This is a genomic window from Paraburkholderia sp. GAS334, from assembly GCF_050436625.1.
GTDB lineage: Bacteria > Pseudomonadota > Gammaproteobacteria > Burkholderiales > Burkholderiaceae > Paraburkholderia.
In genome coordinates, this window is the sequence record NZ_JBNDMO010000004.1 from 1 (window position 1) to 57,671 (window position 57,671).

General features: G+C 61.6%; 50 protein-coding genes and 1 pseudogene (1 of these 51 running past the window's edge). 18 read left to right on the plus strand and 33 right to left on the minus strand.

Features of this window, described 5'->3' with window-relative positions; genetic code table 11:
* Positions 1 to 537 precede the first annotated feature (537 nt).
* Positions 538 to 1,554: a 2-keto-3-deoxygluconate transporter gene (gene kdgT / locus P3T21_RS08960; protein ID WP_429255576.1), complete on the minus strand. Its 1,017-nt coding sequence runs from the start codon at positions 1,552 to 1,554 to the stop codon at positions 538 to 540.
* A gap of 399 nt (positions 1,555 to 1,953) precedes the next feature.
* On the opposite strand from kdgT, the gene kdgR reads away from it, so the two are divergent.
* Both kdgR and P3T21_RS08970 read left to right on the plus strand, forming a co-directional pair.
* Positions 1,954 to 2,841, plus strand: coding sequence for a DNA-binding transcriptional regulator KdgR (gene kdgR / locus P3T21_RS08965; RefSeq protein WP_429255577.1), 888 nt, complete (start codon positions 1,954 to 1,956; stop codon positions 2,839 to 2,841).
* 79 nt (positions 2,842 to 2,920) lie between these two features.
* Positions 2,921 to 3,586, plus strand: coding sequence for a hypothetical protein (locus P3T21_RS08970; protein ID WP_429255578.1), 666 nt, complete (start codon positions 2,921 to 2,923; stop codon positions 3,584 to 3,586).
* Positions 3,587 to 3,712: 126 nt separating this feature from the next.
* Here P3T21_RS08970 and poxB read toward each other — a convergent pair whose 3' ends face one another.
* Positions 3,713 to 5,434 (minus strand): ubiquinone-dependent pyruvate dehydrogenase, encoded by a 1,722-nt coding sequence (gene poxB / locus P3T21_RS08975; RefSeq protein WP_429255579.1) that lies wholly within the window; start codon positions 5,432 to 5,434, stop codon positions 3,713 to 3,715.
* A 241-nt stretch (positions 5,435 to 5,675) separates the two neighbouring features.
* Here poxB and P3T21_RS08980 point away from each other — a divergent pair, with 241 nt between their 5' ends.
* Both P3T21_RS08980 and P3T21_RS08985 read left to right on the plus strand, forming a co-directional pair.
* Entirely contained in the window at positions 5,676 to 7,133 is a 1,458-nt protein-coding gene (locus P3T21_RS08980; protein ID WP_429255580.1) for a mechanosensitive ion channel domain-containing protein, read from the plus strand.
* A gap of 153 nt (positions 7,134 to 7,286) precedes the next feature.
* Positions 7,287 to 8,201, plus strand: coding sequence for a LysR family transcriptional regulator (locus tag P3T21_RS08985; RefSeq protein WP_429255581.1), 915 nt, complete (start codon positions 7,287 to 7,289; stop codon positions 8,199 to 8,201).
* A gap of 43 nt (positions 8,202 to 8,244) precedes the next feature.
* On the opposite strand, the gene P3T21_RS08990 is transcribed toward P3T21_RS08985, so the two are convergent.
* On the minus strand, positions 8,245 to 11,142 hold the full coding sequence (locus tag P3T21_RS08990; RefSeq protein ID WP_429255582.1) for an ATP-binding protein: 2,898 nt from the start codon (positions 11,140 to 11,142) through the stop codon (positions 8,245 to 8,247).
* A 366-nt stretch (positions 11,143 to 11,508) separates the two neighbouring features.
* Here P3T21_RS08990 and P3T21_RS08995 point away from each other — a divergent pair, with 366 nt between their 5' ends.
* Both P3T21_RS08995 and P3T21_RS09000 read left to right on the plus strand, forming a co-directional pair.
* Positions 11,509 to 11,643 carry an entericidin A/B family lipoprotein gene (locus tag P3T21_RS08995; protein ID WP_115101171.1) on the plus strand — a complete coding sequence of 45 codons (135 nt, stop codon included), beginning with the start codon at positions 11,509 to 11,511 and terminating at the stop codon, positions 11,641 to 11,643.
* Between the two features lie 546 nt (positions 11,644 to 12,189).
* Positions 12,190 to 12,486: a hypothetical protein gene (locus tag P3T21_RS09000; RefSeq protein ID WP_429255583.1), complete on the plus strand. Its 297-nt coding sequence runs from the start codon at positions 12,190 to 12,192 to the stop codon at positions 12,484 to 12,486.
* A gap of 55 nt (positions 12,487 to 12,541) precedes the next feature.
* Here the strand turns inward: P3T21_RS09000 and P3T21_RS09005 are convergent, their stop codons facing one another.
* Positions 12,542 to 14,302 (minus strand): hybrid sensor histidine kinase/response regulator, encoded by a 1,761-nt coding sequence (locus P3T21_RS09005; protein ID WP_429255584.1) that lies wholly within the window; start codon positions 14,300 to 14,302, stop codon positions 12,542 to 12,544.
* A gap of 191 nt (positions 14,303 to 14,493) precedes the next feature.
* Between P3T21_RS09005 and P3T21_RS09010 the strand changes: the two genes are divergently transcribed.
* From P3T21_RS09010 to P3T21_RS09020, 3 genes are all read left to right on the plus strand, one after another.
* Positions 14,494 to 14,883, plus strand: coding sequence for a response regulator transcription factor (locus P3T21_RS09010; RefSeq protein ID WP_429255585.1), 390 nt, complete (start codon positions 14,494 to 14,496; stop codon positions 14,881 to 14,883).
* Positions 14,884 to 15,093: 210 nt separating this feature from the next.
* On the plus strand, positions 15,094 to 16,011 hold the full coding sequence (locus tag P3T21_RS09015) for a LysR family transcriptional regulator (protein WP_429255586.1): 918 nt from the start codon (positions 15,094 to 15,096) through the stop codon (positions 16,009 to 16,011).
* Positions 16,012 to 16,200: 189 nt separating this feature from the next.
* Complete coding sequence (locus P3T21_RS09020; protein WP_429255587.1) at positions 16,201 to 16,926, plus strand: DeoR/GlpR family DNA-binding transcription regulator; 726 nt, start codon at positions 16,201 to 16,203, stop codon at positions 16,924 to 16,926.
* A gap of 55 nt (positions 16,927 to 16,981) precedes the next feature.
* On the opposite strand, the gene P3T21_RS09025 is transcribed toward P3T21_RS09020, so the two are convergent.
* From P3T21_RS09025 to deoC, 8 genes are all read right to left on the minus strand, one after another.
* Complete coding sequence (locus tag P3T21_RS09025; RefSeq protein WP_429255588.1) at positions 16,982 to 18,028, minus strand: ABC transporter permease; 1,047 nt, start codon at positions 18,026 to 18,028, stop codon at positions 16,982 to 16,984.
* A gap of 24 nt (positions 18,029 to 18,052) precedes the next feature.
* On the minus strand, positions 18,053 to 19,603 hold the full coding sequence (locus P3T21_RS09030) for a sugar ABC transporter ATP-binding protein (RefSeq protein WP_429255589.1): 1,551 nt from the start codon (positions 19,601 to 19,603) through the stop codon (positions 18,053 to 18,055).
* Positions 19,604 to 19,673: 70 nt separating this feature from the next.
* Positions 19,674 to 20,678: an autoinducer 2 ABC transporter substrate-binding protein gene (locus P3T21_RS09035; RefSeq protein WP_429255590.1), complete on the minus strand. Its 1,005-nt coding sequence runs from the start codon at positions 20,676 to 20,678 to the stop codon at positions 19,674 to 19,676.
* Positions 20,679 to 20,781: 103 nt separating this feature from the next.
* Positions 20,782 to 21,864, minus strand: coding sequence for an ABC transporter permease (locus P3T21_RS09040; protein ID WP_429255591.1), 1,083 nt, complete (start codon positions 21,862 to 21,864; stop codon positions 20,782 to 20,784).
* Between the two features lie 34 nt (positions 21,865 to 21,898).
* The gene (rbsK, locus tag P3T21_RS09045; protein WP_429255592.1) at positions 21,899 to 22,861 is read right to left on the minus strand and encodes a ribokinase; all 963 of its coding nucleotides are present in this window, start codon (positions 22,859 to 22,861) and stop codon (positions 21,899 to 21,901) included.
* Positions 22,858 to 23,343, minus strand: a complete 486-nt coding sequence (locus P3T21_RS09050) for an RbsD/FucU family protein (RefSeq protein ID WP_429255593.1) — start codon at positions 23,341 to 23,343, stop codon at positions 22,858 to 22,860. Before P3T21_RS09050 ends, rbsK begins: the two co-directional genes overlap by 4 nt.
* A gap of 59 nt (positions 23,344 to 23,402) precedes the next feature.
* Complete coding sequence (locus P3T21_RS09055) at positions 23,403 to 25,790, minus strand: aldehyde dehydrogenase family protein (protein ID WP_429255594.1); 2,388 nt, start codon at positions 25,788 to 25,790, stop codon at positions 23,403 to 23,405.
* A gap of 16 nt (positions 25,791 to 25,806) precedes the next feature.
* Positions 25,807 to 26,817 (minus strand): deoxyribose-phosphate aldolase, encoded by a 1,011-nt coding sequence (deoC, locus tag P3T21_RS09060; RefSeq protein WP_429255595.1) that lies wholly within the window; start codon positions 26,815 to 26,817, stop codon positions 25,807 to 25,809.
* A 252-nt stretch (positions 26,818 to 27,069) separates the two neighbouring features.
* Here deoC and P3T21_RS09065 point away from each other — a divergent pair, with 252 nt between their 5' ends.
* Positions 27,070 to 29,703, plus strand: coding sequence for an ATP-binding cassette domain-containing protein (locus P3T21_RS09065; protein WP_429255596.1), 2,634 nt, complete (start codon positions 27,070 to 27,072; stop codon positions 29,701 to 29,703).
* A 118-nt stretch (positions 29,704 to 29,821) separates the two neighbouring features.
* Positions 29,822 to 30,967 carry a substrate-binding domain-containing protein gene (locus P3T21_RS09070; RefSeq protein ID WP_429255597.1) on the plus strand — a complete coding sequence of 382 codons (1,146 nt, stop codon included), beginning with the start codon at positions 29,822 to 29,824 and terminating at the stop codon, positions 30,965 to 30,967.
* A gap of 80 nt (positions 30,968 to 31,047) precedes the next feature.
* Here P3T21_RS09070 and P3T21_RS09075 read toward each other — a convergent pair whose 3' ends face one another.
* From P3T21_RS09075 to P3T21_RS09110, 8 genes are all read right to left on the minus strand, one after another.
* Positions 31,048 to 31,458 carry a histidine kinase gene (locus tag P3T21_RS09075; RefSeq protein ID WP_429255598.1) on the minus strand — a complete coding sequence of 137 codons (411 nt, stop codon included), beginning with the start codon at positions 31,456 to 31,458 and terminating at the stop codon, positions 31,048 to 31,050.
* Between the two features lie 91 nt (positions 31,459 to 31,549).
* Positions 31,550 to 32,308, minus strand: coding sequence for a COG4705 family protein (locus P3T21_RS09080; protein ID WP_429255926.1), 759 nt, complete (start codon positions 32,306 to 32,308; stop codon positions 31,550 to 31,552).
* Positions 32,309 to 32,738: 430 nt separating this feature from the next.
* Entirely contained in the window at positions 32,739 to 32,873 is a 135-nt protein-coding gene (locus P3T21_RS09085; RefSeq protein WP_429255599.1) for a hypothetical protein, read from the minus strand.
* Positions 32,874 to 33,076: 203 nt separating this feature from the next.
* Positions 33,077 to 34,399, minus strand: coding sequence for a TIGR00366 family protein (locus P3T21_RS09090; RefSeq protein WP_429255600.1), 1,323 nt, complete (start codon positions 34,397 to 34,399; stop codon positions 33,077 to 33,079).
* 42 nt (positions 34,400 to 34,441) lie between these two features.
* On the minus strand, positions 34,442 to 34,630 hold the full coding sequence (locus tag P3T21_RS09095; RefSeq protein ID WP_429255601.1) for a hypothetical protein: 189 nt from the start codon (positions 34,628 to 34,630) through the stop codon (positions 34,442 to 34,444).
* A 37-nt stretch (positions 34,631 to 34,667) separates the two neighbouring features.
* The gene (gene hpnK, locus P3T21_RS09100; RefSeq protein WP_429255602.1) at positions 34,668 to 35,603 is read right to left on the minus strand and encodes a hopanoid biosynthesis-associated protein HpnK; all 936 of its coding nucleotides are present in this window, start codon (positions 35,601 to 35,603) and stop codon (positions 34,668 to 34,670) included.
* A complete protein-coding gene (gene hpnI / locus P3T21_RS09105) occupies positions 35,593 to 36,825 on the minus strand; it encodes a bacteriohopanetetrol glucosamine biosynthesis glycosyltransferase HpnI (RefSeq protein WP_429255603.1) in 1,233 nt (410 codons plus the stop codon). Before hpnI ends, hpnK begins: the two co-directional genes overlap by 11 nt.
* A gap of 12 nt (positions 36,826 to 36,837) precedes the next feature.
* The gene (locus P3T21_RS09110; RefSeq protein WP_429255604.1) at positions 36,838 to 36,987 is read right to left on the minus strand and encodes a hypothetical protein; all 150 of its coding nucleotides are present in this window, start codon (positions 36,985 to 36,987) and stop codon (positions 36,838 to 36,840) included.
* Between the two features lie 582 nt (positions 36,988 to 37,569).
* Between P3T21_RS09110 and P3T21_RS09115 the strand changes: the two genes are divergently transcribed.
* Positions 37,570 to 37,815 carry a hypothetical protein gene (locus P3T21_RS09115; RefSeq protein WP_429255605.1) on the plus strand — a complete coding sequence of 82 codons (246 nt, stop codon included), beginning with the start codon at positions 37,570 to 37,572 and terminating at the stop codon, positions 37,813 to 37,815.
* 48 nt (positions 37,816 to 37,863) lie between these two features.
* Here P3T21_RS09115 and P3T21_RS09120 read toward each other — a convergent pair whose 3' ends face one another.
* Complete coding sequence (locus P3T21_RS09120; RefSeq protein WP_429255606.1) at positions 37,864 to 38,760, minus strand: LysR family transcriptional regulator; 897 nt, start codon at positions 38,758 to 38,760, stop codon at positions 37,864 to 37,866.
* 100 nt (positions 38,761 to 38,860) lie between these two features.
* On the opposite strand from P3T21_RS09120, the gene P3T21_RS09125 reads away from it, so the two are divergent.
* Together P3T21_RS09125 and P3T21_RS09130 are read left to right on the plus strand one after the other, a co-directional pair.
* A complete protein-coding gene (locus tag P3T21_RS09125; protein WP_429255607.1) occupies positions 38,861 to 39,928 on the plus strand; it encodes an alkene reductase in 1,068 nt (355 codons plus the stop codon).
* Between the two features lie 239 nt (positions 39,929 to 40,167).
* Complete coding sequence (locus P3T21_RS09130) at positions 40,168 to 40,416, plus strand: hypothetical protein (protein ID WP_429255608.1); 249 nt, start codon at positions 40,168 to 40,170, stop codon at positions 40,414 to 40,416.
* Positions 40,417 to 40,502: 86 nt separating this feature from the next.
* Here the strand turns inward: P3T21_RS09130 and P3T21_RS09135 are convergent, their stop codons facing one another.
* From P3T21_RS09135 to P3T21_RS09145, 3 genes and pseudogenes are all read right to left on the minus strand, one after another.
* Entirely contained in the window at positions 40,503 to 40,859 is a 357-nt protein-coding gene (locus P3T21_RS09135; protein ID WP_429255609.1) for a hypothetical protein, read from the minus strand.
* A 59-nt stretch (positions 40,860 to 40,918) separates the two neighbouring features.
* Entirely contained in the window at positions 40,919 to 41,554 is a 636-nt protein-coding gene (locus P3T21_RS09140; RefSeq protein WP_429255610.1) for a GNAT family N-acetyltransferase, read from the minus strand.
* A gap of 2 nt (positions 41,555 to 41,556) precedes the next feature.
* Positions 41,557 to 41,949: pseudogene (locus P3T21_RS09145) on the minus strand (Tn3 family transposase); the annotation flags it as partial.
* Between the two features lie 132 nt (positions 41,950 to 42,081).
* On the opposite strand from P3T21_RS09145, the gene P3T21_RS09150 reads away from it, so the two are divergent.
* On the plus strand, positions 42,082 to 42,909 hold the full coding sequence (locus tag P3T21_RS09150) for an AraC family transcriptional regulator (RefSeq protein ID WP_429255611.1): 828 nt from the start codon (positions 42,082 to 42,084) through the stop codon (positions 42,907 to 42,909).
* A gap of 22 nt (positions 42,910 to 42,931) precedes the next feature.
* Here P3T21_RS09150 and P3T21_RS09155 read toward each other — a convergent pair whose 3' ends face one another.
* The 6 genes from P3T21_RS09155 to P3T21_RS09180 form a co-directional block, all read right to left on the minus strand.
* Positions 42,932 to 43,519 carry a LysE family translocator gene (locus P3T21_RS09155; RefSeq protein WP_429255612.1) on the minus strand — a complete coding sequence of 196 codons (588 nt, stop codon included), beginning with the start codon at positions 43,517 to 43,519 and terminating at the stop codon, positions 42,932 to 42,934.
* A 212-nt stretch (positions 43,520 to 43,731) separates the two neighbouring features.
* Positions 43,732 to 44,079: a copper-binding protein gene (locus P3T21_RS09160; protein ID WP_429255613.1), complete on the minus strand. Its 348-nt coding sequence runs from the start codon at positions 44,077 to 44,079 to the stop codon at positions 43,732 to 43,734.
* The gene (locus tag P3T21_RS09165) at positions 44,076 to 47,285 is read right to left on the minus strand and encodes an efflux RND transporter permease subunit (RefSeq protein ID WP_429255614.1); all 3,210 of its coding nucleotides are present in this window, start codon (positions 47,283 to 47,285) and stop codon (positions 44,076 to 44,078) included. Before P3T21_RS09165 ends, P3T21_RS09160 begins: the two co-directional genes overlap by 4 nt.
* Complete coding sequence (locus P3T21_RS09170; RefSeq protein ID WP_429255615.1) at positions 47,282 to 48,829, minus strand: efflux RND transporter periplasmic adaptor subunit; 1,548 nt, start codon at positions 48,827 to 48,829, stop codon at positions 47,282 to 47,284. The genes P3T21_RS09165 and P3T21_RS09170 overlap by 4 nt, the downstream gene beginning before the upstream one ends.
* Positions 48,830 to 48,840: 11 nt before the next feature.
* Positions 48,841 to 50,148 (minus strand): TolC family protein, encoded by a 1,308-nt coding sequence (locus P3T21_RS09175; protein WP_429255616.1) that lies wholly within the window; start codon positions 50,146 to 50,148, stop codon positions 48,841 to 48,843.
* 91 nt (positions 50,149 to 50,239) lie between these two features.
* Positions 50,240 to 50,602 (minus strand): hypothetical protein, encoded by a 363-nt coding sequence (locus P3T21_RS09180; protein WP_429255617.1) that lies wholly within the window; start codon positions 50,600 to 50,602, stop codon positions 50,240 to 50,242.
* Between the two features lie 230 nt (positions 50,603 to 50,832).
* Between P3T21_RS09180 and mnmH the strand changes: the two genes are divergently transcribed.
* Entirely contained in the window at positions 50,833 to 51,879 is a 1,047-nt protein-coding gene (gene mnmH, locus P3T21_RS09185; protein ID WP_429255618.1) for a tRNA 2-selenouridine(34) synthase MnmH, read from the plus strand.
* Between the two features lie 10 nt (positions 51,880 to 51,889).
* On the opposite strand, the gene dctA is transcribed toward mnmH, so the two are convergent.
* Both dctA and P3T21_RS09195 read right to left on the minus strand, forming a co-directional pair.
* Entirely contained in the window at positions 51,890 to 53,251 is a 1,362-nt protein-coding gene (gene dctA / locus P3T21_RS09190; RefSeq protein ID WP_429255619.1) for a C4-dicarboxylate transporter DctA, read from the minus strand.
* Positions 53,252 to 53,411: 160 nt separating this feature from the next.
* Positions 53,412 to 54,578, minus strand: coding sequence for a mandelate racemase/muconate lactonizing enzyme family protein (locus tag P3T21_RS09195; RefSeq protein ID WP_429255620.1), 1,167 nt, complete (start codon positions 54,576 to 54,578; stop codon positions 53,412 to 53,414).
* A gap of 115 nt (positions 54,579 to 54,693) precedes the next feature.
* On the opposite strand from P3T21_RS09195, the gene P3T21_RS09200 reads away from it, so the two are divergent.
* Positions 54,694 to 55,620, plus strand: a complete 927-nt coding sequence (locus P3T21_RS09200) for a LysR substrate-binding domain-containing protein (protein ID WP_429255621.1) — start codon at positions 54,694 to 54,696, stop codon at positions 55,618 to 55,620.
* Here the strand turns inward: P3T21_RS09200 and P3T21_RS09205 are convergent.
* Positions 55,577 to 56,533 carry a LysR family transcriptional regulator gene (locus P3T21_RS09205; protein ID WP_429255622.1) on the minus strand — a complete coding sequence of 319 codons (957 nt, stop codon included), beginning with the start codon at positions 56,531 to 56,533 and terminating at the stop codon, positions 55,577 to 55,579. The genes P3T21_RS09200 and P3T21_RS09205 overlap by 44 nt on opposite strands.
* A gap of 213 nt (positions 56,534 to 56,746) precedes the next feature.
* On the opposite strand from P3T21_RS09205, the gene P3T21_RS09210 reads away from it, so the two are divergent.
* Positions 56,747 to 57,671, plus strand: partial view of an aldo/keto reductase gene (locus tag P3T21_RS09210; protein ID WP_429255623.1) — the 5' portion only. 59 nt of this gene lie beyond the right edge of the window; 925 of the gene's 984 nt are visible here — the first part of the coding sequence; the start codon lies at positions 56,747 to 56,749; its stop codon lies off the right edge, out of view.

Genomic DNA, 57,671 nt, shown 5'->3' on the forward strand with positions numbered 1-57,671 from the left:
CGGTAACGGACTACCAGACGTTGGACCTGCCGTACGGTCAGGCCCAGACGCTCGGCCGCGCGTCCGGGCTTGAGCCGCATGTCCACCACGGACTGGATTACCTTCAGACGGTCGAGTTCTCGCATGTTCAAAGTCACCAGTGCAGCTGGATGCATGGCCGGCTCCGTCGTCCCGCGGGGAACCGGCAAGCATACCGAGACCAGAACACGACATTTCTGAATGGCTAGAACACGACATTTCTATAAAGCTACTACACCAGAAAACTCGATAATTTATCTTATGTCAACTTGAATCCCTGGTAGTTTGTCTATCCAATCGTTCCCGGCTGACCCAAGCACAACATGATTGCGCATCCATCTCAGCGCGCGGTGGCGGATACCGGCGCGCCCAGCACCGGTATCCTTTTTCATGGCCGATCGATCGAATCTCCAGGCATTGACGTGTCAGACCGCGCGTTGGACGCGCGCGTCGGACGGCCGCTCCACTTTGAATTGCGAAACCACTGTTCAGGTCGCGAACGACCCGCTCCATGCGTCACTAAACGCGCACGTCCTGCTCGTTGAGCGGCTGCGCCGTAGCCCCTGCGAGCTCCGCACGCAACGCGTCGCGCGCGTGATGTCTACGCACCCATAGCGCGGTGAGAATCGGCACGAGAACCGCCGTCACGAGACAGGCTGTCGCGACCATGGCCGTGGCGGCCGGCACCAGCGGCTTGAAGCGCGGAATCATCTCGCCGATGATGGCCGGGTTCGCCACGGCTGCCCCCGCCGTCGACGACGCCGCCAGCCCCGCCGCGCCGTTGCCGCCCGCGATCCAGCGGTCCGCGAGGATCAGCGGAATGCCCGTCACGACGATCACCGCGAGACCAAGCACGATGCCAGGGAAGCCGCTCGTGACGATCACGTTCAGGTCGATGCCGTTGCCGAGCGCGAAACCGAAGAACGGAATCAGCGGATGCACGCAGCGGCCAAAGAAGTCGCGCAGCTCGCTGTCGAGGTTACCCAGCACGAAGCCGATCAGGAACGGCAGCACTGCGCCGGCAAAGAGCCGCGGTTCGAAGAACGCGACCCCGGTCGCGCCGAGGATGATCATGCTGACGAGCGGCCCGGATTCGATCGACATCAGCACGAACGCGCCCGCCTCCTCCCTCGTGCCATATTGCTGCATCACCGCCGCATAGAGACCGCCGTTGGTCATGTCCATCGACGTCGTGATCGCGAGCACCGAGAGGCCGGCGAACAGCCCTGCCTTGATGCCGTCGACAGGAATGAAGTGCGAGGCGACGAGCGTCGCGATCCACGCCACTGCCATTTTGGTCGCGAGCAGCGTGCCGGACTTGCGCAAGACCGTGCCTGTCGCCCGCAGGTCGATCGTTGCACCCATGCAGAAGAACCACACGGCCAGAATCGGTACGGTGCCGGTTATCAGTCCATTCGTGAACGACCCGAAGTATTTCCCCGCGCCCGGCGCGAACGTGTGGACACACGCGCCGAGCAGCAACGGCACCAGCATCAGGCCGCCTGGAATACGGTCGATGGCCCTCTTGAGCTTCATGTCTCCTCCATGGACTTCGCGTCCAGTTGTCGGGTGGAATCACCCGGGATGATGTCCCGATCTGGCGTCGGGCTGCTCCCTTTCGGCGCAATATAGCATCGCGACAGGAACGCTGTTCCGATTACGAGAAATTCCAGCCTCGTCGTTTACCCGGAAGCTATTTGATAGCCTTGTCAGACTCGACGCCGCAATGCAAAGATTTCGGACCATTGTTCCAATTCTGAGATTCCAGGCTGCAGCCGAGGCCAGACCGGCGCCGCGGCAAAGCGCGCAATCTGACTGGAGAAAGTGTGCATGGCCACACCCTTGCGTGGACGGCGGGTGGCTGGCGCGCTAGCCCGCAGGTCGCGCGGGAAGCGGTATGCTCTCTGCGCATGGCATCGACAGGAAATGACATTAATGACAGCAACGGGCAAACAGCGCAGAGACGACGCCGCCGCACACGTGCAAGACGCGGATAGCGCTGATGGCAACGGTGGCACGTGCAACGACAGGGGCGAATCGGCTTCGTCGATCGGGAGGGTATTCGCGATTCTTGGTGCGGTCGGCGACAGCGGACAGATCGGCATCAGCGAGCTGTCGCAACGGCTCGGCATGTCCAAGACCACCGTGCACCGCGCGCTTCAGACGCTGAAGGCACTCGGCTATGTCACGCAGGAAGTCGAAACGGAACGCTACCGGTTGACGATTCGCCTGTTCGAACTAGGCGCGAAGGCGCTGGAGAGCGTCGATCTCGTGCGCGAGGCCGACGTCGAGATGCGCCGCATCGCCCAGGCCACCCGCGAGGCGGTCCACCTCGGCGCGTTCGACGAAGACGCCATTATCTACATCCACAAGATCGACGCCGACTACGGGCTGCGGATGCAGTCGCGAATCGGCCGCCGCAATCCGCTGCACAGCACGGCGATTGGCAAGGTGCTGCTCGCGTGGATGAGCGCGGCCGACGCGCGCGAAGTGCTCTCGCACGTCGAATTTCGCAAGTCGACTCCAAAGACGCTTGCGTCCGCCGACGCCGTTCTGAGCATCCTGCCGCACGTGCGCGAGCAAGGCTACGGCGAGGACAACGAGGAACAGGAGGAAGGGCTTCAGTGTCTCGCGGTGCCGGTATTCGACCGCTTTGGCCACGTGATCGCCGGCCTGTCGATTTCGTTCCCGACGATGCGCTGCGGCGCCGACACGAAATCGCACTACGTCGCCCTCCTCAGGCAGTCGGGTCTCGCGATCTCGGCGCGGCTCGGCTATCGCGAAACGACAGCACCGGAGCATGCGGCCGCCGCGCAGCGTTGAAAGAACACCGTCTGACGTGTTTGGCGAGTAGTCGATTATCATTGGTGAATCGAATCGCTTGAACAATCGATGGTTAGGTATGACGAATACAGGCAAGATATTGATAGTGGGGCTGTTACTGGTTGAGTTGGGATTTGTCTCTTACTTACTGTCCCCTAAAGGTGACCCGTCTCCGGTAGAGGTCAGCGCCGGGAGGGACAGCGCCGCGATAACGGCAGGGGTCGATTCCCGATTCGGCGCTCAGGTAACGATGGGAAGTGTGGCCAGCGCAGCGCCGTCTGCCAGGAGCAACGACGGCACCGCAAAAGCGCCGCAGCCGTCTCCGGCCAGGAACGTGGTGCCAGAATCCGTTCCGGCAGTCAGGAGCGTTGCACAAGAACCGAAGCCCGAAGTACAGCCGCATCAACAGCCGACCCGTACGCTCGACTCAGCCGACGCTCAGGCGTCCCTCGGTTCGAAGGCAGCCCCGGTGCCGGGAAAAGAGCGTGGCCATGACGATCTGAATCGTCGCCGCTCGAACCAGGTCTCGACCGCGATGACGGACGAACTGGTCAGGGAGTCCTCCAAACCCGATCCGGCGCTGCCGCCGCCGGACCCATCCGTTCGTGACGGCCTGCATCGCCGCGGCTCGAACCAGGTCGCGGCGGCGATGACGGAAGAACTGGTCAGGGAGTCCTCCAAACCCGATCCGGCGCTGCCGCCTCCGCCGAAACCGCCGCAGTCCAACCGGCCGAGCACGCAGTAGGCAGGTGAACCGCGAAGCGTCAACTGTCGCGCATCTGCGAGGCAGTTGACGCTTGCAGCCCGGCGAATCCATGGCCTCGCTGACATCGCATACGAAACCACGCCGTTCATATCAATCAACGCGCCACTAACGCAGGTTCGTCTTCACGAGTTCAACGATCTCGTCACCCCGCCCGCTCAACACCGCGCGCAGCATATACAGGCTGAAGCCCTTGGCCTGCGCCAGTTCGATGCTGGGCGGCATCGCCAGCTCGTGTTTCGACGTGACTACGTCCACGAGCGCGGGACCGGGATGCGCAAACGCTTCCTGAAGTGCGGCTTCGAGTGCCTCCGATTCCGTTACACGCAGACTGAAAATACCCGCGCCTTGCGCAATCGCCGCGAAGTCCGTCTTGCTCAGGTCCACGTTCGTATCGAGGTAGCCGCCAGCCTTCAACTCCATCGATACGAATCCGAGCAGGCTGTTGTTGAACACCACCACCTTGATCGGCAGGTTGAGCTGGCGCGCCGACAGCAGGTCGCCCAGCAGCATCGACAATCCACCATCGCCTGACAGTGAAACGACCATCCGGTCCGGATGGGCGGCCTGGGCGCCCAGCGCCTGCGGCATCGCGTTCGCCATCGATCCGTGATTGAACGAGCCATGCAGTTGCCGCTTGCCGTTCATTGTCAGATAACGCGCTGCCCACAGCGTGGGTGTGCCGACGTCGGCGGTAAAGACTGCGTTGTCGCTTGCCACTTCGTCGATCAGACGGGTCAGGTACTGCGGATGGATGGGTCTGCCAGGCCCTGAGGGCGTCGCGAGTTCATCGAGCCCCTTGCGGGCCGACAGATAGTGCTTGCGCGCCTTGTCGATAAACGCGCGATCTGTCTTGCGCTGCAGCTTCGGCAACAGCGCCGCGACGGTTTCCTTGACCGTGCCCACAAGCCCCAGCGCAAGCGGCGTACGACGGCCCAGTTGCGAACCCTTGCGGTCGATCTGCACGATCTTCGCCTCGGGCGGATAGAAAGGCCGGTACGGAAAATCGCAACCGAGCAGGAGTAGCGTGTCGCAGGACATCATCGCGTGATAGCCGGAACTGAAGCCGATGAGCCCGGTCATGCCGACGTCGAACGGGTTGTCGTATTCGATGAACTGTTTGCCGCGCAACGCATGGACAATCGGCGCGCCCAGCGTGTCGGCCAGTTCGACGACTTCCGCATGCGCGCCCGCGACACCACTGCCGCACATGATCGTCACCGCTTCGCAACCGTTCAGTATCGACGCCAGCCGGTCGATGTCGGATTCCGCCGGCAGGATCGTGGACGGGCTGTTCACGTTCCATTGAGGCACGGTGGCGCGACACTCGCTGAGCGCGATGTCGCCCGGCAGAACGATCACCGCGACGCCGCGCTCCTCGACGGCTGCGCGCATCGCACGCTCCAGCACGCGCGGAAACTGCGACGCGTTCGACACCAGTTCCACAAAGTGGCTGCACTCCTTGAAGAGATCCTGCGGATGCGTTTCCTGAAAGTAGCCAAGGCCAATCTCAGTCGACGGAATATGCGCAGCGATTGCGAGCACCGGCTGCTGGTTCCGGTGGCAATCGAAGAGCCCGTTGATCAGATGAAGATTGCCTGGCCCACAACTGCCGGCGCAGACCGCGAGACGTCCGGTCGCTGCCGCATCGGCACCCGCGGCAAACGCCGCGACTTCTTCGTGGCGCGTATGCATCCACCGGATCGAGCCGACCTGATCGAGACTGTATGCGAGACCATTCAGGCTGTCGCCTGTCACGCCCCAGATCCGTTCGACACCCGCTGCGGCGAGCGTCCTTGCCAGATAGTCGGCAACCGTTTGTGTGGCCATGTGCTCCTCCTTGAAGCGTGCGTAAAGTCAAACCGGCGTGCGGCCGGTTCTCTCTCGCAAGCGTACGTACGGCGCGCCTGAAAGTCCTGAATGCACAGAAACATTCAGAGTCGCCATGTACATCGGAGTTCAGAACGATTCATAACTTTTATCTGCGATTGGGCCAGATAGCTTATAAATCAGTGGCAGTCGCCTGAGTTTTCGATGAGACTTTCATCCATGCTGGCAATGGACACATCACGTGAAAGATCCGCTCATATATGGCTTGCTGCTCGTCGCGCTGGACATCGTGCTCTGGCGTGCCGCGTTTCCGCGGCGGGACCTGCTTCGTCTCGTCGCCCGCCTGCTGATCTTCGGCCTGCTGAGCCTCGTGCTGTTCGGCTCCGGTCTGAGCCCGTTGACGCCGCCCGCGCCGGAAGATTCGTTCCCCCGGCATATCGCCGCGCAGTTTCTCGAGGTGGTCTGGTGGCTTAACGGCGCGCGGCTTCTCACGCTCATACTGGACGCACTCTTTGCGGCACGCAGCTGGCATCGCGACCGGCTCTTTCAGGACGTGTTCGGCGCCATCGTCTTCCTGGCTGCTGCGGTGGCCTCACTCGGTTTCGTACTCAATATCCCGATTGGCGGGCTGGCGGCCACGTCGGGCGCCCTGGCGATCGTTGTCGGCCTCGCGATACAGAGCACGTTGAGCGATGTGTTCGCGGGCATCGTACTCAACACGACGGAGCCGTATCACATCGGGAACTGGGTCAACATCGACGGCGTTGAAGGACGGGTCACGGAGATGAACTGGCGCGCCACGCATCTGCTCACATCGCAGGGCAACATCGTGATCGTGCCGAATAACGTCGCGGCCAAGGCGAAGATCGTCAATAACAGCCGTCCTTCCGCATTGCACGGCGTATCGATCACGCTGGAAATCTCTCCTGAAGAGCGCCCTGCCGTCGTGCTTGCCGCGCTGAACAGCGCGCTCGCCAACGCCAGCATCGTGCTGGGTGCGCCAGAGCCGTATGCAGTCGTCAAGGCCGCGTCGGCCAACGCGATGCACTACGAGGTGATGGCCTACGTCGACGACATGGCGAGGAAGACCCAGGCGACGAACGAACTGTACGACCTGTGTTACCGGCACCTGTATGCCGCCGGCGTCGAATTGCGTCCGCTCGGCGTGCCGGCGCAGCCACGTCGCGATGTCGATCGTCGACAGCAGTTGCTGTCGCAGGTGCGGCTCTTTCACGCGCTGGGGGGCGACGAAGTCAAGGCGCTTTCGACAAGAATGTCCCGTCACGAATATGAACCGGGTCAGGTGATCGTATCGTCCGATGCACAGACCGACTATCTGCTGGTCGTTGAGTCCGGTGTGGTCAAGGTCGAAGATGCGCCCGGTTCGGGTACTTCACCCGCGACGCGCCTCGGCCCCGGCGACGCCATCGGCGAGGCAGGCGTCCTCGCGGGTCTGCCGATCCGCGCGACACTCACCGCGCTGACCACTGCGGCGCTCTACCGGCTCGATAAGGTGGACCTCACGCCGGTACTCAAGAGCCGGCCCGAAATCGGCCAGCAGATGTGTCACGTGCTATCCGGGCAGCAGGATGCGCTGCGCAAGCTGGAAAACGAGCCCTCCGCGCCGGCTGAAACCGGCTGGGCGCTGACGAACTGGCTGCGCGACGGGATGCGCAGGCTGCACGACCTCACAACATAGCGGACGCCCGCCGGCGCTACGACGCACGGGCGCCTGCAATCCATGTCGCCGCGTGCAGGCTAAAGAGTTATTAAATGACCCTAAAAGCCCGTTTCCGCACGGGCGACCCGATGCGACAATCGGGACAGATACCTGTCTCCCGGAAATCCTCTGATGAAGCTCTCTTTCGAAGTCCTGGAAGCCCTCGATGCAATTGACCGCACAGGCACGTTTGCAGAAGCGGCCGAGACCCTGCATCGCGTCCCGTCCTCGCTGAGTTATCTGGTGCAGAAGCTCGAGAGCGACCTCGAAACGCCGCTCTTCGACCGTAGCGGGCGGCGGGCAAAATTCACGCACGCGGGCCGCGTGGTCGTCGAAGAAGGCAGACGGCTGCTGCAGGGCGCGGAAGAGCTTGAACGCAAGGTGCAACGCGTCAAGCAGGGATGGGAAGCCGAATTGCGGATCTGCATCGACGAGATTCTGCCATTCGATGCGATCTGGCCGCACGTGCGTGCGTTTTACGAGGCGAGCATCGATACGCGGCTGCACCTGTCGCGCGAAGTACTGGGTGGCACCTGGGATGCGTTGATCACGCGTCGCGCCGATCTCGTGGTTGGCGCAGCCGGCGATCCGCCGAACGTGCCGAATCTGGCGTTCCGTTCGATCGGCTCGATGCGTCACGTCTTTGTCACGTCACCCGATCATCCGCTTGCGCAGCTGCCCGAACCGCTCACGATGGAGACGGTCGCGCGCTATCGCGGCGCGGTGATCCGCGACACGTCGCGCGAACTGCTGCCGCGCACGGTTGGCGCGGCAGCCACCCAGGACTGCATTTCGCTGCCGACGCTCGCCAGCAAGCTGGCCGCCCATATCGAAGGGCTTGCCGTCGGCACATTGCCGGAGTGCCTCGCGACGGAACCCATCGCGCGCGGCGAACTCGTCGCAAGGCAACTCATCGGCATGCGCGACGTGACGCATTTCTATCTCGCCTGGCGCGAAGACGAAACGGGTCAGGCGATGCGCTGGTGGCTCGATCGCCTCGATCTGCCCGACCTGGTGGATCGCTTTATCGGATACCGGTACGCGTGATACGCAGCGCTTTCGTCTACGTGCTGAAACACGGCGGGTCAAGCTACGTGTCGCTGGTTTCCGAAATCGCCTTCTCCAGTTCGACGAGCGCCGCGCGCGCTTCGTCGATATCCGGGCCGTCGACATGGGCGCAGGCGTCCGACAGGATCGACGATAGCAGTCCGTGCGCATCATCGGCACGGTTCTGCTCCGCCCAGAATCGCGCGAGGCTGCGCGCGGCGCGGAGTGCGAGTACTGTCGCGCCCTGACGCCGCGCCGATTCGAGCGCAGCCGTGAACCAGGCGGCCGCGTCCGCATCGCCTTGTGTGACGCGGGTCAATTCGCCCTTTACGCGGCACAGTTCGGCGTAGTACCACTGCTCACCTGTTTCGTCGCATTGCCGCAGGGCTTCGTTGACCGCGGCCAGTGCATCGCCGTATCGCCCCTCGCGCATCAACGCGCCAGCAAGCTGGCATTGCAGCAGGGTTAAAGGCGCGAGGAGGCCGAGTGCACGAAGACCGTCGAGTGCGTGGCGGAATTTCGCCAGCCGGTGCGGCGCTTCGGCTGACAGCGAATGAAGGTGTTCCTCGTAACACGTGCTGCATGCAAGCCAGATCGGCAGCGATGCCCGCGACGACGTACATTTCAGCGTCGCGATGCCGCGTTCCGCTGCGCTGAGATCACCTGTGAGCAACGCAAGGGGAATGAACGACTCGCCGAGCACATAGCAGGTGACGAGTTCGAAGTCGTGCCGGAGCGCAGCGTCCAGCGCCTCGTTCGCGTGCCGCATGGCGAGCGACGTTTCGCCCTGCGCCCACATCACGCGCGCGAGCATCGCCTGCGCAACGATTCCGTGCTCGATCCTCGCACCGACCGTGTCCCATCGGTGCGTCGAAGGCACCCACGCGCTCAGCATCGCCTCGAGCTTCTGGCGCGCCGCGCCCTGCTCGCCGAGGTAGTGCAGTGCGACGCCTTCCAGACGCCGACCGATCAATGTGTGGGTGACGTCCTTCAGCGGGCGGGCGCGCTCGTCGAAACGCCTCGCGAATGCAAGCGCCTGACGGGCCTTGCCGCCGGTCTGGCTTGCATGCCACAGGCCGCACAAAGCGCGTATCTCGAAGGCGATGTTGCCCATGTTCACCGCCATCGTGAGCACTTCGGACCACGCATGCAGTACCTGCCTTGAGGGACCATGCGTGTACACCATCGATGCCGCAAGGGTCGTCGCAAGCGTGAGCCGGGCTTCGCCGGACACATCGATATCGTCTGTCTCGCGTGCGGCATCCAGCGCCAGCTGTGCACGGCTATAACATTCGCCGACCTGCGACAGATCGAACAGATACGGCACCGCGATCGCAGACAATTCGATACCGATCGCGCGGTTGCCCGATGCGGAGAACGCCCAGTCGAGCGCAGCCCTCACGTTACCCAGTTCCAGACGAAACGCTTCGAGCTGTCCAGCCGCGCGACCGACCTTCCCTTCAGCCTGCGATGGCTTGAACCGCTCGCAGAACCAGGTTGCATGCGCGAGTGCCGCCGCGCGCTGCTCTCCGTTGTCCTCGAGTTGCTGCAGCGCGTAGGCGCGCGTCGTTTCCAGCAACCGGTATCCCGGCGTCCTGCTGCTGTCCGCGCTGCCATCCGTACGAATGACGAGCGACTTCGACACGAGGCCGCCAAGCGCATCCATCACAGCCGTCTGCTCGAAACCGATGCTTGCGCCGACGCTGCAGATCGAATCGAAGGTGAAGGTGTCGACGAACACGCCCAGCCGGCGCAGGATCACGCGCTCGGTCTCGTTGAGCAGCCGGTAACTCCAGTCGAGCGTCGCCTTCAACGTCTGCTGACGCGGCAACGCGGTTCTGCAACCACCCGACAGAATGCCAAGGCGGTCGTCGAGCCGTGCCGCGAGTACTTCGATACCGAGCGCAGCCGCGCGTGCGGCAGCGAGTTCGATCGCAAGCGGAATGCCGTCGAGGCGGCGACACACCTCTCCCGTCAGAAACACGCTTCGCTCGTCGGACGAAAAATGCGGGTCGATAGCGCGGGCACGTGACAGAAACAGCTGGACCGCGCCCGCCTGCAATACTTCATCGCTGCGGTTTTCGGGGCTCGGCACGTCGAGTGGCGGTACCTGATAGACCACTTCGTCGCGGGCCCGCAGCGCTTCGCGGCTCGTCGCCAGCACGCGGATGCCGTCGCTGGCCGCGGCCAGGACATCCGCCATTGCCGCGGCGGTCTCCACGACATGCTCGCAGTTGTCGAGCACAATGAGCATCTGCTTGCCGTGCATTTCGTGAGCTACATGCGCCAGCGAAAGGTCGCAGCACGATACGCGTGTATTGAGCGCTGTCGCGAGCGCATCGAGCGCAAACTGTGGATGAGAAACGGGCGCGAGCGAGACGAACGCCACGCCGTCAGCGAACATCGGCAGCAACGCCCTCGCCGCCTCGATCGCGAGGCGCGTCTTGCCAATCCCGCCTGAGCCTGTGAGCGTCACGATCCGCGCGCGGTCGATGTACTCCAGTAACCCGGTGACGGTGGATTGTCTGCCGATCAGCGCAGACGCGTGCTGCGGAAGATTGTGCCTGCCTGATCGCTGACGAACGGGTGCGCCTTCGCCCTGCCGCGCTTCGTCCGCTTCCGATACCTTCGCCACACCTGTCAGACGATATCCGCGACCCGGGACCGTCACGATCAGATCGCGATGGCGATCCAGAATCTTGCGCACGGCCGCAATCTGCACCTGCAGGTTGTTTTCCTCGACGATCGTATCGGGCCATACGCGCTGCATGAGCGCGTCCTTCGATACGAGTTCACCGTCACCGGCGATCAGCGTCTCGAGAATATCGAACGCACGACTGCCGATGCGGACCAGTTCCCCATTGAGACGTATCTCCCGATGTTCGAGAGAAACATGCAGTTGTCCAACACGGACGATCCCCGCGCGGTTCGAGGAGGGCACTGGATCCAGCTGCGGGTTTGCGTGCGTCACTATCTTCACTGTCGTCTGTGTGTGGTTATTGCGGCTGTCGGAAGCAATGGCTTCCGCTTGCCATGGCGCGTCTCCATGAGGAATGTTTTACCTGCCTGTCGATCGGATCTTACGGGACTTCGTCGTGCGCAAATAGCTCAAAATTTTGATTGATCAACTCGAAATTTTTGAACGTTCGACGACTGCCGTGGGCGTATCCCCTGATCGAGACGCCAGGCACTTCAAGCAACAGTCGCCTGTATTTGATGATTGCGGGAACAAACCGGGAAAAGGCACCGACCGCAGAATCGTCTAAAATTAATCTGGTGCGATCCTGCTTTGAACAAGGGGAAGATAATGATTCGATTGATTGCATGGATGCTGATTGCTGGTACCGCAGTTCTGGCCGGCTGCAACACGATGGCGGGCGCAGGCCAGGACATTTCGAAGGGTGGCCAGGCGATCAAGAATGAGGCACAGGAATCCAAGTAAGGGAGCCAACCGAGGGAGTGCGAGTCATAGACATCGTTTCACTTTTTTGGCCGGCGCTTGTGAAGATCGGCGAGCGTCTTGTCGATTCTCCAGTCACGGTGCCTGATCCGTGACGTTGCTCTCGAGATCAGCAATAGGGAGCACCTTCGGTCTAGCTCGGGCACGTGACATGCTTCTCCGAAGGTGTCGCAACACATCCAGGGCGTCAAAACCGAAAGACGGCGGCGCAGTGAAAATGAACGTATCCAGATTGGCGCGTGAGTCGGGACTGGCGGTGCTTTTAGACGGAAGAATCGGCAGGCAGGAGTACACCAGCGTGTCCGGGTCGATGGATGCGCTCCAGCGTTTTGCGAAGGCCGTCCGGATCGCTGCATTGCAGGAGTGCAGGACGGGTGCGCGACCGCCGCGGGACGCTCCTCGCCGACCCTGCCACTGGCGTGCGGCAGCGCACCATGAAGCCCTCAGATCCCTGGGTTCCGTGCGCGGGGCAATGGTCTCGCCAACAGGACAAATCGACGTACGACCGTTGATCAGGTAATCATGGCAATGACATATCAAGACGACCATCGGGCCGACGCCATCGCGTCGAGCATTACGGTGCGCGCGGCGGCGGGCCAGCTGAAGATTATCCCGGTCTGGCAAGCGTTGGGGCAGCACGCGTCCCAGGCGAGACGGACCCGGGTTCACTGCCATCGAAAACATCAGTTCGACGAGATGACGGTCACCTTCGAGTCCATTTCTCGAGCGGACGTGCTGGACATTGCACGACGGGTGAGTGCCCTGCCGTGGGTTGTCGCGGCCACGCTCGACGTGGGTGAGTCATCGTCGTCGAGCATGCATTGAAATCACGGGATACCTCACCGGAGGGTGGCCTGGCCCAGCCACTTGGAATAAGGTTCTACAAGCGACGCAGCGCATCCGCAAGCTCGTCGAGCGACAGTGGCTTGGTGAGGTGGCAGTCGAATATCCGATCGTCGGACGGGAGTCTGCTCGCGCCATCGATGTAGCCTGTCAACGCCACCAGCCTTGTCAGGCAGCATTGCGCCCGGAGACGAAGCAGCTGGGCCAGCTCAAAGCCGTCCATACCGGGCATGCAGACGTCAATCAGCGCAACGTCCGGGGTGAAGGACTCCACGATCGAGAGCGCGTCGGGTCCACTGCATGCCCGCCGTACTTCGTGGCCCTCCAGTTCCAGCAGCGTACCTAGCGCGTCCGCGGCGTCTTCGTTGTCGTCGACCAGCAGCATGCGCATCGGTGCCAGCACGCGCGTCGCGCTCATTGCGGGCTCGTCCACGCTTTCGCGGACGATGGGTAACCGCAGGGTGACTGCCGTTCCCAGGCCTTCACCGGGGCTGGCAATGGTGACGGTGCCGTTGTGGGCCTTCACCAGATGCTTAACGACAGCGAGTCCAATGCCAAGGCCGCCTTCCGCCCGTTTTCTCGCAGACGCCGACTGGACAAACATGTCAAAGACGTGGGGCAGCAACGCAGGGGAAATGCCTATGCCATTGTCCGTTACGGTAATGACCGCCTCGCGCGGCGACGACCCAGGTGTCGACGTGATGCCTGGGTTCGGCGCCTCCACCAGTAACGTGATGTCGCCCTCGGCAGGCGTGTATTTCACCGCGTTCGACAGCAGGTTCGACACAATCTGCGTCAGACGGGCGGGGTCCGCGAAGACCGGCACCGGGTACCGAGGAACCGTGACCGTCAGCCGGTGCTGATTGTTCCTGATTTCGGCCTGCGTCGCCGCCACCGCGTCCGCCACGATATCCTGGAGCAACCCGTACGAAGGATGCACGGAAAGTTTGCCATGCCTGATGCGGGACGCGTCCAGCAGATCGCCGACGAGTCGCTTCATTAACCGTATCTGCCGGTCAGCGATATCCAGCGCAGACAGTACGACGGCATTGCCGGCGGACAGCTTACGCACAGCCGCCATGGCACTGTCTATCGGCGCCAGGGGATTGCGCAGTTCGTGACTGAGCAAGGCGATGACATCGTCCTTGCGCGCTTCCGCCAGGGCTAGCGCGTTGCGCGCTGTCTCCGCCTCCGCCGCCCGGGCTTCCGCGTCGGCCTTCGCGCGGGTAATCGTGAGCGCAGCGCAGGTGAAGTGCGCGAGACTGGTCAGGATCCGGCGATCCTCGCTGTCGAAGAGATGCTCCGGGTCATGCGACATCACCCACAGGGTGCCCCACGGCTCGGGCTCGTCCGGGATCGGGACGACCAGTTCCTCGACGATGGGCGGATTGACTCCTTCCAGACAGGCGAAATGGCGCTGGGGAAACGAAAACAGTTGCCCTGCGGCCAGTTCGAGCGCAATCCCACTCGGACTGTCGGCGATCGGGGTGGCGGTGCCAGCGACGTTGCCACATTGACCCGAAACCGTGACCCAGCGGAAGACCCGGGTCCCGTCGGCGTCGCGTTCCAACAGGCCGATGCCCGCACTGCCCGCCTCGCATAGGTCCAGCGCCATGTCCGACAGTGTCTGCAGCATGGCCCCATCCGAAGACGTCAGCGCCTGCGCCAGACGATGCATTGCCTTGCTCTCAGCCGCAAAATCAGGCGGGCGATGCGGACGTACGTCAAGTCTTGGTGTGATCAGGGCGCCCGCGCTGCGCGCGCGTTCCGCTGCGATTGACGCAGACGGTTCGGCCATATGGCCTCCTGGTTGTAATTTGTGGCTATGGGTGGCAAAAATTGCAGTGCTGAATGAATTGTAGTCGCCTGAAAGCTGATCACCAGGATTGCCTGAATGCCGACGGCGCTGTCTGCGATGCCTCCTGATCCAACTGGGTACGTTTATTGCGAAAGCGGGTAGTTACCCTTTGTGTGACGGCGGCATCCGGATTGGCGACCGTACTTCTTGTTGACGATGACCCGAGTATCCTGCGCCCGCTTCGATTTCTGATCGAGCAGGAGGGATACCGCGTCCTCACGGCAAGGGACGGGGCAGCGGGTCTGATCGTCGTCGCTAGCGAATGTCCGGATCTCATCGTGACAGACTGGATGATGCCGACGGTAGACGGCATTGAACTGTGCCGACGATTGAAGGGCGACGCGGCAACAGCCACGATTCCGGTGGTCATGCTGTCAGCTGCGTTGCCGCCTCATCCGAAGGAGCGATTGTGGGACGTACTGCTGCTGAAACCCGCACCCATCGGTCGACTGATAGAGGCGATTCGCGGTCTACTGGACGGATCCCGCGCCGATCTGACGGCAGGGAATGGCGCGCACTGAACGCCCGGCAACTCATGCGCGTGGTCCGCTCCGGCCGGATTCTGCTTTGTCTACCGGGCGTCCCGCTGGGTAATGAAGTTCGTCGTCGACATGGTGCCCAACGAGACGGGATGAACTGGGGTGACGCTGAGTGCGGTTCTCGTCAGCTTCCCAGACTGCCCGGATTTCCAGTGCACAGCAAAGCTTCGCTTCAAGACAGGGTTCGGCACCATGGATACGCTTCAGGCAATGAGAGTGTTCGTTCGTATCGTCGAGGCGGGAAGCCTCACGCGTGCGGCGGACTCCTCCGGCATGAGCATGCCCACCGTGTCGAAGCTGCTGCAGACGCTCGAGCATCACCTCGGCTGCAAGCTGATGAACCGGACTACCCGCAAGGTCTCGCTGACGGAAGACGGACATGCCTACTATCAGCGATGCGTCAATGTGCTCAGTGAAATCGACGACATGGAAGCGTCGCTTTCACGGGCCAAGGTGGCACCAAAGGGACGTCTGAGGATCAACCTTCCCACTGCGCTGGCCAAACACCTCGTCATCCCTGCATTGCCCGAATTCGTCGTGCAGTATCCAGACATCCATATCGAACTCGGACTCACCGACCGTCAGGTCGACGTGATCGGAGAAGGCGTCGACTGTGTCGTGCGCGTGGGTGCGCTGGCGGATTCCGGGCTCGTCGCAAAGCGCATCGGCAGCATGACGACATGCGTGTGCGCTTCCGCCGATTATCTGGCCCGGTATGGCACGCCCATGATGATCGCGGACCTGGATCAGCACGTCGCGGTGAACTATATATCGGGCGACACCGGTCGCCCGCGGATATGGGAGTTTCTGGTTGACGGAGAAACGAAAAGTGTACCGATGAGAGGCGCAGTGTCTGTCAACGACGCCGATGCTTACGTAGCGTGCGTACTCGCCGGTCTGGGACTCGGCAAGACCGCGATGTACCTCGTCGAACCCTACCTTCGGGACGGCCGGCTTCAGGAAGTGCTTCGGCCTTTCAATGCGAAGCCACGGCCGGTCTCCTTGCTCTATGTGCCGAACCGGCATCTGCCGCAAAAGCTCAAGCTCTTCATCGACTGGATCAACGCGCTCTTCGCGAAGTATCCTGGCTTGCAGGGCAAGGCCTTGTAAGTGCGTCACCGCCGGCCGTACCGCGTGTTTCGCCAGACTTTCCCGCTGCCTCCTCTTCCGCCGCCACCCGGGTAGGCCCAGCACTTTCAGCATCACATCAGGCTCGCCGTGCGCGTGACGTCTTGTTATAATTCTTTCAGGAAATCGAACGAAACATAACGCGCACCCACGCTACGCGCCAGGACCTCCATGCTGAAAACCGACCGGCTCCGCGCCCTCGCCGATGCGCTGGCAAAGCAGAACGTGATGCGCCTGCGTGACGCCGCGACATTGCTGGGCGTATCTGAAATGACCGTCCGGCGCGATATCGCGGGCAGCCCCGAGCGGTTCACCTATCTCGGCGGTTATATCGTCAGCGCCACAGATGTGCCCAACAACGCCGGCTATTCACTCGAAGAGGAAAAGGACCACTTCGCGCAGGCCAAGGCGGAAGCCTCAGCGGTCGCGGCGGGTCTTATCGGCGACAACGAAACACTTTTCATCGATTGCGGCACGACGCTCACCACGCTCGCGCGGCTGATTCCAGTCGAGCGCCATGTGACCGTCGTGTGCTATTCGCTGAATGTCGCGGAGATTCTGCGGCGCAAGCCGAATGTGCGAATGATCCTGCTGGGCGGTGTCTACGTGCCGTCGTCCGATTCATTCGCCGGCGAGGAAAGCCTCGAAATGCTGCGTCGGATGGGGATCAACAAGGCGTTCATTTCCGCAGGCGGCGTAGATACTGCGCGTGGCGTGACCTGCTGGAATTTTCACGAAGTCGCGTTGAAGCAGGCCGCGATGGCGAGTGCCGTCGAGCGGCATCTCGTGGTGGACATGAGCAAGTTCGGCGTCGTGAAGGCGGTGCGTTTCTCGCAGATCGACGACTTCGATTCGATCATCACCGAGAAAGGACAGGAGCTGCGCAAGCGCAAGTGAATGCGACTGCAGCACGACGAAGTCCGCCGTGCCGCAGGATCACGCAGCGAAGCCGTCAGCTCTTGCGCTGCAATGCGAAGAGTGTCCCGGCGATCAGAATGAATGCGCCGATGATCACCTTCTGCCAGGTGCTCGGCACGCCGACCAGAATCAGCACGCTATTGATCAGCGTCACCAGCACGACACCGAGCAGCGTCCCCACTACCGTTCCCGTGCCGCCCGTGATGCGTGCACCGCCCAGGATCACCGCTGCGATCACATCCAGTTCCGATCCGACCAGATCGAACGGATTGGCAAGACGGTTGTTCGACACATGCAAAATGCCCGCGATGCCGGCAAGCATGCCCGTATAGCCGAACACGAACAGATGGATCGCGCGCAGGTTGTAGCCAAGCCGCTCGGCAATCGTCAGACTGCCGCCCATCGCATAGACACCGCGCCCCATCATCGTCCGGTTGAGCAACCACCACGTGACGAACGCTGCCGCCACCAGCGCCAGCACCGAGACGGGCAACACCGCACGCAGCCCGTCACCCGTGTGATAGAAAAACAGCGGGATACGCCCGAACCGGTCCATGCTGTGCGGAATGTTCATGAAGAACGACGTGCCGATGAACGTCAGCAGAAGGCCACGATACAGATACTGCGTGCCAATCGTCACGATCAGCGAAGGCGCTTTCAACCGGTGAACCAGCAGTCCATTAATGATGCCGAGTACAACTCCGCCGAGCGCTCCCGTGATCAGGATCAACGCGAACGGCGCGTCGGGCCACCACGCAAACACGGCTTTAGTGATGCCGTACATGGTTAGCGCAGCGATCGCGGTAAACGACACATCGATGCCGCCGGACGCGAGCACGACGAGCGTACCCAGCGCGAAGAGCGACATCGTCGTCGCCGAATGCAACAGGTCGAAGAGCGTCGCAAGCTGGAAAAAGCGTGGATTGATCGCACCGACGATCAGGCACGTGGCGGCAATCAGCGCAACAGTGAACCACTCGGGATTACGCGTGAACTTCGCGCGCACGCTGAGCGGCTTGACCCTGGGCGCGACTTCGACAACGGTTGGAGTGGTCATGGTCTGGTTAATACGCGAATTCATGCGGGGTGCGTCCTCTCATTCCAGCTATGCCGCTTCCGAAAGCAGCGCGTGATACAGGTCGGCTTCGTCCAGTGCATCGGCTTTGTATTCGTTCGCGACGCGCCCTTTCTTCATCATCAGGATACGGTCGCAGTTCTGCAGGAGTTCCGGCAGGTCGTCGCTGATCAGGATGATGCCGATGCCGCGTTGCGACAGGCGCTGCATGATGCGGTAGATGATGTCTTTTGATCCAACGTCGACGCCAACTGTCGGTCCGTGCAGGATCAGCACACGCGGATCGATCGCAAGCCAGCGGCCGATCAGTACGCGCTGCTGATTACCGCCCGACAGCGACTGCACCGGCTTGTCGATGCCAGGCGTCGCGATCTGCAAATCCTTCACTGTCTGCTCCGCGAGTGCCTGCGCGCGCGCACGATCGATCTGGCCGAAGCGGTCGCGCAGACTGGATATCATCGCGGTGATGACGTTGTCGCGGATCGGTTTATCGAGGAATAGTCCTTCATTCAGGCGGTCTTCTGGCACATAGCCGATGCGATGATGTTTCGCATCCGACGGGGTACGCAGTGTAACCGGCTTGCCGTCGAGCACGACCTGCCCTGACTGCGCGGGTGCGACGCCTGCCAGTGCGCGCGCAAGTTCGTTACGTCCTGAATCAAGCAGGCCCGTGATACCCAGAATCTCTCCGCCGTGCAGCGCGAATGAAACATCGCTGAACTGGCCAGCGCGCGTAAAGCCGCGCACATCGAGCACGACGTCCCGCCCGACGCCACCTTCACGATAACGCTCGTTCGACAGATGACGTCCCGTCATCAACTCGCTGATCTGCGCTTTCGAGTACTGCGCAATCGGGCCCTGCGCCATCTTCTGCCCGTCGCGCAGCACGATCACTTCACCGCCGATTGCGTAGCACTCGTCGAGCTTGTGGCTGACGAACAGCACCGTGACGCCCTCTGCGCGCAGCCTGGCGAGCACGGCGATCAGATTGTCGACTTCCTTTTGCGTAAGCGATGTCGTGGGTTCATCCATGATGACAAACTTCGCTTCGCTCGCAATGGCGCGGGCAATCGCGACGAGTTGACGCGTCGCGAGCGGCAATTCTTCGATCAGCGTCGCCTGAAAATCCGCGTCGCCAGGCAGACCGACCGCTTCGAGCGCACGGGCCGCGGTGCGCGCCAGCGCGCGCCGGTCGAACGTGCGCGCAAGCCGCCCTTCGTGTTCCGCCAGTTCGGATGTGAGCGCAACGTTTTCCGCGACGCTCATGTTCGGCAGCAGCGACAGATCCTGATACACGGTCTCAATGCCCGCCGCGAGCGATTCCAGTGCAGACAGCCGCGCATGCCGCACGCCTTCGATAATCAGTTCGCCTTCGTCAGGCGGTTGCGCGCCCGAAATGATCTTGATGAGCGTGCTCTTGCCGCAGCCGTTTTCGCCAAGCAGGTGATAAATCTGGCCTCGCTCGAACGAGAGGCTCACGCCGCGCAACGCATGCACGCCAGTAAACCGCTTGTGCACGCCGACTACCTGCAGAAAAGGCTGCGATGACTGGGACTGCGGTGACGATACGTCTTGATTCATGATGGCGAGTCAGAGATACGCAGATGGAAAGGCGTGCCCCCAGGAAGACGGGCACGCCGCGACACATCGATCAGAACGGATACTGCTTGTAGTTCGACTTGTCGACGTTCACCCAGCCCTGGCCGCGCACGATGATGCCCTTGCCCGGTCCCTTCGCGACCGTGACTTTCGTGTAGCCCGGAATGCCGAGATCGGCGCCGTTCTCAACCGTCTTGCCGTCGATCAGCATCTGCGCGACCTTGTTCATCGCGATACCGGCGAGCTTCGGATCCCAGAACGCGATGCCGTTGACAGCGCCGCTTTCGAGGAACTTGCCCGCTTCGGTCGGCAGACCCGTGCCGTACACGCAGATCTTGCCCTGCATGCCGGCCTCTTCGACCGCGCGACCAATGCCGATCACGTCGAGCGACGACGAGCCCTGGAAGCCCTTCAGGTCCGGATGCTTGCGCAACACTTCCTTCGCGACTTCGTATGCGCGTTCACCGTCGTTGTTGGTTTCGAGCTTCGGCTCGACCAGATTCATCTTCGGATACTTTGCTTTCGCGTTACCGATGCCGCCGTCTGCCCACTGCACCTGCGAGCGGCTGCCGAGCGAACCGACCAGCACGGCCCACTTGCCGTCGTCATGCATGCACGATGCGAGGCGCTCGTTGAGGCCGGCGCCGTATGCGGTGTTGTCGAAGGCTTCGATGTCGACCATCGTGTTCTTCGCGTTGTCCGCTTCATGCGTGACGACCTTGATGCCGCGATCCATCGCCTTCTTCAACGCGGGTTCCAGCGTGGGCGGATCGTAGGGCACGACGGCGATCGCGGTGACTTTCTTCGCGATCAGGTCTTCGATGATCTTCAGCTGCTGCGCGGCATCCGCGCGGCCCGGACCGGTTTGATACGCCTTCACGCCGGGGTTGTCTTTCGCGAACTCCTTGACGCCGTCGTCCATCCGGTTGAACCAGTTGATGCCGGTCACCTTGACGACCGTGACGATCGTTTCGTCGGTTGCCGCCTGCGCAGCGGCGATCACGCCTACCGTGAGGGCGCCCGCTGCGAGCGCGGCACCCAGTCGAGTCAATTTCATGCAATGTCTCCTCTATCGTTCGATGTCGCCCCTCTTCACGGTCGCGGACAACCAGGGCTCGATGTCCGCCGCGTACTGAAACCCTTTTTCGCTGACTGCTTTGCTAGCGCTCTGGCGCCGTGCTGGAACTGCCAGAAGCGCTTGCGTGACCAGAACCAAAACCAAAACCAGAACCACCGCCACCGCCGAATCCGAAGATCGCGCGCACCCGCTCGCCACCCGCGAAAGCCAATGACAGCAGCAATAGAAAACCCCACGCGCAATCGCCGAAGAACTGCGACACGCCGAGCAGATTGAACAGGCTTGACAGGAATTGCAGGACGGTCGCGGCAAAGAACACGCAGATAATGCGTCCGTGGCCACCTGCCGGATTCACGCCGCCCATCACGGCGATCAGGATCGCAATCAGCAGATACGAGTTACCGTAGTCCCACTTCGCGCTGGACGTGTGCGTCACACTGATCAGTCCCGCGAGCGAAGCGAGCACGCCGCACATCGCATAGGTGGTGATGAGCATCCGTGCGCGCGGAATGCCGGCATAGAAAGCGGCTTTGGGATTGGTGCCCATCAGGTAGAGACGCAGGCCGAACGGGCTACGTTTGAGCAACCAGCCCAGCACGATAATCGCTGCGATAAAGATGCAGAACGCGATCGGCACCTGAAACACCGTACCGTTGCCGATCGCCGACAACGGGTCGACATAGTCGACATGCACCGACGCGCCATTGCTCAGCACAACCGCAAAGCCCGTGAACAGCAACTGTGTGCCGAGCGTGCAGAGAATCGGAGTGAGCTTGAGCCGCGCGATGACGACGCCGTTCAGCAGCCCGCCCAGCAGCCCCATCGCGACCACGATCGCGCAGAAGAGCGACGTATAGAGCACCGGCGAATCGTCGCCGTTGATGAAATGCGGCACAAGCATCGCGGCAACCATGCCCGACAGGTTAGCGAGCCCGACGCCGGACAGGTCGATCCCGCCATTGCCCGACACCATCGAGAGCATGATGCCGAGCGCGAGCAGACCGAGTTCGGGCAACTGGCCGCCCATCGACTGCAGGTTGTCGATATCGACAAACTGCCCGCGCGACAGCCACGTCGCAACCAGCACGACGAGCACGTTGACGATCAGCAGAAAATTCAGTTGCCGGTCGGCGAACAGTTTTCCGGTGGCAAACGAGGACTTCATGGCAATAACCCACTCCTTCAGGCCGCACAAACAGTCAGGAGGCCGGTGACATCTGGCCCGATTGCTTCAATACCCGATTCACTTCATCCAGGGTCGGCATGGAAGGCGCTGTGCCAGGACGCGTCACGGAGATGCCCGCCAGCGCGCAGCCGAAGCGCATCGCGGAGATCGCATCTTCGCCACGTGCGAGCGCGGCTGCGAATCCGCCCGTGAAGCCGTCGCCGGCGCCCGCGGTTTCGACCACGCGGCCACAATCATATGCGGGAACGAGTACCGATTGCGTCGCTGAATGCAGTAGCGCGCCGCCTTCGCCGAGCGTGACGATGACGGCGCCGACGCCTTTGGCAAGCAGCACGTCAGCGGCACGGCGCGCGTCGTCTGCGTTCGCGATCGGTACGCCGGTGAGCGCGGTCGCTTCGGTTTCGTTCGGGGTGATGTAGTCGCACAACGGGAAGATGCCGTCGTCGAGCGGCAGTGCAGGCGCGGGATTGAACACGGTGATGACGCCATGTTTGCGCGCCACTTCGAGCCCGCGTCGCGCTGCAGGCAGCGGTTGTTCGAGCTGCGTGACAAACACGCGCGCTGCGGCGATGTCGGCTTCGATCGCGTCGACGTCGGCGGCGTTCATCGTGCCGGCCGCGCCCGATGCGACGATGATCGCGTTCATGCCGGTGGTGTCGTCGACGAAGATGTGTGCCGCGCCCGTCGACACGCCGTCGACAACCGGCGCGCGCGCGGTGATGCCTTCAGCGGCCCACGTTGCGCGGGCAATCGAGCCAAATGCATCGTTGCCGATGCGCGTGCAGAACACGACCTGCGCGCCGGCACGCGCCGCCGCGACCGCCTGATTCGAACCCTTGCCGCCTGGGCCCATCGCGAATGCCGAGCCGGCGATCGTCTCGCCGATCAGCGGCATGCGCTCCGCGCGAAACGTCAGGTCGGTAACGTAGATGCCGAGAATGACGACGCGCCCGCTTCGTTCCTGAGGTGCGTTCATGTGCGTTCCCCCAGGGGGACTTCCTTCGGGGCATCGGGTGCAAGCAGCACGCCCTTCTTGAACACGAAGCAGCCATAACCGCGCTGTTCACCCGTCGCAATGACGCAGTACGCCTTGCGCGCACGTTCATAGAACGCGAAACGCTCGATCGAAGCAAACGGCACGTTGCGGCCTTCCGCCTTGTTCACCTCGGCCTGCGCCTCGCGCTGCACAGCAGGAATCGTGTCCGGTTCGCCCACGACTTCCATGCGCAACGCCGGATCGTCGACGAATGTATCGAGCGGCAGCACGGATAACACCGCGCGAATCGCACGCGCTGCGTCGACGCCGTCGAGGCGCAACAGCTTGCCGGTGACCGTTGCACGCGCAACGGAATCGGCGGGGAAATTTGCGTCGCAGATGACCAGTTCATCGCCGTGGCCCATCGCGCTCAACGCGTGCAGCACATCGGCGCTTAACAGCGGGTCCAGATTCTTCAGCACGTTGTCTCCTCCATTTCCTGGTTGGCGTGCATTTCGATTTCGTTCAGTCAGACGGTCAGTCAGTCGCCGTACGGTATCCAGATGTTCTTTACCTGCACGGCCTGGCGCAGGAACGGCAGGCCTTCGCTCGACCGGTCGTACCAGTCGAACTGGCGTCCGTGATCGACGAACGTGCGCTTCAGGTTGCCGACCGACTCGCGTTCGACCAGCGTCGAATCCGTCGCGTTGCCGAAGCACCAGACCGCGTCGACATCGTCGTGTTTCGCGAGCGCAGGCAGCAGCGCGCCGCGCTCGCCGGTCACGATGTTCAGCACACCACCGGGCACGTCCGATGTTTCGGCGACCTGGTAAAAGTCGGTGACTGCAAGCGGACACGTCTCGCCAGGTAACACAACAACACGATTGCCCATCGCAAGCGCCGGGGCCGCCAGCGAAACGAAGCCGAGCAACGGCGCTTCGTCCGGGCACGCGATGCCAATTACGCCAAGCGGCTCGTTCATCGCCAGTGCGACGCCGCGCAGCGGCGGTGTATGCACTGCGCCGTCGAACTTGTCAGCCCATGCGGCGTACGTGAAGAGCCGCGCCACCGAAGCCTCGACTTCCGCGCGGGCCGCCGCTTCCGTTGCACCATTTCTCGCGACCAGCTGGCGTGCGAATTCATCGGCGCGAACCGCAAGATTCTCCGCGAGGTAGTACAGTACCTGAGCGCGGTTATGCGTGCTGGCCTGCGACCACTTCTGCGCTGCGCGTGCCGCTGCAACTGCGTTGCGGATGTCCTTCCGGTTACCCTCGCCCACTTCACCCACCGGCGTTCCATCCGGCGCATAAACCGGCAATGAATAGCCGCTATCCGGACGCACCTGCTTGCCGCCGATAAAGAGCTTCGCGGTGCGGTCGATCGCCGCGACATTCGACGGCTGATCGCGCTTCGTTGCGCCAGCCCCATGCGGCACCGGCCGACGATCCGCAAGCTTGAGCCACGCACGCGGCTTCAGATATTCGTAAATGCCCTCACGTCCGCCTTCGCGGCCGTAGCCCGATTCGCGATAGCCGCCAAAACCGACTGCCGCATCAAAGAGGTTCGTCGCATTGACCCACACGACACCGCATGCGAGGCGCGGGGCGATGTCGAGTGCCCGGCCGATGGTCTCGCTCCATACGCTGGCAGCGAGCCCATAGCGCGAGTTATTCGCGAGCGCGATCGCTTCGTCCGGCGTGCGGAAACTCATCGTCACCAGCACCGGGCCGAAGATTTCTTCCTGCGCGAGCGTCGAAGCCGGCGCGACGCCGGTGACCAGCGTCGGCGGATAAAAGCAGCCGCTAGCCGGCATCCCTGCACCGGGTGACTGCCAGACCGCGCAGCCTTCACGCCTTCCTGCCTCGACCAGCGAGTTGATCCGTTCGAGCTGCACCGGATCGACGATCGCGCCAATATCGATGCTCTTGTCGAGCGAGGTACCGACGCGCAGCGTTTCCATGCGACGCTTCAGCTTCGCGATGAAGCGCGCTTCGATGCCTTCCTGCACGAGCAGCCGTGAGCCTGCACAACAGACCTGCCCCTGGTTGAACCAGATCGCGTCGACAACGCCTTCAACCGCGCCATCGAGATCGGCATCGTCGAATACGATGAACGGCGACTTGCCGCCGAGCTCGAGCGTCAGCGATTTGCCCGAACCCGCCGTCACCGAGCGGATCAACCGGCCGACTTCGGTCGAACCCGTAAAGGCGATCTTGTCGACCTTCGGATGCGCGACGAGCGCCGCGCCGGTTTGACCGTCGCCTGTCACGACGTTCAGCACGCCCGCCGGCAAACCCGCACGATGCGCGAGTTCCGCGAACAGCAACGCGGTGAGCGGCGTGTATTCCGCGGGCTTCAATACGACGCAGTTACCGGTCGCAATAGCCGGCGCGATTTTCCACGCGAGCATCAGCAGCGGAAAATTCCATGGCACGATCTGACCGACCACACCGAGCGGCGCGTAACTGGCGAATTCGCTGTCCTGCAACTGCGCCCAACCCGCGTGATGCAGAAAATGCCGCGCGACGAGCGGCACATCGATATCGCGTGTTTCGCGGATCGGCTTGCCGTTATCAAGCGCTTCGAGCACGGCAAAGAGCCGGCTGTGACGCTGGACCATGCGCGCCAGCGCGTACAGATGCCGCGCGCGTCCTGCACCGCCCAGCGCGAGCCAGCCCGGCTGCGCAGCACGCGCTGCTGCGACGGCCGCGTCGACATCGGCAGCATCGCCCTGTGCGATGTCGGCGAGTCGCTCACCTGTCGCGGGTGCGTGCGAGACAAAGCGCTCACCGGCGGCAGGCGCATGCCACGCGCCACCGATGAAATGCCCGAAGGTCGCCTCGTGTTGCGCAAGCCATGCGCGCGCGGGCTGATCGTCCTCGGGTGCGGGACCGTACTCCATCGATGAAAAATACTCGGCTACGCTCATGGGATCGGTCTTGAGTTCAGGCTACAGGGTGACGGTTGAAAGCGGAATAACGGCCGCTCACATGATGTTCGAGCTGGCGTTCGATATCGGCCAGCAGGCTCGATGCGCCGATACGGAACAGATCGGGTTCGAGCCACTCTCGGCCAAGCTCTTCTTTCATCAGGATCTGGTACGACAGCACGGACTTCGCGCCCGACACGCCGCCCGCCGGCTTGAAGCCGATCGGCACGCCGGTGCGTTCCTGGTATTCACGGATCATGCGCACCATCACAAGCGACACGTCGAGCGTCGCGTTGACACCCTCCTTGCCCGTCGACGTCTTGATGAAATCGGCGCCGGCCATCATGCAGACCATCGATGCGCGCGCAACGTTCGACAACGTACGGATGTCGCCCGTCGCGAGAATCGTCTTCAGATGCGCAGGGCCGCAGGCCACGCGGAAATCGCGCACTTCGTCGTACAGCGCCTGCCAGTTGCCGGTCAGCACGTATTCGCGCGTCACGACGATATCGATCTCCATCGCACCGTCCGCAACCGATGCCTCGATCTCTCTCAGCTTTAGAGGATGCGGGATCAGGCCAGCCGGAAAACCGGTCGACACCGCTGCGACCGGAATACCACTGCCTTTCAGCGCATCGACCGCTGCCGCGACGAAGCGGTGATAGACACACACCGCGCCCGTCGTGATGGCCTGCGGCGCCATGCCGAGTGCTTCGAGAATGTCAGCACGCACGGGCTGCCGCGCCTTCGCGCAGAGACGTCGCACGCGGCCTTCGGTGTCGTCGCCATTGAGCGTCGTGAGGTCGATGCAGGTCACGGCCTTCAGCAGCCACGCGGCCTGCGCATCCTTCTTGACGGTGCGGCGTGTGGCAAGCGTGGCGGTTCGCCGTTCAACAGCGGACTGGTTCACACGCAGGCCGTCCAGCCACGACGCGTCGAATGGCGTGCCCGGATTGCGTACCGGGTGGATGAGCGGGCCGCCGCGCAGCGCGATGACCGAAGAAGACGAAGAAGGAGCTTCAGGCATGAGACATCCGGAAATTGGTGCGATGCACATCAAAAGCTGATGAGTCGTTCGGGTCTATGCTACATCGATTGATAGAATTATCACAAGCTTTGCGATGCAATCATTACATTTTGATCGTAACAAGCCCGCGGAATGCCCTGAATGTTATTGACTCACCATTTCCATGATGCGAAGATCACAACAAACTTCGCGGCTGATTGCGGATAGACAAAGAAAAGAATGTCGTCGTACGTGACGAAGGAGACAAGCCAGATGAGTGAGCCGGTTGCGGTCGCGGCCGCTTCATCGCCTCAGGTACCCCTGATCCGTGTTGCGGGCGTCACCAAACGATTTGGCGGCGTACACGCGCTGCGCGGCGTCAACCTCGAAGTCTTTCCCGGGGAAGTCCACGCGTTGCTCGGCGAAAACGGCGCCGGCAAATCCACGCTGATCAAGATCCTGAGCGGCGTCCATGCATACGATGAAGGCGTCATCGAAATCGACGGCACGCAGATCGCGTTCGGCTCGCCGGCGGAGTCCCGCAACGCAGGCGTTGCCGTGGTCTATCAGGATCTGAGTCTCGTTGAATCGCTTTCGGTCGGCGCCAATCTGATGCTGGGACGCGAGCCGCGCACCCGTTTCGGTTTTGTGAAGCAGCGTCAGTTGATGGCGCAGGTCGGCGAATTTCTTCAGTCGCATGGAATCCCGCTCGACCCACGCACACCCGTTGGTTCCTTGCCGTTTGCGTACCGTCAGATGACGGAGATCTCCAAAGCGTTGATGGGCGACGTACGGGTTCTGATTCTCGACGAACCGACTTCGGCGCTGACGGGCGGCGAAGAACAGATTCTGTTTGACGCCATTCGCGCGGTCACCGATCGAGGCGTAGGCGTGATCTATGTGACGCACCGGTTGAACGAGGTGTTCCGTATTTCGCAGCGCGTCACGGTGTTCCGTGACGGCGCCAACGCCGGCATCTTTTCGACGGCGCAAACCGATATGAAGCAGCTGGTCGCGGCGATTGTCGGGCCAGGCCATGCCGCTCTGCATGCGCGGGAGATGACCGCGGCTGGCACTGGCACTGCCGGTGTGATGAGTGATTCGCGTGCGTCCTTCGGGCGCGAACCCGCAGCGGCGTCCGTCCTCACGCTGTCCAGTGTTAGCAACGACAGGCTTCGTGACGTCGACCTCACCGTTCGCCGGGGCGAGATTCATGGGCTTGCGGGGTTGATCGGCAGCGGCCGCACCGAGATTCTGCAAACCATTTTCGGACTGAGAGCGGTTGATAGCGGCGCCATCGTGATCGACGATCAGTCACTCTCGCGTATCACGCCGGCCGAAGCCATCAAGCTCGGCGTCGCGCTGGTGCCAGAGGACCGTCATCTGGAAGGCCTCGTTCTCGATCATTCCATCGAGCGAAACCTGACGCTGCCACGCCTGCCGCATTTTTCAAGCTGGGGCTGGCTGCGCAGTCAGGCCGCCGTTCAGCAGGCGAAGAGCGCAATGAAACAACTCGCCGTAAAAGCGCCGAACGCCTCGACCCCGGTCAGATTCTTGTCAGGCGGCAATCAACAGAAGGTAGTGTTTGCCAAGTGGAATAACCCACGGCCGAAGGTCCTGATGCTCGATGAGCCGACGGTGGGCGTCGACGTCGGCGCGCGCGAGGAAATCTACGGCGTGGTGCATGACGCTGCTCAGGCCGGCACAGGCGTGCTCATCGTCTCCTCTGACCTCGATGAACTGCTGCGCCTGTGCGACCGGATTTCGATTGTCGTCGATGGCCGCATCGTCAAGACCGTCGAGCGCACCGAACTGGGTAACGCTGAAGCACTCCACCACCTGATCCAGGTTTCCCGTTCTTCCATTGAATCCCCCCCAGGGGACTTCCTTCGGGGCGCACGCAACATGAACGATTCCGTCTCGCCGCTGCCGGCTGAACGGCAGCTTTCGCAGCAGCGGCGCAGCCGTGCGCGGCGGCTCGCACAACTCCTGCTGCAGGGCGACAGGCCGTATGCGCTTTATGTCGCGTTCGCGATCCTGCTGGTCGTTTTCAGCTTCGCGTCGCCCTGGTTTCTCTCCATCGACAACTTCCTCAACATCGGCCGCCAGACCGCCCTCGTCTCCATCATCGCGATCGGCATGACGTTCGTCATCATCGCGCGGCAGATCGATCTGTCGGTCGGTTCGGCGCTCGCGTTGTCCGGTATGTCCGCTGCACTCGCGATGTCGTATGTCGGCGACAACTGGATCATCGGCGCGATCGCCGGCATTGGGACCGGCGCAATCGTCGGCGCGATCAACGGTTTTGTGACGACGCGGCTGAACATTCCGTCGTTCCTCGTGACGCTCGGAACGTTAAGCGCCGCGCGTGGACTCGCATTGCTCGTCACGACGACGAAGCCGGTCATCATCACCAATGACTCGTTTGTCGCGATCTTTGGCGAAGGCGTAATTTTCGGCGTACCGGTGCCGATCATATGGACAGTGCTGGCCGTGATCGCCGGCATCCTGCTGCTTCACTACAGCGTCTTTGGCCGGCGGATCTACGCAGCGGGCGGCAATCCGACGGCCGCGCTCTATTCGGGCATCAACATCCGGCGCGTGACCACGCTGGCCTTCATCCTTACCGGCGCGCTGGCCGGGCTCGCCGCGCTCGTGCTGTCCGCGCGCTCGCATGCCGCGAGGCCTGACGTCGTGCAGGGGCTCGAACTCGATGTGATCGCTTCCGTGACGCTCGGCGGATGCAGTCTGTTCGGGGGCCGCGGATTCGTTCTCGGCACGCTGCTAGGCAGCCTCATTATCGGCACGCTCAATAACGGGCTGGTTCTGCTGGGCGTGAGTTATTCGCTTCAACTTGTCATCAAGGGCGCCATCATCGTTGCGGCAGTCGCATTTACAAAGAAGTGACGGGGGCACGTCGATCACTCGTGATGTCCGGAACCACTGCAACGTGCCTGCAGGGTTCCGCAACCGGCAGAGGACTTAACGGACTTAACACAGACATGAAGACCAACGGAGAAGAATCATGAATCATCGTCGTGGCTCAAGAATGGCTTTAGCCAGTGTCATGGCGGCGGCAGCTGTCGCCGCCCTGTCCTCTTTCGCCGCCAGCGCGCAATGCGTGACCGGATTGCCGGTCGCTTCGATCGGACCGAAGACGATCATCGGACAAGGACCGAACGGCGAAAAAGCGGCTTCAGTCGAAGCGGTGCAACTGAACGCGGCCGACACGGCCAAGGTAAAGGCAGGCAAATTCAAGGTCGGCATTTCAATGCAGACGATGAATCTCGACTGGTCTCAACTTCAGGTGCAAGGCATCACCGATACGCTAAGGAAATATGGCGTCGAAGTGATCGGCACCGCTTCGGCCGAGTATCAGGTCGACAAGCAGATCGCGGATATCGAGAACACGATCCAGCGCCATCCTGACGGCATCATCTCGATTCCGGTCGATGGCACGGCGACAGCCGCGACGTACAAGAAGGTGTCCGCAGCCGGCATCAAGCTCGTGTTCATGGACAACGTACCTACCGGATTGAAACATCCGGAGCAGTACGCTTCGATGATCTCGGCCGATAGCGAAGGTAATGGCCAGATCGCCGCGAAGGTGCTCGCTTCGTGCATGCCGCAGGGCTCGACGATTGGACTGGTCAACTTCGGCGTCGATTACTTCAGCACGAAAGAACGCACGAAGGCGGTCAACGACTGGATGAAGAAGAACCGTCCGGACATCAAGATCAAGCAGGTCGACTTCACGGATCCGTCAAAAGTCGGGCAGATCGCAGGCGACTTCCTGACCGGCAATCCCGACGTCAAGGGTCTGTTCGCTGTATGGGATCAGCCCGCGCTGGATACGCTCACGTCGATGCGGGCACAAGGTGTGAACATTCCCGTCACGACGGTCGATCTTGGCCTCGAATCCGCGATCGAAATTGCGAGGGGCGGTCCGCTCAAGGCAACAGGCTCGCAACGTCCGTACGATCAGGGCGTCGCCGAAGCGATGGCGATGATGAAAGCGCTCATTGGCCAGACGCCGCCGGCGTGGATCGGCGTGCAGTCGTTGCCGGTTGTCCAGGCGACGGTGCTTGAGTCGTACAAGACCGTGTTCAAGAAAGATCCGCCGCCGCAACTCGCCGATGCATGCAAAAAGGCCAAGCCGGCTTGCGGCTGATGTGATGGCTGAATGATTCGTGCGGAGCGCATCTCATGGCGATGCGCTCCGCACGGCATCCACGCACGGGGTGAATCAGATCACGCCTTTCCACTGATCCGGTCAATCTCTGCCAGTAGATCACGGAGTGACTGTTTGCATGTCGCCGCATCCGGGGTGCTGGACCGCAATGCCGACAGCGCGCGGTCAATCGCCTTGTCGACAGCATGCCAGTCCGCCGCAGACCGCGGCTTCAGCGACGGCTCTGCTTCGTCCCACGATGTCTCCAGATCCTTGATGCGGGCTTTCGCAGCGCCGAGATTGTTTTTGTCGACGAGCGACGCTGTATCGACAACGATCCCGCGGAACGACGACAGATCGCCGAGCTTCGATGCGCTCGCCGCTTCGGCTGACGGGATCAGCGCCCCTGCGCCTTCAATGTGTGCTGTGGAGAATACGGCCACCACCAGCAATGGAACGAGTGTGGCCTTCAATAGCGTGCTACGGGTCATCCTGTTTCTCCTTCGAATCGATTGATTGATCTGTTGCAGGTCGGTTGTCTGAGTGAAATCACGCAGACTGGCACTATGGGGGCAGGCGTGCCTACGCTTCGTCCGTGATATGCGGCACGCTAGTGCCGCGGCGTTCGAGCGAGGTGGCATAAATCACCAGAGCACAAATCACAGCCAGAAATGCGACGCTGGTATTGACGCTTCCAAGGCCCAGCCCTCCGTAGGTTCGCGCCTGGGACAACAGATCGCCAAGCGATGCGCCGAGTGGACGTGTCACGATATAGGCCAGCCAGAACGTCAGTACTGCGTCGGCGCCAAGAGACCAGGCGATGGTCACTGCCACGATGAACACACTGAACGCCACGACGCCAAACGTGAATCCGAGACCGAGCGCCTCTGTGGCGAGATCGCCCGCAGCCGTGCCCAATGCGAAGGTGAACAGCACGGCTGCCCAGTAGAAGAGTTCGCGTCGTCTCGTCACGATCGTGTGGATCGAGAGAGTCCGCTCGCATCGGTACCAGATGGCGAAGGTCGCAAGCAGCGCGATGCCGAAGACGGCCGTGCTGACGTAAAGACTCACCCCGAGTCCATCAGTCAGCGCATCGGTGATCTGTGTTCCGACCACACTGACGAGCACGACGGTTGTCCAGTAAATCCACGGCACGTACCGGTACGAACGGAGTTGCAAATACAGCACCGCGATCAGAAGCGCGAGCATCAATCCGCCAGTGACGGCCGTGCCGAGCCCTACATGGACCGCGAGATAATCGGCACCGGTTTCGCCGACCGTCGTCGACATGATCTTGATGATCCAGAAGACAATCGTGACTTCGGGGACCTTGTTGAGCATGTCGAAGACATGACGGTTCGCAGATGGATTCAAGTGACTTCTCCGGTTCGACGCAGGAATGAAGCACGGTGCTTTTGTTACGCACTGACCGTGGCGCGATGACGTGCCTCTCCGATCACCGTGACGATCGGGAAGCGCTAATTGACGCCCTCATTATCTGTGGCGTTCCTTAAGAAATGCTTATGAACGCGAGGCGAGCGGAAGACCTGAAGACAGCACTTCGCGTGCCTGAGGTGCGTCACGTCGAGCGTGCGGCATGACTTGCTGCGTGGTTGCGGGATACCCACTCAGACGGACCTTAAGGCAGCCTTATGAAATCCCCTCTGAACAAAAAATATAGTTCTAAAGCACGCAAGATAACCGCCGATAGCCTGACTGCAGTACTGGCGTTTTAACCTTAGGAGAAGCACATGTCGGTTCAGGCAATCAATCACGAAGCGATGCAGACAGCGGGGTCGACAGCACCCGCCACGACCACGAAGACAGCAGAGGCTACCGCCGCAACGTCGACCAGCAGCAAACCTGCCGGCACGGCAACGGCGCCGATGTCATACAGTGTGAGCATTAGCCAGGCAGGTCGCGCAATGCTGGCGGAAGCAACCGAGACCTCGGTTCAAACGGCGCAGGAAGCAGGTGCTGGCGATCGCCAGGCTCAGCGGCTCCTCGCAAAAGAGGCTGTAGCGAAAGCAGGCCGATAGAGGGAAGTAAGTGAGCGAACGGGCCGCGCGCGTCTGCGGGCGGCCCGGATGTCGTCGCTGATGGCGACGTTCAGAACAGGTACATCCCCGCAACGAACACGACGCCCGAGAACAGCAGCGCGGTCACGCAATAGCCCATGATGTCCCGTACACCGAGGCCAGCAATAGCCAGCGCGGGGAGTGCCCAGAACGGCTGCGCCATGTTGGTCCAGGCCTCGCCATAGGCGATGGCCATGGCAGATTTGCCAAGGTCCGCGCCCAGAGCCTGCGCAGCCGGCATTACAAACGGTCCTTGCACGACCCAGTGTCCACCGCCGCTAGGCACCGCGAAATTGATGACCGCCGAACTGAGAAACGCCAGCAGCGGGAACGTATGCACGTTGGCAATATCAACGAACCATCGTGTGATGACACCGGCGAGGCCCGAATGATCCATGAGCGCCTGAATGCCGGCGTAGAACGGAAACTGGATCATGATGCCCGATGCACCTCGGGCTGCGACACCGACCGCTCTGGCATAGGCCATCGGTGTTTTGTGAAGGACCAATCCCGCCGCCAGAAAAGCCAGATTAACTGTATCGATGTCGAGTACAAATCCTTTCTGGACGGTTCGAAGGATCAGGTACCCCGCGCACACCAATGCAATCAGAATCGCGAGAATGCGGCTCTCTTCCATTCGTTCTGCGACCGTTGCATTGGCAGGCAGTGTGCGCTCCACCGAGGGCGGCTCTTCGAGCAAAGCGGGATCGACTGACACGACGTCTTCCGGCTTCGGCATCATCAGCCTGGCAAGAATCGGCAGCAGGATAATCAGGCCGAAGGTAATGAACGCGTTGTAGCCCGTGAAAATGGTGTGCGCGACAGGGATGAGGCCGATTGTCTTTTCCATCGGGTTGCCCTTCGTCGCTGCCACGAGGGGAACCGACCCGGACAGTCCTCCGTGCCACGTCAGAAACCCCATGTACGCAGACGCCACCAGCAGGCGGTAGTCAGTGCCCTTTACACGTCTCGCAACTTCACGGGAGAGCATGGCGCCCAGCACAAGACCAAATCCCCAGTTGATCGCGCATGCTACGGCGCCAACGAAAGCGACAAGCATGACGCCTTGTCCCGGCGTGCGCGCTGAACTTGCCAGCGCGACCAGCAATCGCTTGACTGGACCCGAACTGGCCAGTGCATGCCCGGTCACCAGAATCATCGCCATCTGCATCGAGAATGCGAGCAGATTCCAGAAGCCAGCACCCCACAACGTCACCAGCTCCGCCGGCGCTTTCGGCGTCAATCCGAACGCAAGGATAAACGTCGCGATCGTCAGAAAAATAGCGAAAATCAGCGGGTCAGGCAGGAATCGATGCACCACCTGCGTGAAGAAACCTGAGATACGTTGAATCACCTGTCTACTCCTCGTCACCAGTCTTTTTTCTGGCAGGCAATCTCAACTTTCTTTCTTTGCCCACCAGCCTGGCCGCGATTCTTGCACAGAACCAGAAGCTTTGCGTTCGAGCCGGGCAGTCTCGTCGAGGCACATGCAGACGCCGTCCGGCGAAGCGCTTGCGATGGCGCTGCCGGTTGCGAACTGTCGTTGATCAGGTGATTGATGCGCCCCGTTTTTGCGGATCAGCATGCTCCCGCGCGGGACGTGAATGGGTCCAGAGCGGAAATTAATCGCTCGTGTGAAGCATGTCGCAGAATCCGCCGAGCTTTGCATCGGCCGCCCGGATCGCCGCCGCGACGCGAGGTGAAAGCAATGCGTGCAGTTCGTCCGCATGGCGATATGCGCGCATGCCGTCGCTCAACGCGCCGTCGCCGGCCGTCGCCGGATGGCAATAGATTTCACCCACACCACGAGGCAGATTCGCGAGCGCGGCGAGCCATGCCGCTTCGTCCATCTGCCCGGTGTCGGAGATACCGAGAACGTAGTCGTTATGTGCAATGCCCGCGCGATCGAGCCGCCGACGCACCTGCGCGATCCATGGCTTCAACCATAGCGGCGCATTGACTTCGTAGGGCAGGCGCATGGCGCGCATGCCGTAGTCACGGCCAATCTCGAGGATCAACCCGAGCACAGTCGGATGCAGATGAAAGTGCTTGTGCGTATTGACGTGATCGAGCTTCAGGCCGGTCTTCGCGAATGCGTCGAACTGGGCGCGGATCTCGCGCGCGAGCTGCCTGCGTACATGGGGCAAGAGGAAAAACCGCACGCCCTCTACCACCATGTTGTCGCCGAAACGTCCCTGCTCGTCGACGAGCGCGGGAATGCCGGCGTGCGGCGTGGATGCGGTACCGTCAGCCAGCACCAGGTGCAAGCCGACGCGCAATTCCGGCAGCGCATGCGCTCGTTCGACGGCATCGCGCGCGGCAGGTGCGCCGACCATCAGGCTTGCCGCCGTCAACACGCCGCGCTGATGCGCCCATTCGACCGCGAGATTGACACGCCGGTGCAAGCCAAAATCGTCAGCGGTAACAATCAGCGCGCGCTGCGGCGCGTAAGCGCGAGCCGTCGTGATGGCGCACGAAACGCCAGCATGGGTAGCGGGTTCATCACTCGCAGAAGAGTCGCCATGCGCGGACCGGGCGCGGCGTGCTTCAGCCGCCATCCTGTGTCTCCATCACGTCAAGGACTTCCATCACGTCCTGCGCTGTCGACACTTCCAGCGGCACGCGTGCCCCGCGCCACATCACATGCGAACCGAACGCAGCCGCCAGCCATTGCGCGGCCAGCAAGGTATCGCGCAGCGGCGTTAGTGCGAGATCGCGCCAGAACGTGCGCGAGTGACGCGCGCTTCGCCAGTGCAGCAGCACGCGCGCCGCGCCGCCGGCGATCGTGCTGGCCCCGCTCGCGAGTGCAGCCGTGAGATGCGCGCCGTCCGCTCCTGCCTCGAGCCCACACGCAAGCCACGCACCGAGCATCAGCCACGGCGACGTGAAGGTAATGAACAGAAAGGCGAAACCCTGCGGACGTACCGAACGTATCGTGCGCAGCCAGCGCGTCTCGCGCTGCCACAACGTCGCGAAGGTCGGCTCGATGACGTCTGTCGTGACCATCACCCGCGACAAAACCGTGCGCAGCCCGAGCGCGCGGACGTGTTCGGCAAGCCAGTAGTCGTCGGCAAGGCAGTTTCTGAGCGCGTTGAAGCCGCCGATGCGATCGAGCGTCGTGCGACGCAAGGCCAGCGTCGCACCAAAGCCGAAACGGCGCGAGCCGGTCGCATGGGCGACGCGCACCGACGGCGCGAACCACTCGTTGACAAAAAGCGCGCCGACGCGCGGCCAGAACCCACCGATGCCTTGCGCCACGTACAGACAGGTGACCACGCCCACGCGCGGATCGGCCAGCGGCGCCGCGACAGTATCGAGGTAATCGGGCGTGACGGCGATGTCGCTGTCGGCAATCACGATCACGTCATACCGGGCGTGCTCTGCCATGTTGATCAGATTGCTGACCTTGAGATTGCTGCCATGCACGCGCTCGTTCACCACGAGTTCGATATCGTGCGCGGGCCAGGCCGCCTGCAGACGACGCACTACCGCAACGGCGGGATCGTCCGGCGAGGACACGCCCAGCAGCAACTGGAAGCGCCCATGACGCTGTTCACAAAAGGTGGTGAGATTCTCGTAGAGACGCGGCTCCGCGCCGCACAGCGGCTTGAGGACGCTAACGCCTACACCCGCGAATTGATGCGCCGCGTGACGGACAGCTGCGGTCCGGCGGCTCGCGAAAGATGGCATTGCGACCGCTGCAAACACCGCATATACCGACGCTGCGCAACATCCAGAGAGCAGCAACCATTGAATTGCGGTCAACGCGTGAGCCACCATCACCTGTTTCCGCTAGCGTCCGACGAGTACAAACGGGCTGCCGGTGAAGCGCAGATGAGGAATGACGGGAAGCGCCAGCAACGTGGCGGCTTCGATACCCGTGGTTGTGAAGGAGAACGCCGTCAACCGGGCTCGCAGCATATCGGCAGTAACTGACTTCATAGGCATGGCCTCGCGATACGCACGGCGTAATCCGGCCGTGCTTTCCATGGGTGGGCTCGCGCCAGCGTTGTGAAGCGCTAACGGTTGCACAGCGTCCCTGCACTCGCGACAGTGCGCCATACAGAGCATTCAACCTGGCATAGTATCGACGCATCCTGAAGGAAATCTTAAGGATGGCGCCACCCCCAGGCAGGCGTAGCTGCGGCGCCGCAGAGAGCGTGCGAGGGAGCGGCGGCGTCGTGCCGCTATTCGACAGATCATTGGTCGCCGTGATTCAGAACGGGAGGAAGCGACGAATGGCAGCGGCAATCAACCGCGCGCAACCGACTACAAGAACATTACGGCTCAATAATGCATATGCAAATCGTTCTCATTCATATTGACGCTCGCATTTCAGCTGCGTACGATACGTGGATCGCGCCGCTTCGCAGATTGCTCCGGGGACATCGAGCTTTCACAGCGTTCCGATAGCGGCTTTCACAGCCGTTTGCGACCTCACCTGCAACAGGGAATCAGCGAAGTTCGCGCATCGCCAGTGCCGTCGTGTGCCGAGCTGAGCTGGAAAATTGAAGGAGACCCACCATGCGTGTTCACGGTGCGACAGGCACGATGATGCTTATGTCGGAAACGGACGGCACATCTGGACGCGAGATTCGCGCAATGCGCCTCGAGGCATCGGTAGATGGCAACACTGTCGTGCTAACCGATATCGACCGCACGACGCCGGGCATTCGTCGAGAACGCCGCTATCGGATGACCGTCGCCGCGTTCATCACGTCGATGTGCGCGGACGGAACTCAATCAACGGCTGAATTTCCGGATCGGTGAACAAGGCGCGGACCCGGAATCGATCAGGCCGTGAACTGAAAAATCCGCTTAAGACTCACGCAGTCTTGCCTTCACGAAATCGATAAACAAACGCGTTCTTGCCGGTAACAAGCGGGTTTCCGTGATCGCGTGCACCTGAAGCGGCGCAAGACTCCAGTCGGGCAGCACACGAACGAGGCGCTCCAGCTTGACGTCGTCCAGCGCGAGCACGTCGTCCAGCACGGCGAGCCCGACACCTCGCATCGCCAGCGCACGGCTCAGCGCGACGCTGTTCATCGCAAAGCGTGTCCCGACCGTCACGTCGACTGACTCGTCGCCGCGATAGAACGTCCTCGCAACTTCACCCAGCCTCGTCGCCCCCTCCACGATGCACACCACGTGTCTGTCGAGATCGTTGGGGTGCGTGAGCGGCGCGGCGCTCCTCAGATACTCCGGCGACGCGTACAGATAGCGCGGCAGCACTCCGATCGGCCGCGCGACGAGCGTCGCCGGCGCCGTGGGCGGCGGACCGATGCGGATCGCAAGATCGAAGGGCTCCGTCTGCAGATCGACAGGGCGCGGCGACGTGTCGAACTCGAAAGCGATCAGCGGGTACGTCTTCGCGAAGTCCGCGATGATCGGTGCGAGATAACCGGTGGCGAGGTCGACGGGCATCGACACCCGCAGCGTGCCACTGGGGCGTTCCGCGACATCCAGCAGCGACTCATGGGCAATGCGCGCTTCCTCCACGATGCTCTGGCAGCGCTTGAAATAGACTTCGCCCGCCTCGGTGAGCTCGACCTTGCGCGTCGACCGGTGCAATAGCCGCAGGCCGATTGTCTTCTCCAGCTCCGCGATGTGACGCGAAAGCGTCGAGTTCGGCATATCCAGCGCGTCTGCCGCGCGGCGAAAGCTCTTCGTACGCGCCACCTCGACAAACAGGCGCATGTAACTCAGCAATTCCACGCTCATTGCTCCACTGATGGATCACTGTGTTCAATTATAGGTCTTTATCTCTCACATGGATCAGTCCATCGTGTCGATACCCCCAACCCAAGGAATCGACATGAATGCTCTTTACGAAAACATCCGCATCGGACGCCATACGCTGCGCAATCGCCTTGTTATGGCGCCGATGACACGATCACGTGCTGACGACACGTCGGGCACGCCCTCCTCCCTCGCCGTGCAGTACTACGCACAGCGCGCGGATGCGGGACTGATCATTACCGAAGGCACCTTCCCGTCGCCGATGGGCAAAGGATACGTACGTACGCCAGGCATCCATTCCGCTGCGCAGATCGAGGCATGGAAGCGCGTCACCGATGCGGTTCACGCCAGAGGCGGCCTGATATTCCTGCAACTGATGCATTGCGGACGCGTCTCGCATCCGGATCTCCTGCCGGGTCATGCGACGCCTGTCGCGCCTTCGGCAATCGCGGCGGCTGGCAAGGTGTTCACTGCATCGGGGGCGCAGGACTTTGTGGTGCCACGCGCACTGGAGACCGAAGAAATCCCGGGCATTGTCGAGGATTACCGGCGAGCCACGCGTCACGCACTGGAAGCAGGCTTCGACGGCGTCGAACTGCATGCAGCCTCGGGGTATTTGCCGGAGCAGTTCCTGTCGTCGGGAACAAATCAGAGGACGGACCGCTACGGCGGCTCGCTCGCCAACCGCGCGCGCTTCGTACTCGAAGTGCTGACGGCCATGGCGGATGAAGCAGGAAGCGATCGGGTCGGCATCAAGATCGCGCCGGAAATGGGCTTTAACAGCGTGAGCGATGCCTCGCCCCAGGAAACATACCAGTATCTGGTCCAGCGGCTTGCCGTGCTCAAGCCGGCCTATCTGCACGTTGCCCGGACCCAGAGCACGTTCAATTACCGTGCGCTTCTGCAACCGTTATTCGATGGCGCACTCCTCTACGGCGGCGGCCTCAACAAAGAGCGCGCTCAATCGCTCATTGTTGAGGGCGAAGCCGATGCCGCAGTCTTTGGCAGCCTGTATCTCGCCAACCCGGATCTGCTGCAACGGTTTTTGACGGGCGCGTCGCTCAATATGCTTGAGCGCGACACCTTCTATTCAGACGGTCCGAACGGCTATATCGACTATCCGATTCTGGAGAATGCACGATGAACCGCGCTCTTCCCATCCATGCGTATCCGCGTATCTGAGATGCCTGCGTAGCCCAACCGGTTGGGCTACGCAGGCTCGCCGGGCAAAAAAATACATAGTGTTTTGATTATAGTTAATGTTAAAAACATTAACTATCACGAATCGTTAGATGGTCCTACTCTCTAATCAACCACTCACACAGTGCTTCGGTCGCCGCACTCGAGCCTCCGGCAGCGTGAGCGAGGTCGCAGGAGAGGGTCATGAACACCGCCGGGAAGTCCCTTCATTATCTGGTCGAAAAGTGGCTTGCACCCGCTCCGGCCATGCGGATCCGTGTAGTCCAGTTTGGTCGCATGCGCGGAGACAGCAGGCGCTATGTGCACGTCGAAGCTTCAGCTCCGGGCAGCTCACGTGCAATCTTTTTCTTTCGGCACGAGGACGGCTGCTGGTGCGTATTTCCACCCCGGATCGCGCGACCGTCGATGAGCGGTTATCAGCTTGCGGCTTGAGCTGCGTCATGGGGGCCGACAAGGCTAAATCTCAATTCGGGCGATAACAAACCAGACGAGGAGAAGGAGAAGGAAATAGCGCGTTTTCAACTCTGTCGGGGAGCAGCATTCGCAGCAGGATTCAGCTCGATATGCAGCACTACAAGCCATCGCTTCGGGCAATCCGCCGCGATTTGCAGGCTTTGGCTCGGGTCACCAGCAGGCTTGACGTAACCCTTGTCGCGCGCGAAGCTAAACGCGCGCCGCGCGTCGGACTGCAGCCATAGCGACACCAGTCCGCACGTTACACAGCTGAACAGCGTGACCGTCTGTTGCGGCAGGCCGACATCGATCTGCTGCGCAATGTACGTGAATGCGACTGTCAGAATCTGATTGGCTGCGAAGGCGATGATCACCACCTTGCCTAGCCCTCTGAACATCATTGCCATTTTGGAGCGCATCATCCGTATGACCTGTCCTTCTGCGTCATTGTCGATTGTCTGTCGGATCGTTTCGTAGCCGGTCAGGCCGCGCGGGTTAGCGCGTGGTGCGGCAGTTCGAGACGGTGCGACCAGTTCGCAAGGGTGCGGGCAGCGACCGGAGGTTTGCGGAGGATCGCGCTGTCATAGCGCTTTCCGTCGAACCTCATGAAGTCGGCGATGCGAAAACCCTGTCCACGGTAGAAGGCGATCAGATGCGTTGCGGGCTGTGGCGTATCCAGCGCCAGCTCCGCGTACCCGCGCGTCGCGGCCCAGTGATCAGCAAAGGCCAGCAGGAGCGTCCCGATCCCCCTCTTCTGCCACGCTGGATCGACGCCGATCTGGCGTACGCTCGCAATGTCCTCTTGCCGGTAAAGCTCGCACGGCGAATCCCGATCCGGAGCATGGAGCGTCATGGTGCCGACAAGGTGGCCCTCGCACACGGCCACGTAGCAATCGCCACGCGTCGCCCGCAATCGGGTGACCGTCGCGGATTGATCCACGCACGTGCAATTGAGCCCCATCGCGCCAAGCCTGGCGAACGCGCGATGAAGCATCCTCGTCAACTCGTCGAACGAATCGCGCCTGGCATCGAAGCGCCGCAGGACGACAGGTCCCAGACTCCGATGGACATAAGCGACCCGTACCGGCTTCTTCACTGCTGCACGCTGATTCAACATGACTACCTCGCGCTCATCAAGTTGCACGCAGTGTAGGAGTCGAGGCTTGTGCATCGCAAGAAAAAATCTCGTAAAAAATTCATGCCGTCTTGCTGGTTATTGGGGTCTGGGGAGCAATGGAACAGGGAAGTCAGTTGAGCCTGGCGAGCTCGCCCAGGGTACTTCATAGATCGTTCCCTCTGGTCAAAGGGCGTGTCGCCGATTTCGGCCAGACGCGGACAGAAGCGGTAGCCCAGCAGCCGGAACAGACCGAACACCACGTCGCTGTAAGCGTCGGTATCGGTCATGATGTGCGCAGGCTGCAATTCGGTCTGCTGCTCCAGGACGACGGCCAGCAACACCAGACTGTCGCGCAGCGTGGCGGGTACGAGTACGGTAATCGCATTCAACCCGGTGCCGGCCAAACGGACAGCCGACGCCACGATCGAATCCGCAGCAGTTCACGATAAAATCCGGCGATGCCGCGCGTCCATACCCGGCGTCGTCAAAGTAGCGCAAGGCTCATCGAAGACTCAAAGGAACCATCTGTGGCGTTATCCCCTGTTTGCGCACCGGCTCCCCGTTTCTGGCGAGATGCCGCGCTACCGTTCATCGAAGCCCGAGCGATCGATGACGGCCGTGAGATCTGCTACGCGCGACACGCTCACGAGACGTTTTCGATCGGCGCGGTGACTGGCGGCGAGAGTATCTATGAGAACGGCCGTGTGCGTCAGCGAGTGGGCCGGGGCGCAGTAGTGCTGATGAATCCGCAAGACGTACATGCATGCAATCCGCTCGACGACCAACCGTGGTCCTATCGGATGTTGCATGTCGACACTGAATGGCTAACTTCCCTTCAGCACGAGATCGGCTTTAGCGAAAACCAGGGCTTCCGTGCTTTCTCGACAGCAGCCAGCTGGCAGCCCGCGCTCTATGCCGGGCTTGACCGACTCTACACGACGCTCATTGATGAGCTCGCCGACACGTTGCAAAAGCACAGCTCCATCCTCGAGTTTTTTGACGATGCTCACCGTTGGCTGAATCCCGCGCCCGCGCAGGCACGGGATACGAATCACAAGCTCGCGCGCGCAGCGGAATACATCCGCGCGCACTGCACGCGATCGCTGTCGCTCGACGAAATTTGTGCGGCAGCGCAGTTGTCGGCGTCATATCTGATCCGCGCGTTCAAGGTGCGCTATGGAATAACGCCACACGCGTACCTGATCAATTGCCGCATCGAATTTAGTCGAGTCCTGTTGAAGCGGGGCCGTCCGATCGCCGAAGTCGCTGCCGATGCCGGCTTCGCCGACCAGGCGCATCTGCATCGTGCGTTCCGGCAGCTTGTCGCGGCCACACCGGGCCAGTATCGCGGTTGACCACAACGTTGTTCGCGGACCGCTAACCTTTTAGCAAGTAGATCGCGCTGCCGCCGAGCAGGAGAGCCATGGCGCGATTGAAAAGCCGCACGCGCGACGGCTCGTACAAATGCCGGCGCAGCAACGTTCCCGCCACCGCCCAGCAAGAAAGCGACGCATAGCAAATCGCGAAATATAGCGCCGTAAAGCGCCACACCATGAGGCTGTCGCCGTTCGCTGCGTAAGCGCCCATCCCAGCTATAGACGCGAGCCATGCTTTCGGGTTGAGCCATTGCATCACCGCGCCCGACACGAGCGATGGTCTGTCATCGCTGTGGTCGGCGGTGAGCGTACCGTCGTCGCGGGCGAGCTGCCAGGCCATGTACAACAAGAACGCGACGCCCGCCCACTGAATGACGTGCGTCAATTGCGGCCAGCGCGCAAGAATCCGGTGGAGACCAAGGCCGACCAGCAAAAGCAGCAATGTGAAGCCAACTGTCGCGCTGCTTACATGCAGCATCGCGGCACGGGCTCCGCGGCGCACGCCAGTGCTTAACGCAACAATGTTGACCGGACCCGGAGTAATTGAACAGGCAAGCGCGAACGCTGACATCGACAAGAGCTGATTCATGTGGTTTTCGGAAGTGAACGACGATCCGAAGGTAGGCGATCAGCAACTGGGTGTATTGAATAAAATCACCCTGCGCGGCCCACTTGCCACGTGCGGTATCGTCAGTCGATGCCTGGAGCAGCGCTATATTCCCTCACCTGCGCCACGAACCGGTGTTCGCCGAATGCCTTCCCGGCACCCGGCGAGCCTGCAAGTCCTGAAGCGTCACCGCGTCAACGCTGTTTTTCCAGCTTCACGATGGTCAGGGTGCCGTTGACGTTTTCGACGCGAACCTTGACCTTGTCGCCCTCGTGGATCTGCTTGATCATCGCAGCATCCTTCGCCTTGAATGCCATCGTCATCGGCGGCATGCCAACGTTGTCCAACGCGCCGTGCTTCAGCGTGACCATGCCAGTCTCAGGGTCCACCTTCCTGACCTCAGCATCGGTGAGTACGGTCTTCGAAGACGTCCTGGAAACCGGCGGCGTGGACATGTTCATGCCAGCCATGTCATCTCCCGCGAACACCGGCGCAGCAACGATGGCACAAAGAACAGCAGACGCAACAATCAACTTCTTCATTGGGTTTCTCCAGTTTGAGTAGATGGCACTTTCGCGCCGGAAAGTACTGCATGGCGAAAACGGTCAGCGTTGGCCTGTCTTGCGCGACGGCGCTGTAACAGGAACCAGGCGGCCGGAATAACGAACATCGACAGCAGCGGCGCCGTGACCATGCCGCCGACCATCGGCGCGGCAATGCGCTGCATGACTTCCGAGCCGGCACCGTGTCCGACCATGATGGGTATAAGACCGGCGAGCACGACTGCGACCGTCATTGCCTTGGGTCGCACGCGCAATACGGCGCCTTCGCGAATCGCATCGAACAGAAGTGCCTCGGTCAGCGGTTCACCGGCCTCCAGCCTGCGATTCAGCGCACCCTTCAGGTACAGCAGCATCACGACGCCGAACTCTGCTGCCACGCCGGCGAGCGCGATGAATCCCACTGATGTCGCGACCGACACGGCATGTCCCAGCATCCAGATGAGCCAGAAACCGCCGACCAGCGCGAATGGCACCGTCGACATCAGCAGCAGCGCGTCTGCCGCCGAATTGAAGGTCAGGAACAACAGCACGAAGATGACGACGAGCGTCACGGGGATGACGGTGCGCAACTTCGCCGCCGCACGCTCCAGGTACTCGAACTGACCAGACCACGCAATTGAATACCCTGGCGGCAACACCACCTTCGCCGCTACGGCACGTTGCATCGCTTTCACGGCCGACTGCAGGTCCGTATTGCGAATATCGACATAGACAAAACCAGAAAGCCGCGCATTCTCACTGCGAATCGCCGGCGGGCCGTCGGCAATGACGATATGCGCGACATCGCCGAGCTGGATTTGCGCGCCCCGGTCCGTGACGACCGGCAACTGGCGCAGCTTGTCGAGCGAATCCCGGATCTCGCGTGGATAGCGGATGTTGATGGGAAACCGCTCACGGCCAGCAATGACCTCGCCGACATTTTCTCCACCCACCGCCGACGATACGACCGACTGGATGTCTGCCACCGCAAGTCCATAGCGCGCGGCCGCAAGCCGGTCGATATCGACGTCGATGTACCGGCCGCCGTTCAGGCGTTCGGCGAGCGCGGAGGTCACGCCTGGCACATCCTTCACCGCCGCCTCCACTTGCGCCGCGACCGCGTCGATTTGCGTGAGGTCGGGTCCTGAAATCTTGACCCCGACTGGAGTCTTGATGCCCGTCGACAGCATGTCGAGGCGGTTACGGATAGGCGGAACCCATACATTCGACAGACCCGGCACCTTCACCGTCCGGTCCAGTTCATCGACCAGTTTTTCCGGCGTCATGCCGGGTCGCCACTGGCTGCGCGGTTTGAACTGAATCGTCGTCTCGAACATCTCGAGACCCGGCGCGGGGTCCGTCGCGGTATCGGCGCGTCCCGACTTGCCGAACACGGTCGCCACTTCCGGTACCGTCTTGATGAGCCGGTCGGTCTGCTGCAGCAGCTCGCTCGCTTTCCCGGTCGAAATGCCCGGCAGCGCGGTCGGCATGTACAACAGGTCGCCCTCGTCGAGCTGCGGCAGGAATTCTCCCCCGAGACGCGAAACCGGGACCATGGTGGCAGCCAGTGCGACCACGGCGACTCCAATCGCGAGCCATGGACGTCGAAGCGTTGCCTCAAGCAGCGGCTTGTAGAGTCGAATCAGCACGCGATTGATGGGGTTGGCATTTTCATGCGGAATGCGGCCCCGGATGAGATAGCCCATCAGCACGGGCACGAGTGTCACGGACAGCCCGGCAGCGGCCGCAATCGTGTACGTCTTCGTGAACGCCAGCGGCGAGACGAGCTTCCCTTCCTGTCCTTCCAGCGAGAACACCGGGATAAAAGACAGCGTAATGATGAGCAGCGAGAAGAACAGCGCGGGCCCTACCTCGGCGGCGGATGTCGCAATGAGTTCCCAGCGTTGCGCGGCCGTCAATACCGTGCCGGGAAACTCATGATCGAATGCCTCCAGGTGCTTGTGCGCGTTCTCTATCATCACGATGGCGGCGTCAATCATCGCGCCGATGGCAATCGCAATGCCGCCGAGCGACATCAGGTTCGCATTGACGCCCTGGTAGCGCATCACGATGAACGCCGCGAGTACGCCGAGCGGCAGCGACAGGATGGCCACGAATGCGCTGCGCAGGTGAAGCAGGAATACCGCACAGACGAGCCCGACGACAATGAACTCCTCGATAAGTTTGTCCTTGAGGTTGTCCACCGCGCGCTCGATGAGCTGCGAGCGGTCGTAGGTTGTGACAACCTCGACACCAGGCGGCAGCGACCGCTTCAGGTCAGCCAGTTTCGCTTTCACCGCCTCGATGGTCGTCAAGGCGTTTTTGCCCGAACGCATGACGATGACGCCGCCCGCGACTTCGCCCTCGCCGTTCAGCTCGGCGATGCCACGACGCGTCTCGGGCCCGATCTGGATGCGCGCCACGTTGCCGAGCAGGACGGGCGTACCCGCGTCGTTCGTGCGCAGCACAATGTTGCGGAAGTCATCAAGTGAATGAAGGTAGCCGGAAGAGCGGACCACGTACTCCGACTCCGCCATCTCGACGACCGAGCCACCCGATTCCTGATTCGCCTTGCTGAGCGCGTCGGCCACCGCTGCCTGCGTGATGCCGTATGCGCGCAGCCTGTCGGGGTCGAGCACGACCTGGTACTGGCGGACCATCCCGCCGATGCTTGCAACCTCCGAAACGTCCGGCACCGACTTCAGCTCGAACTTCAGGAACCAGTCGTTCAATGCGCGCAGTTGTCCGAGGTCGTGCTGTCCGGTCCTGTCGACGAGTGCGTACTCGTACACCCAGCCCACGCCGGTCGCGTCGGGCCCCAGCGAGACCGTCGCCCCCGGCGGCAGACGGCTTTGCACCTGGTTCAGGTATTCGAGCACGCGTGAGCGCGCCCAGTACTGGTCGGTCCTGTCATCGAACAGCACGTAGACAAACGCATCGCCGAACGAAGAGTACGCGCGAATGGCTTTCGCCCCCGGCACGCCAAGCAGCGTCGTGGTGAGCGGATACGTCACCTGATCTTCGATGACCTGGGGTGCCTTGCCCGGGTACGACGCCTTGATGATGACCTGGGTATCGGACAGGTCGGGCAGCGCATCGAGCGGTGTTTCGGTCACCGAGTAGACGCCCCACGCCGTGACGAGCACCGTCGCGAGCAATACCAGGAACCGGTTGTGAATGGACCAGCGAATGAGGCGCGCAATCATTTGGCACCTCCAACGGGTTCGACCTTCGTGAGCTGGTAGCCATCGTCCGTTTGCCGGAACACGAAATGCACCGTCTCGCCCGCTTTCACTTCAGGGAACGCATTGGGCGAAGGCTTGTTGAACGCCATCGTCATCGCGCCCCAGCCAAGCGTCGGAACAGGTTGATGCGAAAACGTCATGTCATTCGGCGTGACCTTTTCGACCTTCCCCGTGGTCTCGTAAGTCTGAGTCGCGGCAGGGGTAGAGGCTGCAGCGGAACCGGTCGTGGAGGTGGGGCCGGTTGCCCCCGATGCTGAACCACTTTCCAGCCTCGGCAGAACCGATTTCAGACTGGCTTCGGAATCAATGAGGAACTGACCGGAAGCAACGACCGTGTCGCCGTCGCTCAGACCGCTTAACACCTCAGTTTCATTGCCGACATCGTTGCCAACCGTGACCGTAACGGGCTGCAGGCGGCCATCACTGTTCCTCGCGATGACGACGGAGCGCTTGCCTGTAGCGATGACTGCCTCGGATGGGACGAGCAGACGCGAGACCGCCTTCTGTCCACCGACACGCACACGCATCAGCATGCCGGGCGTGAGCTTCAGCGCGGTGTTGTCGATTTCGAGGCGTGCCTGCAGCGTGCGGCTGCTGGTGCTGATGCCGGGCAGGATTTCGCGAATCTGTCCGTTGAAATGCTGAGCAGGATCACCCGCGAACGTCGCATCCACCGTCATGCCGGGCTGCACGCTCAATGCAAGCGCCTCAGGGATTTCAACGATCAGCCACAGTTTTGACAGACCGGCGACCTTCGCGAGCGTCTGCCCCGGCACCACCATCGCGCCATCCCTGACGTTCAGTTCGCTCACGACGCCAGTTTCCGGCGATGACAGCACGACATGTGTCTGCGCCTTGCCGGTCCGCTCCAGGGCCGCGACGACGCCGTCTGGAATCGACAGCGCACGCATACGCGCGCGGGACGCTTCCAGCATGCTGCTGTCCGTCCCGCCGCGCCTGAGCGCGAGGTACTCTTCCTGCGGCGCCAGCCAGTCGGGTACGAACAGCGACGCAATCGGCGCCCCCTTCGCAATCCGCTGCATCGGTGCGCTGGCGTACAGGCGGTCGATGTAACCCGTGACGCGCGACTGCACGACATCTGACCGCGATTCGTCGAACTGCGTGGTGCCGACGGCGTCGAATCCTTCCGTAGTGTCCTGCCGGTGTACGGTCGCGAAACGGATGCCCAGATTCTGCTGGAGGCCCGGGTCAATCTTGATGCCGGTGGCTCCGCCGCCTTCATCGGCGTAGACCGGCTCGAGTTGCATCTCCATGAAAGGCGACTTGCCGGGTTTGTCGAAATGCTGGCTCGGCACCATCGGGTCATGCCAGTACAGCACCTTGTGTCCTGTCTTCGGGTCAACCTTGTCGCCGGACGGTGTTGCCTCCGGCGCGCTTGTGCCATTTGTCGCCAGACGATGTGTACCGGCGACATAGCCGGCACCGAGCAGCGCCGCTGCGGCAAACACCATGAGGGCCGCGCGTGCCAGTTGTTGCTTTTGCATGCTGTTCTCCTTCACTGACTGACGGGCATCGACGCGGACATCGAGGCGGGCACGACCTGGTATTCGAGCTGCGCCCAGGTTTGCGACACATCGCGCTGCAGGTCGAGCACCTGAAGTTCAGCGTCGAGCTGCGCACGCCTCGCAGCGAAGGTATCGGCCAGCGAGCCAGTACCTGCCTTGTATGCGGCAGCAGCCAGTTGCACGCGCTGGTCCGCAGCCGGGAGCAGGGAGTGGGTGAGACTGGTCACGCGTTCGCGACCGCTCGCGAGGGTGGCTGACTGCGTGCGGATGTCCGCTTCGACCTGCCGCTGCGCGTCCTCGTACATCAGCCGCGCCTTGGTGCCCAGTTCAGCTTTCTCTGCTGCGTCCCGGTCCTGGTAGCTCTTGCGATGGATGGGCAGCGGGATGCTGACGCCAACCGACACCATGTTCGAGTACGCCCCGCCGCGCTGCTGGTAAGCGACTTCCCACGTCCAGTTGGGGCTTCGGTTACTGTTCGCGACGGCCGTATCGGCATCGGCGACGGCAATGTCCCGGGATGCTGCGACGAGCACCGGCTGCACCTCACGCAGTTCCTCCGGCGGCAGTGATGACACAGATGACTGTGGCGCCGGCGGCTCGCCGGTCACGTCTGAAACGGGCATTGCCGTCCAGCGGGACAGGCCGATGAGCGCGGTCTGCAATGTCTGTTGGGCCTTGAGCAACTGGTCCTGGGTCTGCGCGAGCATCGCCCGGGCCTGCGTTACATCGGCGGCAGTCGCTTTCGCTCCACGATAAGACGCTCTCGTCGCATCCAGCTCATGGGTCATGTGGTCAACGAGTTCCTGCTGCAGCGAAACGGCCTTCTTTGCATAAACCGCGCTCAACCAGGCCGTGGCCGTTTGCTGGCGGGTGTTCGCGAGCTGGCCGAGGTAGCCTGCCCGCTCGCGGTCCACTACCTCGTTCGCCAAGGCGGACCGGAGTCGGCGCTTGTCGCCCGACACCCATTCCTGCTCGATGCCGATACGGCGCATCGTCATGAAATCCTGGCCAACTGTGAATTTCTGCTGCCCGGTCACAGGCAGGTTGTCGACGCCGGCTTTGAGCGTCGGGTCGGGCAACTGGCCGGCCCGGACGGCCGCTTCCGAACTGGCGCGTACCGAAGCCTGTGCAGCCCCCATGGCGGCGGAGCGGTCCGTAGCGGCCTGAAGTGCCGCATCAAGCGTCACGGGTGTTTCCTGAGCGTACGCAGCGACGCTCGTGAGAATCAGCGCGGCAAAAAGTGAATGCGCGCGCAGTGGTGCACGCCGGCATGACGGCGTGCCAATGGTCATAGGCATGTTCTAACCCCAACGGCGGACTCCCACAGGGAATCCACGTCCTGGACGCAGGACGACCTCGCCGCAAATGCGGCGAACCTGTCAGCAGGGATTAGATGGCGCGAGGAGGTCGCCAGAGACCGGCCGGTTCACGGACGGTGAGCGACTGTGCGTAGTGGAATACGACGGGGTTGGACAGTCCGGCGGGACGGGTTATCTCGATGCGCGACGCCGGGTGATACAGGCTGCCCAGTTGACATTGAGCCGTTGCCTTGCAGAAGAAGCCTTTGGCTTTTCCCGGTTGAGAAGATTTCATCATCTCGCAGCTGGGCATCTCCGAAGACATCGCACCGCCATCCTCGGAACCCATGCTCATCTGCATCGGACAGGCTCCAGTCAAGCCGCTGGCTGCCAGCCCACTGATGGGCAGCACAGCGCAAAGCAGCAGGAGGAGCAATGTCCGGAGAAATTTCATGGCCCAGAGTATAGCCGAGCTATCTTGAGCATGTTCGTGCTCACGTTTCCACGGCCTCAATGTCGTGAATCCGTTATCTTCTAACGCTTCCGCTTCCGCGCATCGACGTGCCCCGTTTCTTTGCGGCTGCCCGTTGGCCTCGCCATGCATGCCGTGTATGACGCACCCCGCGTGCGATAATCACATCACGCTTATTTCCGGCGACGCCACCACTTTGATTTGCTACAGCCTTGAACGCGTTTAGTGTATCGCTTGATCGTGCGACCGACTTCGACGAAGTCATCGACGTCCGGACTCCACTCGAGTTCGCTGAAGACCATATCCCCGACGCCTTGAACGCTCCCGTGCTATCCAACGAGGAGCGCGTCACGATCGGTACCATGTACAAGCAGGTGTCTCCCTTCGAAGCGACACGACTTGGCGCCGCATTGGTGGCCCGCAATATCGCGAAGCATCTGGAGACGACTTTCGCGGATCGTCCACGCAACTGGCGGCCACTGATCTATTGCTGGCGCGGCGGCAAGCGCTCAGCTTCGATGACGACGTGGTTTAACATGATCGGTTGGCGTGCACGTCAGCTGGAGGGCGGCTACAAGAGCTATCGGCGCGATGTTGTCGCGGCACTCGAAACGCTGCCGCAGCGGTACCGTTATATGGTTCTGACGGGCAATACAGGAAGTGGCAAGACGCGTCTGCTGCAGGCACTTGCCGAGGCCAACGCGCAGACCCTGGATCTCGAGGCACTCGCATGCCATCGGGGGTCGGTTCTCGGCTTGCCGCCTCACGGCCAGCAGCCCTCGCAAAAGGCATTCGACTCCGCTCTGGTTGCCGAATTCCGCCGCCTCGACGCCAACCGGCCGGTCTTCATCGAAGCGGAAAGCCGAAGGATCGGCACGCTCTCATTGCCGGCAGCGCTGACCGATCAGATCCATGACGGAACGTGTGTCAGTCTCGAAACTACACGCGACGACCGCATCCGGTTGCTTCTCGACGACTACGCGCACCTGTTTGAGAACGTCGATCTGTTCAAGTCGCAACTCTCGAAGCTCGCAGGCCTGCATAGTCATGCCCGAATCCGCGAATGGCACACGTTGCTGTACGAAGGACGCAGGAAAGAACTCTTTGAGCAGTTGATCGACCTGCACTACGATCCCGCGTACGCGCGCAGCACCGGCAAGAACTTCGCGAAACTGGCCGACGCGACACGCTTTACGCTGCGCCCCGTCGATGCCGACATTCTCGAACAGGCGCGGACGCTGCTCGCACGCCTTTCCTGACTCAACCGGATCAGTGAAGCCTGGATGGAACGATGGGTTCTCGTGCCGGCGTTCGCTGACCTGCAGGATCCTGTCCAACTGGCTCCAGCGCATCAATGCCTGTGTCAGCATCCCGGCTGAGCATCGCTCGCGCCGTCTTCATGTCGAGCGCACCCTCCCATCGCGCGACCACAATGGTCGCAACGCCGTTGCCAATCAGATTTGTGACTGCCCGGGCCTCGTTGAGGAAGCGGTCAACGCCCAGTAACAACACCAACCCGGACACAGGAATCTTGTGCATCGTGGCCAGGGTGGCAGCCAATGCGACGAATCCGGCTCCGGCCACACCTGCGGAACCCTTGGAGGTCAGCAAGAGCACGCCCATCACGAGTAACTGATCCCAGATCGTCAGGTGAATATTCATGGCTTGCGCAATGAACATAGTCGCCATCGTCAGATAAATGGCGGTTCCATCGGCATTGAACGTGTAACCCGTGGGCAACACCATCCCGACGACAGGTCGCGAGCAGCCCATCTTCTCCATTTTGATGAGCATCTGCGGCAGAACCGCTTCGGTCGACGCGGTGCCGAGCGTGATGAGGATTTCGTCCTTGATGTAGCTGAGAAACTTCCACAGCGAAAGTCCACACATGCGCATGACGACGCCGAGCACGACGACCACAAAGAAGATTGAGGTCAGGTAAAGGCAGAGCATCAATTGACCGAATGATGCCAACGTGCCAATTCCATACTTGCCGATGGTGAATGCCATGCCGCCAAAAGCGCCGACGGGTGCGACATACATCACAATTCGAACCACGCCAAACATGCCCTGCAGGAACATGTCGAGCATGTCGACAAACGGCGCTGTGCGCGGGCCCAGCCTGGCAAGGGCGATTGCGAGCAGGAGCGAAAAGAAGATGATCGGCAGAATCTCCCCATTCGCGAACGCGCCGACAATGCTGTTCGGGACGATACTCATGAAGAAATCGAGCATCCCGTGCTGTTGCGCCGCATGGGTGTAACTGGCAATGGCCGAACTGTCGATATGGGCGGGATCGATGTTCATGCCGCTGCCGGGCTTGATGATATTGACGACCACAAGGCCAATCGCAAGCGCAATCGTCGATGCGACCTCGAAGTAAAGAACCGCTTTGACGCCAACGCGCCCAGCCTGATGAAGGTCGCTCATGCGGGCAATGCCGACAACGACCGACGCGAAGATGATCGGAGCAAGCAACATCCGGATCAGTTTGATGAACAGATCCCCGAGCGGCTTGAGCTGAGAGCCAATGTCCGGATACAGATGCCCGACGAGGATGCCGGCAATGATCCCGATAAGAACCTGTACGTAGAGCCTGGAAAGACATTTTCCGATCTTTGAAACCCGCATGACTGTCTCCTATGCGTGGCGTCTTCTAATAAAATCGGGCGCGCACCCGCAGCGGGGACAACCGCTGCGGTCAGCACGGCCGGATTTCGCCTGCGTCTTTTTCAGGTTTTTATGGACGCTGCGCCGACGCTCAGGGTCGGCGCGGTTGTGGGCTGACCGCTTATGCGGACAGCTTTCGCATCTCGGCAAAGAGATCGGCCTTTCCTTCAAAGCCGATCCCGGGCAGGTCGGGCATGGTGATGTAACCGCTTTCAACCTTGACACCGTCGGGAAATCCGCCGTACGGCTGAAACAGATCCGGATAGGATTCGTTGCCGCCCAGCCCCAGGCCAGCCGCGATGTTCAACGACATCTGGTGGCCGCCGTGCGGAATGCAGCGGCTCGGCGACCACCCGTGCTGACGCAGCATGTCGAGCGTACGCAGGTACTCAACCAGTCCATAGCTCAACGCGCAGTCGAACTGCAACCAGTCGCGGTCGGGGCGCATGCCGCCATAGCGGATGAGGTTGCGAGCGTCCTGCATCGAGAACAGGTCTTCGCCGGTCGCCATCGGCTTGTCGTAGTAGTTGCGCAGCGTAGCTTGCAGCTCGAAGTCGAGTGGATCGCCGGGTTCCTCGTACCAGAAGAGGTCGTACTGCGACAGCGCCTTCGCGTATTGAATGGCCGTATCGAGATCGAATCTCCCGTTGGCATCGACGGCCAGCTTCTGGCCGTCGCCGAGCACGCTCAGGATCGAATCGATGCGGCGCAGGTCTTCATCGAGCGATGCACCGCCGATTTTCTTCTTCACGACCGTGTAGCCCCGGTCGATATAGCTGCGCATTTCGTCCTTGAGCTTTTCGTGATCCTGGCCCGGATAGTAGTAACCGCCGGCGGCGTACACAAAGATCCTGCGGTCGGGCTGACCATTGCCGTAACGATCCGCCAGCAACTGGAAGAGCGGCTTGCCTTCGATCTTTGCCACGGCATCCCATACCGCCATGTCAATCGTTCCGATGGCGACCGAACGCTCGCCGTGACCGCCGGGCTTCTCGTTCGTAAACATCGCGGCCCAGATCCTGTGCGGATCGAGGTTGTCGCCAGCATCGTTGACGAGTGTGGCCGGGTCGGCTTCGAGCAGGCGCGGAATGAACCGCTCGCGCATCAACTTGCCCTGGCCATAGCGGCCGTTTGAGTTGAAGCCGTATCCGACCACCGGCTTGCCGTCGCGAATGACGTCCGTCACCACGGCGACAAGGCTCAGCGTCATCTTGCTGAAGTCGATATAGGCATTGCGGATCGGTGAACTGATCGGCACGGTCTTTTCGCGAATCTCAACGATTCTCATGGATGTCTCCTGATAGCATCGCGCGTTGTCGATGCAACGGGCTGTAGGAGTCGCTAGGTTATTCGCGAAAAGTGGCGCTATGATTCACTGAAAATCACTTCTTTATTAACTTTCAGTGAAAACTGACATCGCCTCCCATCTCGAGTTTTTCGTACTGCTTGCGCGACACGGAAACCTGTCCGCGGCCGCGCGCGAACTCGATCTGACGCCGCCTGCCGCGACCAAACGGCTGGCTCAGCTGGAGGCGCGTCTCGGCGTGCGACTGGTCAACAGGACAACGCGCAGTATTAGCCTGACCACTGAAGGTGAGACCTACCTGCACCACGCGGCGCGGATTCTGGCCGAGGTGCGAGAGATGGAGGATGCCGTTTCGTCCAGCCGGTCGGTGCCGAGGGGACTGCTGCGCGTGAACGCGACGCTGGGGTTCGGGCGTACTACGATCGCCCCGCTCGTCTCCGAGTTCGCGAGGCGTTATCCGCATGTTGAAGTGCAGCTTGACGTCACGGACCGGCCGATCGATCTCGTAGAAAGTGGTGTCGATCTGGCGATCCGCTTCGGTTCGCTGCCCGACAAGCGACTCAATGCGCGGCGCGTCATGTCGAATCGAAGGTTCCTCTGCGCATCGCCGCGATATCTGGAACTGCATGGCACACCTGCGAGTCTTGCCGACCTCTCAGACCACCAGTGCATCATCCACCGTCAGAACGACGATGCTTATGGAGTCTGGCGTCTGATGCATAACGGTCACAGCGAAGTCGTAAAAGTTCAGGGCGCGCTGTCGAGTAACGACGGAGATATCGTCCTCGGCTGGGCGCTGGACGGCCACGGCATATTGGTGCGTTCGGAATGGGATCTTGCGAAGTATCTGGAGAGCGGAAGGCTGCGAATTGTTCTCCCAGAGTTCGTCCAGCCATCGGCGGACCTGTTCGTCTACTACCCGAACAGGCGGAATCAGTCCGCGCGCGCAAGAGCGTTTATTGATTTCCTTGTCGAGCGCTTCAAGATGCCCGTTGCACCTGCTTCACAGGCCGCTTCATTGTAGAAGCCGGATTCGCCTGCCGGCGGTTCGCCCACTCGCGCACCGCTTGCGCGAACAACCTGAGTGCGGTGGGCGGGTGCCGGTTAGCCGGATAGTAAAGACACAAACCCGGAAAGGAAGGACTCCATTCAGGCAGCAGGTGGATGAGCCGGCCCGACGCCACGTGCTCTGCTACGTGCGTTTCCGGGACCCAGGCGATGCCGATACCGGCCAGTGCCGCGTCGACCATCAGATTCAGATTGCCCAGGGTCATTGGCCCGTCGACATCGACGCTCGCGCTTTTGCCGCGATGTTCCAGATCCCAGCGGTACAGCGCGCCGCTCTCGAAGCGGAAACGGATGCACCGGTGCTGCGCCAGATCGTGAGGCGCTTTCGGCAACGCATGGCGCGACAGATAGTCGGGTGATGCCACTGCGGCGAAGCGCATGTCGGGTCCGAACCGGATGGCGATCATATCGCGCGGTACGTCGCCAAGAACGCGTATGCCGGCGTCGAAGCCGTCGGCCACGATATCCACGAGCCGCGTGTCCACGACGAATTCGACATGAATGTCAGGATAGGCATCGAGAAAGTCTGGAAGGACATGGACGACAAGCTGTCTTGCTGCCGCCTCCGAAGCACTGATCCGGATCGAGCCTGACGGCCGGTCGTTTGCCGACGCCACCTGGTTCACCGCCTCTTCGAGATCGGTGATTGCCGGTCTCACGCGAAGCAGAAGCTGCTCCCCCGCTTCCGTCAGCGCGACGGAGCGGGTCGTGCGATTGAACAGCCGTACGCCCAGTCGCGCCTCCAGTCCCCGCATCGAATGGCTCAGCGCTGAAGGCGACACGCCCAGTATGCGTGCAGCCGCGCGAAAGCTTCGCTGGTCAGCGATGGCAATGAAAGCAGTCAGTTCGGACAGGCCAGCGCGCAACATAGTTGAATTTTACTCATCTCCCCGTGCAATGGTAGCCAGATTGTTGAACGGTGTACAGCAACCTACACTGCATGAATTCAATTACGGCCTGGCGCATGTCAGGCGTCGGCAGGCAGCGATGCTCGCGCAGCCAGGGTTCGCCTTCGAAGGCGTGATCGCAGTGCCCGACTCACGGCAAAGCTCTACCTGCGACATTTCAAAGGAAGAAAGAGTATGGAAAAGCGCAAACTGGGAAACAGCGGTCTTGAGGTATCGGCGATCGGCCTTGGCTGCATGGGCCTGAGTTTCGGCTATGGCCCGGCCACTGAAAAGTCGGAAGGCATCAAGCTGATTCGCACCGCTTTCGAGCAGGGCGTCACATTCTTCGACACCGCCGAATGCTATGGCCCGTTCATCAACGAGGAACTGGTCGGCGAGGCCCTTGCGCCCTTTCGCGACCAGGTGGTGATCGCCACGAAGTTTGGCTTCAAGGACGGTGACTCGAGCAAGGGGCTCGACAGCAGCCCTGAGCACATCCGTGCCGTAGCCGAGGCATCGCTGAAGCGTCTGAAGACCGATTGCATCGACCTGTTCTACCAGCATCGTGTCGATCCGAACGTGCCGGTCGAAGAGGTGGCCGGCACCGTCAAGGATCTGATCCAGGAAGGCAAGGTCAGGCACTTCGGTCTGTCCGAAGCGGGCGCGCAGTCGATCCGCCGTGCGCACGCCGTGCAACCGGTGGCGGCATTGCAGAGCGAGTATTCGCTCTGGTGGCGCGAGCCGGAGCAAAGTGTGCTGCCGACTCTCGAAGAACTCGGCATCGGCTTTGTGCCCTTCAGTCCGCTCGGTAAAGGCTTCCTGACCGGCGCGATCGACGCGGACACGACGTTCGACAAAACGGATTTCCGCAACGTCGTACCGCGCTTCTCCGAGGAAAACCGCAAAGCCAATGCGGGCCTCGTCGACGTGCTCGGCAAGATCGCCGACAGCAAGAGCGCCACGCGGGCGCAGATCGCGCTCGCCTGGCTGCTCGCGCAAAAGCCGTGGATCGTGCCGATCCCGGGCACCACCAGACTGCATCGACTCGAAGAGAACGTCGGCGCGGCCGCTGTCGAACTGTCGGCTGACGATCTGTCCGCCATCGAAGCAGCACTGCGGC

Bases quoted from the DNA above. Each gene is read 5' to 3' on its own strand.
- P3T21_RS09205 (WP_429255622.1), bottom strand. From the start codon at position 56,533: ATGTTGCGCGCTGGCCTGTCCGAACTGACTGCTTTCATTGCCATCGCT.
- P3T21_RS09135 (WP_429255609.1), bottom strand. From the start codon at position 40,859: ATGATGCGCTCCAAAATGGCAATGATGTTCAGAGGGCTAGGCAAGGTG.
- P3T21_RS09065 (WP_429255596.1), top strand. From the start codon at position 27,070: ATGAGTGAGCCGGTTGCGGTCGCGGCCGCTTCATCGCCTCAGGTACCC.
- P3T21_RS09095 (WP_429255601.1), bottom strand. From the start codon at position 34,630: ATGCTGATCCGCAAAAACGGGGCGCATCAATCACCTGATCAACGACAG.
- P3T21_RS09115 (WP_429255605.1), top strand. From the start codon at position 37,570: ATGCGTGTTCACGGTGCGACAGGCACGATGATGCTTATGTCGGAAACG.
- dctA (WP_429255619.1), bottom strand. From the start codon at position 53,251: ATGCGGGTTTCAAAGATCGGAAAATGTCTTTCCAGGCTCTACGTACAG.
- P3T21_RS09000 (WP_429255583.1), top strand. From the start codon at position 12,190: ATGACATATCAAGACGACCATCGGGCCGACGCCATCGCGTCGAGCATT.
- rbsK (WP_429255592.1), bottom strand. From the start codon at position 22,861: ATGAACGCACCTCAGGAACGAAGCGGGCGCGTCGTCATTCTCGGCATC.
- P3T21_RS09055 (WP_429255594.1), bottom strand. From the start codon at position 25,790: ATGAGCGTAGCCGAGTATTTTTCATCGATGGAGTACGGTCCCGCACCC.
- P3T21_RS09165 (WP_429255614.1), bottom strand. From the start codon at position 47,285: ATGATTGCGCGCCTCATTCGCTGGTCCATTCACAACCGGTTCCTGGTA.
- P3T21_RS08995 (WP_115101171.1), top strand. From the start codon at position 11,509: ATGATTCGATTGATTGCATGGATGCTGATTGCTGGTACCGCAGTTCTG.
- P3T21_RS09040 (WP_429255591.1), bottom strand. From the start codon at position 21,864: ATGAAGTCCTCGTTTGCCACCGGAAAACTGTTCGCCGACCGGCAACTG.
- P3T21_RS09020 (WP_429255587.1), top strand. From the start codon at position 16,201: ATGCTGAAAACCGACCGGCTCCGCGCCCTCGCCGATGCGCTGGCAAAG.
- P3T21_RS09170 (WP_429255615.1), bottom strand. From the start codon at position 48,829: ATGCAAAAGCAACAACTGGCACGCGCGGCCCTCATGGTGTTTGCCGCA.
- P3T21_RS09180 (WP_429255617.1), bottom strand. From the start codon at position 50,602: ATGAAATTTCTCCGGACATTGCTCCTCCTGCTGCTTTGCGCTGTGCTG.
- P3T21_RS09035 (WP_429255590.1), bottom strand. From the start codon at position 20,678: ATGAAATTGACTCGACTGGGTGCCGCGCTCGCAGCGGGCGCCCTCACG.
- P3T21_RS09155 (WP_429255612.1), bottom strand. From the start codon at position 43,519: ATGAATCAGCTCTTGTCGATGTCAGCGTTCGCGCTTGCCTGTTCAATT.
- P3T21_RS09140 (WP_429255610.1), bottom strand. From the start codon at position 41,554: ATGTTGAATCAGCGTGCAGCAGTGAAGAAGCCGGTACGGGTCGCTTAT.
- P3T21_RS08985 (WP_429255581.1), top strand. From the start codon at position 7,287: ATGAAGCTCTCTTTCGAAGTCCTGGAAGCCCTCGATGCAATTGACCGC.
- poxB (WP_429255579.1), bottom strand. From the start codon at position 5,434: ATGGCCACACAAACGGTTGCCGACTATCTGGCAAGGACGCTCGCCGCA.
- P3T21_RS09175 (WP_429255616.1), bottom strand. From the start codon at position 50,148: ATGCCTATGACCATTGGCACGCCGTCATGCCGGCGTGCACCACTGCGC.
- P3T21_RS09160 (WP_429255613.1), bottom strand. From the start codon at position 44,079: ATGAAGAAGTTGATTGTTGCGTCTGCTGTTCTTTGTGCCATCGTTGCT.
- P3T21_RS09070 (WP_429255597.1), top strand. From the start codon at position 29,822: ATGAATCATCGTCGTGGCTCAAGAATGGCTTTAGCCAGTGTCATGGCG.
- P3T21_RS09030 (WP_429255589.1), bottom strand. From the start codon at position 19,603: ATGAATCAAGACGTATCGTCACCGCAGTCCCAGTCATCGCAGCCTTTT.
- P3T21_RS09005 (WP_429255584.1), bottom strand. From the start codon at position 14,302: ATGGCCGAACCGTCTGCGTCAATCGCAGCGGAACGCGCGCGCAGCGCG.
- P3T21_RS09110 (WP_429255604.1), bottom strand. From the start codon at position 36,987: ATGAAGTCAGTTACTGCCGATATGCTGCGAGCCCGGTTGACGGCGTTC.
- hpnI (WP_429255603.1), bottom strand. From the start codon at position 36,825: ATGGTGGCTCACGCGTTGACCGCAATTCAATGGTTGCTGCTCTCTGGA.
- deoC (WP_429255595.1), bottom strand. From the start codon at position 26,817: ATGCCTGAAGCTCCTTCTTCGTCTTCTTCGGTCATCGCGCTGCGCGGC.
- P3T21_RS09085 (WP_429255599.1), bottom strand. From the start codon at position 32,873: ATGCTCACACTGTATGACATCGGCGCCGTTGCCGTGCCGGCAGGTTTG.
- P3T21_RS09125 (WP_429255607.1), top strand. From the start codon at position 38,861: ATGAATGCTCTTTACGAAAACATCCGCATCGGACGCCATACGCTGCGC.
- hpnK (WP_429255602.1), bottom strand. From the start codon at position 35,603: ATGGCGGCTGAAGCACGCCGCGCCCGGTCCGCGCATGGCGACTCTTCT.
- P3T21_RS09015 (WP_429255586.1), top strand. From the start codon at position 15,094: ATGGATACGCTTCAGGCAATGAGAGTGTTCGTTCGTATCGTCGAGGCG.
- P3T21_RS09130 (WP_429255608.1), top strand. From the start codon at position 40,168: ATGAACACCGCCGGGAAGTCCCTTCATTATCTGGTCGAAAAGTGGCTT.
- P3T21_RS09080 (WP_429255926.1), bottom strand. From the start codon at position 32,308: ATGCTCAACAAGGTCCCCGAAGTCACGATTGTCTTCTGGATCATCAAG.
- P3T21_RS09195 (WP_429255620.1), bottom strand. From the start codon at position 54,578: ATGAGAATCGTTGAGATTCGCGAAAAGACCGTGCCGATCAGTTCACCG.
- P3T21_RS09075 (WP_429255598.1), bottom strand. From the start codon at position 31,458: ATGACCCGTAGCACGCTATTGAAGGCCACACTCGTTCCATTGCTGGTG.
- kdgR (WP_429255577.1), top strand. From the start codon at position 1,954: ATGACAGCAACGGGCAAACAGCGCAGAGACGACGCCGCCGCACACGTG.
- kdgT (WP_429255576.1), bottom strand. From the start codon at position 1,554: ATGAAGCTCAAGAGGGCCATCGACCGTATTCCAGGCGGCCTGATGCTG.
- P3T21_RS09025 (WP_429255588.1), bottom strand. From the start codon at position 18,028: ATGAATTCGCGTATTAACCAGACCATGACCACTCCAACCGTTGTCGAA.
- P3T21_RS08970 (WP_429255578.1), top strand. From the start codon at position 2,921: ATGACGAATACAGGCAAGATATTGATAGTGGGGCTGTTACTGGTTGAG.